This window comes from Aeromonas sp. PrichA-15 (genome assembly GCF_017939245.1).
GTDB classification, from domain to species: domain Bacteria; phylum Pseudomonadota; class Gammaproteobacteria; order Enterobacterales; family Aeromonadaceae; genus Aeromonas; species Aeromonas caviae.
In genome coordinates this window covers 8,043-56,459 of the sequence record NZ_JAGKRH010000292.1, presented here as the reverse complement: position 1 = coordinate 56,459, position 48,417 = coordinate 8,043, and the positions used below count along the sequence as shown (strand labels likewise).

The window sequence follows — 48,417 nt, the reverse complement described above, 5'->3', positions numbered from 1 at the left end:
GGACACGCCGTTTTAGCCTGTGGAGGCGTGGTGCAATCAGGCCGCCCGATGAAGCAGGAACCCGGTACTGCGCGAGCAGCTATCACCCAGTAATGGGAATCCCCCTCCTGTGACGCGAAGCGCTAAGGTGGGGGAGGATGTCAACATCCTACTCCCGTTGGACAGAGGGGCCAAGGGTGAGGGGAACTTCATCAAGTAGGGCTGCAAGGCCTTTGGTATCAATGGCTTTCTGAACGGAAGATAACAGGAAAAACGGCTACGCATGCCGGTTCAAACCGCTATAATGTGCCACCTTGGATCAGTCGTCAGTGAATGTTGGACAGTCAATTGAGTAATAGAATGCGGATCGGTGGAACCCTCGAACAGTCCCTCAGCCAGGGATATCGTCTGGACCTGCAAGGGGTGTTGAAAGAGGGGTGGCAACAGACTCGTCGCACCGGTTTCGGATTGGCGCTGGCCATCGCCGGGGTCATGGCAATCTGGATCCTGCTGAGCAATACCTTGCTGACGCCCTATGTCGCCCGTGAAGGAGGGGATATGGATATGGCCCTGATCCTGAGCCTGCTGGTCACGGTGATCATGTCACCCATGACCTCCTCCCTCGACATGCTGGGGTTGCAGCAGTCGGTGGGGGTACGCGCCCGGCCGAGCCAGGTGTTCGACTTCTTCCGCCACTTCCTGCGCCTGGGCAGCCTGAGTCTGCTCGGCAGCCTCATCACCAGCCTGTTTGGACCCCTGTTCGAGCTGCTGGGTGTGCCTGTGATGCTGGCCTTCATCCCTTCCGCCCTGGTGGGCATGGGGCTGGTGTTTACCGTACCTCTGGTGCTGGAGCGCGGTCTTTCCCCGGCTCAGGCCATTCTGGTCTCCCTCAAGCTCTTTGCCCGGGGCTGGCCCAGCATAGTGCTGCTGCACGGGGTCATGCTGGCACTCTTCTTCCTGGCGCTCATCCCCATGGGGCTGGGACTTATCTGGGTGGCGCCGCTCTACTTCAACTGCAAGGGCATTCTCTACCGGGATCTGTGTGGGGTGGCAGTCGAAGTGACCGAGGTTGCCAGTGGCAACGACGGGCAGGGCCCGGATCATTTCAACGCATAATGGAATACCAGGGGTCAGCCGGTGTCGACCCGCCCGGAGCATGATGCAAAAGGATGGCATATGAACAAGCGATACGGGATGGCGGCGCTCCTGCTGATGCCCATGCTGGGACAGGCTGAGCCGTCCCTTGAACTCGACTACGGCACCTTCTACAGCCAGATGAAGACCTTCGCCAAGGGGGAATTTGGCCACGCCAGACTGGGCTTTTATCTGGCCAGTCAACAGAACGGTCGGCGCTGCGGGCTCACCTCGGCCCGGGTCTCGACCCCGGACAGGGATGTGCCCGCCGAGGTCACGGTGGATGGCGAACTGCGTCTGCCCTATGACGATGATCTCAACCTCGACAAGGCGATCGTGGTGGTGGGGCTCACCGAGGCCCACGCCGCCTGTGATCTGTCGGTACAGGTGATGGCTGACGCCCCCGCCACACCCGAGGTGCCGCTGGCCGAACTTGTCTCGCGTCAGCAGCAGATGCAGCGATTGCTCGACAAGATGGCCGGCATGGTCGGCCAGTATTTCCTGCCCAAGATGGAAGGGGTGCGGATCTCCATGGTGGCGCCCGCAGGCACAGCCTACCTTGTGGAGGGTGCCCGTCAGGAGGCCGTCTCCTGGCAGCAGGGGCAACTGCTGCTCAGCAATGCGCAGCTGAAGGGGTTTGCCCAGGGCAAGCTGCAACTGCAAGGGGAGATCCTGCGCCTGACCCCCTGGCTACACAAGGAGTAGCGACCCGAGTCCGCAGATTGCCAGAATGAAAAAAGGAGCGCCTGGCGCTCCTTTTTTGTGGGTGACGGGGCTTAGCGCACCTCAATCACGTCCAGCATGTCCATCTCGTCGATGTCCAGCAGCGGCGCCTTGGGCAGCTCGGGCGGATCAAATGCCTTGTCGCCACCGTCGATGATGCCGGAGTCGCGATTGATGCTCTTGAAGTCAAACAGCTGGTGATCGAGCAGGTGGCTCGGGATCACGTCCTGAATGGCGGTGAACATGGTCTCGAGACGGCCTGGGAAGCGGCGATCCCACTCCTGCATCATCTGCTTGATGGCCTGGCGCTGCAGGTTCTCCTGGGAGCCGCACAGGTTGCAGGGGATGATGGGGAAGGCCTTGACCTCGGCATAGCGCACCAGATCTTTCTCCTTGCAGTAGGCCAGGGGGCGGATCACCACGTTCTTGCCATCGTCGCTCACCAGCTTGGGGGGCATGGATTTGAGCTTGCCACCGTAAAACATGTTGAGGAACAGGGTCTCGAGGATGTCGTCACGGTGATGGCCAAGGGCGATCTTGGTACAGCCCAGCTCCTGGGCGGTGCGATACAGAATGCCGCGGCGCAGGCGGGAGCAGAGCGCGCAGGTAGTCTTGCCCTCCGGTACCTTCTCCTTGACGATGGAATAGGTATCTTCTTCCACGATCTTGAAGTCGATGCCGAGAGTGCTCAGGTATTCGGGCAGCACGTGCTCGGGGAAGCCGGGTTGCTTCTGATCCAGGTTGACGGCCACCAGATCGAAATGGATGGGGGCGCTGGCCTTCAGGCTCATCAGGATGTCGAGCATGGCAAAGCTGTCCTTGCCGCCAGACAGGCAGACCATGATCTTGTCACCCTCTTCAATCATGTTGAAGTCGGCGATGGCCTGGCCCACGTTGCGCCGCAGACGTTTCTGCAGCTTGTTGAAACTGTATTTCTCTTTGGCGTTAAGCTCTTCTAGCATGGCCTCAAACCCGGGACAAAAATAAGCGGCTTATTATAGCCATGTCCCGGGGGAGGGCAAGAAACGCTTATGCAGGATGACGCCTGTCATCCACAGGGCAGCTGTAATCGTCGGGTTTGAGGATGAGAATGTCGCAGTTGAGCCTGTCCACCACGTGCTCGGCGGTGTTGCCAAGCAGGGCGGCAGAGAGGCCGGTACGGCCGACGCATCCCATGATCATCAGGGTGGCATTCAGATCGTCCGCCATGTCCGGCAGCACCTCCTCCGGCAAGCCTTCCGCCACCTTGGTCCACATGTGGTTGATGCCGAATTGATCGGCATGTTCCCGCAGCAGATCTTCATGGTGTTTGCGAATGGCATCGTTGTAGGCGTTGGGATCGAACTCTGGCAGTTCGATGGCGACATTGACCGGGGTGCCCGGGTAGGTGTTGACCAGATAGAGACTGGCACCAAGCAGCTCGGCGATGGCGATCCCCTCGCGGGTGATCCGCTCGTTAAGCACCTTCTGCTCCTTGTCATCGCTCGAGCAGTTGATGGCGGCAATCAGGTTGCCCCCCCGTTGCCAGTGCCCTTCTTTTACCAGCAGAACCGGACAGGGGCATTTGCGCAGCAGGTGCCAGTCGGTGGGGGTGAAGATGAAGGTTTGCAGGAAGGAGTGTTTGTGAGTCGCCTTGACGACCAGATCGTGACGCTGTTCCAGCACTTCCTGAATGACGCACTCGAAGGGACGGTTGTGCCAAAGCACTTTCACTTCGCATTCCAGCCCTCTGGCCCGATAGGGAGTTAGGATCTCGTCGAGCCACTCCCGACGCTGGGCGATGACACCATGGCGCATCTCTTCCCGCTCGTCTGCCGAGAGCATGGCGGTCATCTCGTAAGAGAAGTCGTAAATCGTCAGGAGCAGGGTCAGCTGGGCGCCCTCATCCAGCTCGGCGACCTTGACCGCGCGCTCGAGCGCGATCTGGCGCTCCTCCTCGGGATTGATCACCACCAGAATGTTTCGGTACTTGACCATGTTCTCCTCCTTGGTAAAAAGGCCAATGATGGCAACTCTTTAGCTATTACAGCTTAGTCCAAGGGGGGAGACGGGAAGGTGTGCCGGATCAAATTTCAGGGTGATCCGATCCGGCAAAAAAGGGAATAAACGGGGATTAACCGCAGGGAGGACGAGTGGCTCCGGCCATGACGCCCAAGGCAACGTTGTCAAGTACAGTAATGTATTTGCCTTTGACGCTGATGAGACCGGATTTCTGGAAACGGCCCAGCAGGCGGCTGATGGTCTCGACGGTGAGACCGAGGTAGTTGCCGATGTCTCCACGGGTCATGGAGAGGCGGAACTCCTTGGCGGAGAAGCCGCGCTCGGAGAAACGAACCGAGAGATTGTGCAGGAAGGCAGCGAGGCGCTCTTCGGCGTTCTTTTTGGAGAGCAGCAGTATCATCTCCTGGTCGCCCATGATCTCGTTGCTCATCAGCCGCATGATCTGCTTGCGCAGTTTGGGCATCTTGCCAGAGAGGTCGTCGAGCACATCGAACGGTATTTCGCACACCATGGCGGTTTCCAGCGCCTGGGCGAAGGAGGGGTGGGCCTGCTTGTGGATGGCGTCGAAACCGACCAGATCACCGGCGAGGTGGAAGGCGGTGATCTGTTCGTCACCCTGTTCGGTGATGGTGTATGACTTGATGGTCCCGGAACGTATGGCATAGAGCGACTTGAGCTCATCGCCGGCCTTGAACAACTCTTCACCCTTCTGGAACGGCTTTTTGCGCTCGATGATGCTGTCGAGCTGATCGAGCTCGTTATCGTTCAGGGTGAAGGGGATGCAGAGCTGGCTGATGCTGCAATCCTGGCAATGAATTGCACAGCCACCGCTCTGAATACGTCTGCCAGGTTTCTTGTCCGGGATCATAGGCTCAAATGAATAATTGATTTATATCAAACAAGTTTACCACCATCTCATCCGTTTTGGATAGGGTTTCAAAAGGACGCCATCCCGATCCAGAGGGTGTGGATCCCGTAGGCAATAAGCAGCAAGGCGCCCCCAAGGCGCAGGCTGCGCAGGGTGAGCCAGTAGCGCAATCGGTCTGCCAGCCCCCCTAGCGCAAACAGGGTCGGCAGGGTGCCGAGGCCGAAAAAGAGCATGATGAGTGCCCCGCCACTCGCGGAGCCTGCGGCAGCGCTCCAGGTCAGCATGGAGTAGACGAGGCCGCAAGGGAGCCAGCCCCATATCATGCCAAAGGGGAGGGCCTGCCTGGCTGATGTAAACGGGAGAAACCTGCCTGCCAGCGGCTTGATGAGAGGCCAGAACTTCGCACCGATGCGCTCGAGCAGCAAGACGCCATGCCACCAGCCAGCCAAGTAGAGGCCGAGCGCTATCATCAGCAGGGCGGCGATGAGGCGAAGCCCTGCCAGGGCGTGTTTGCCAGCGCCTATCTCCGTGGTGGTGGCGAGCAAGCCGCCCACCAGCGCGCCCGCCAGCACATAGCTCAGGATGCGCCCCAGGTTGTAGTTGAGCAGATAACCGAGCCTGCCCCAAAAATGCTGCTTCTCGGCAGGTATGGCCATGGAGAGCGCTGCGGACACGCCGCCACACATGCCGATACAGTGGCCGGCACCGGCAAGCCCGACCAGCAGGGCGCCCATGAGGTCAAGGCTGCTGGTCATGGGGCCTGTTTTCCTGTTCTGCTTGTTGTTCAGAGGGGGGCAAGGGGCGCTGCTCCTCGTCAAACAGGATGTTGGAGCCCTGCCTGTCGAGATCCTCGAACTGCTCGGAGCGGATGGCCCAGAAGAAGACGGCGCCGGCAATGACAACGAACAGGATGGCGATGGGGATGAGGACGAAGATAATGTTCATGGCGCGGACCCTGTGGTGAAAGGGGGATGATAACCCGGCGAGGCAAGAGGTGCCGCCACCCGGGAGGATGCCAGATGGCTGCTCACCGGTTGAGCCGCATGGAGTTGGTGACCACGATGAGGGAGCTCAGGGACATGCCAGCAGCCGCCAGATAAGGGGGGAGCCAGCCACTTGCAGCCAGCGGCAGCACAAGCAGGTTGTAGCCGATGGACCAGGCAAAGTTCTCCTTGATGATCTTGCGAGTGCGCAGGGCCAGGGCCCGGGCGGCCAGCAGACGGGAGAGATCGTCGGCCAGCAGGATGGCGTCGGCACTGTTCTTGGCCAGATCCGTGCCCCCCGCCATGGCAAAGGACGCGTGGGCGCCGGCCAGCACAGGGGCGTCGTTGATGCCATCTCCCACCATGATGCTGATATCCCCGGCCGCTTCCCGGGCCTTGAGATAGGCCAGCTTGCCGTCCGGGGTGACCCCTTTTACCAGCTCATCGACCCCCAGCTCACGGGCCAGCATGTCCGCCTGGTCCGAACCGTCGCCGGTGAGAATGGTGGTTTGCAGGCCTGCCTCCTTGAAGGCCTGGATCAGTGCACCGGCATCGGGGCGCAGCGTGTCGGCCAGGATGAAACGGGCCAGTAGTCCGTGTTCATCGGCCAGATAGATGGTCAGCCCTTGAGCGGCATTCTCTTCTTGCGCCAGTTCGAGCCAGCGTGCACTGCCGATGCGGTAATGCTTGCCCTCAATTACTCCCTGCACGCCGTGGCCGATGACGGGGGTGACGTCGCTGGCGGCGAGCGGCACCCCGTCCGCCAGTGGTTTGCTTCGAAACGCACGGGCGATGGGGTGCTCGGAGTAGGTCTCCAGGGCATGGGCGAGTGCGAGGCAGCGGGCTGCGTCGAGCTCGCCGAGGGGCTGGGTGCTCACCAGGCTGATGTTGCCCGTGGTCAGGGTTCCCGTCTTGTCCATCACGATGCGGTTGGCCCGGGTCAGAATGTCCAGCACGTGGCCGCGGCGCAGCAGGATGCCGCTGCGGGTCAGGTTGGCAGTGGCCGAGGTCAGTGCGGTCGGGGTGGCCAGCGAGAGGGCGCAGGGACAGGTCGCCACCAGCACCGCCAGGGTGACCCAGAAGGCCCGCTCGGGCTGATGAAAATGCCAGAAGGTCCAGACCGCGGCCGCAATGATCAGGAGCACCAGGATAAAGTGGCGCGACAGCACGTCCGCCAGTTGGGCGATGGCGGGCTTGTCGTCCAGAGCATGATCCTGCAGGCGCATGATCTGGGCCAGACGCGACTCTTCAATGGGATGGCTGACCCGGATCTCCAGGGGGGCATCGGTATTGATGGTGCCTGCATAGACGGGATCCCCGGCCTGCTTGAGCAGAGGCAACTGTTCGCCAGTCAGCATGGATTCGTTGAGGCTGGCCTGGCCCAAGGTGACGATGCCGTCTGCCGGCAGGGTGGCCCCCGCGAGTACCCGCACCCTGTCTCCGACTCGCAGCGTCTTGGCGGCCACCTCGTGTTCGCCGACATCATCGATGCGGGTCGCCATGATGGGCACCAGACGCGCCAGGTTGGAGCTCGACTCCGACGCCTTGCGCCTCGCTCGTAGTTCCAGCAGACGGCCCAACAGCAGGAAAAAGACGAACATGGTGATGGAGTCGTAATAGACCTCACCCGTGTTGAAGACCGTGGCCCAGATGGAGGCGACGAAGGCGCCGATCAGTGCCAGCGACACCGAAACATCCATGGAGAGGTGCCCCTGCTTCAGGCTGCGCCATGCCCCCACGTAAAAAGGCTGGGCCGAGTAGATCATGATGGGGGTGGAGAGCAGAAGGCTTATCCACTTGAAGTAGATCATGAACTCCTCTTCCACGCTGATGAAGAGGTCCATGTAGAGTGCCACGGCGCACATCATCACCTGCATGGAGCCAAGGCCGGCCAGCGCCATGCGGAACATGTAGCTGCGCACCTCTTTGGCGTAGAGCGCTTCCTGCTGATGAGTCTGGAAGGGATAGGCGCGATAGCCGACCCTGGCAAAGCCCTTGAGAATGTCGCTCAAAGAGAGCTGGGCCGGATCCCACTTGATGCGGGCGCGATGGGTGGTGGTATTGACGTTGATGTAACGCAGACCGCGCAGGGTCATCAGGTGCCGCTCGATGAGCCAGGCACAGGCGGCGCAGGTCAAACCTTCCACCGTCAGTTGGATCTCGCGCGTAGTTTCGCGACCCGTACCGGTGTCGGTGACGAACTCCTGCTGCACCTCCGCCAGATCGTAGTGGGTGAGGGCGGCGAGCTCTTCGGGCACCAGTTCCCCCTTGATGCCGGGAGCGGTGCGGTGTTCGTAATAACTGGCGAGGCCGCATTCGAGAATGGTCTGTGCCACGGCCTGACAGCCAGGGCAACACATCGGCTGAGCGATGCCTTTGATCTCGAGAGTAAAGTTACTGCCAGTGGGAACCGGTTCACCACAGTGAAAACAGCCGGTCATGGTGATCATCCCTCTTTGATGCAGCCCTGCAGGCCGGGTCGGGGAGAAGGGCGGCTGACCGGCGTGCCGATCACCCTGCCTTCGTGATTCAACGTCCCTTGGGATCGAGCTCAATCGCTGCCTGAGTCGGCAGTTGTGCCGTCTCCTGGAGGCGCCATTCATGGTTGAAGGCATCGACCCGCACGTGCCACTTGCCGGTGAGGGGCTTGTCGAGCATCAGGCGATAGACTCCCTTGCCATCGGCCGTCAGCAGATGTTCGCTGTCCAGGCCCGCCAACGTGGGATGAAACAGGGAGAGGTGCAGTGCCTGCCCGAGGGGGAAATCCCCGGACAGTGGATTTAACGTCAGCTCCTTGTCGCTGACATTGAGGGCGATACGGATGCCGAGCGCCTCGGCGCGATCGAACTTGCTGAGATCCTGGTTAATCTCCTTGCCCTGCTTGTAGTAGTCCTCCGCCACCAGGTTGACCCCATCCTTGCTGGCAATGATGGCGGTGGCGATGCTGCCTACCACGGCGGCGCAGGGGAGGGCGATGATGAACCAGGGCCAGAATTGGCGATACCAGGGTTGAGTCATGATGCTACCGAAACAAATGGTTAACGAAATGGCGGTAATTCAGCCAACACAAGATAGCAAAAAGCCTCGAAGAGTCGAGGCTTTTTGCTGATTAATCACGTGCTTATCACATGTTACTGCTGATTTTGCCGATCGTTGTGGGACAAGCTGTAAACGTAGGAAGCGAGCAGGTGTACCTTGTCTTCCCCCAGAATGTCCTTCCAGGCCGGCATCACGCCGTGGCGCCCGTGGGTGATGGTCTGTTCGACCACCTGACGGGAGCCGCCATAGAGCCAGATGTTGTTGGTGAGATCCGGTGCGCCGAAGGCGATGCCGCCCTTGGCATCCGGACCGTGGCAGGCGGCGCACATGGCAAAGCGTGCTTCCCCTTTCTTGGCTTCCACCAGATCAACCTTACGACCGGAGAGGCTCAGCACATAGGAGGCAACCTCTTTCACCCCGTCCTGACCCAGGATCTCGCCCCAGGCGGCCATGATCCCCTGACGACCGCCCATGATGGTGGTCTTGATCTGGTCGGGTGCGCCGCCCCACTGCCATTCGCTGTCGGTCAGGTTTGGGAAACCGCGACCACCGCGGGCATCGGAGCCATGACACTGGGAACAGTTTTGCAGGAACAGGCGCTGACCCACCTTCAGGGCTTCCGGATCCTTGGCGATCTCGGTGATCTCCTTGTAGCTCTTGCCGTCAGCCTGATAGGTCAGCTCGCGGAACTTGGCGCCGTAGATCTCGTCGGCCTTGGCGAGTTCCCGGTCGTATTCCACCGCGCGTCCTTCGGCCTTGGCAGACTCGGCCGCCGCCTTGGACTCGGCCAGGGAACGCACATCCTGGTTGGAGCTCTGCCAGCCCAGCAGACCCTTGAAGTTGCCAAGGCCCGGGAAGGCGAGCAGGTAGATGAGCCCGGTGACGATGAAGAAGAGGAACATATAGGACCACCACTTCGGCAGGGGATTGTTGATCTCCTCGATGCCGTCGAAGGTGTGACCCATGGGTTTGCCCTCTTCGGCTCCCATCTTGTCCTTCATGCACCAGGCCAGCAGCAGGAAGCAGCCGAGAATGGTGCCAAGGCTTATGACGGTCACAAAAATGCTAAACAGAGTGCTCATTATTGCTTCGCTCCTGCGTTCTTGTTATCAGCACTGGGTTGCTCGTCATCGGCAAAAACCAGGTTGGCGGCCTCGTCGAAAGAAGCCTTGCGGCGCTTGCTGTAGGCCCAGACGATGATGCCAATCATGATGACCATCAGCAGCAGGGTGTACAGGCCGCGAAATGTGCCGTAATCCATATCCCGACTCCTTATTTCAGGGCATGGCCCAGTGATTGCAGATAGGCGATCAGCGCATCCAGCTCGGTCTTGCCCTTGACGGCCTCACCGGCGCCAGCGATGTCGGCATCGGTATAGGGCACGCCGAAGTGATCCCGGAACAGAGCCAGCTTCTTGCCAGTCAACTCGCCGCTCAGCACATTGGTCTCGAGCCAGGGGAAGGCCGGCATGTTGGACTCGGGCACCACGTCACGCGGGTTGATGAGGTGGGCGCGATGCCAGTCATCGGAGTAGCGGCCGCCGACCCGGGCCAGATCCGGGCCGGTACGCTTGGAGCCCCACAGGAAGGGGTGCTCCCAGACGCTCTCGCCGGCAACCGAGTAGTGGCCGTAGCGTTCGGTCTCGGCGCGGAACGGGCGGATCATCTGGCTGTGGCAGACGGTGCAGCCTTCGCGGATGTAGATGTCGCGTCCTTCCATCTGCAGGGCGGTGTAGGGCTTGAGGCCCTCCACCGGCTCGTTGGTCTGCTTCTGGAAGAACAGGGGGGTGATTTCCACCAGGCCCCCCAGGCTGATGGCGAAGATGATGCCAATCACCAGCATGGGGACGCTTTTTTCAAAAATCTCGTGACGGTTGTTGTTGCTCATGCTTTAAACCCCTTCAAATCAGGCTGGCTGTGCGACGGGTTCCAGAGAACCCTTGGGCGCAGTGACGGTGCGATAGGCGTTGTAGGCCATCAGCAGCATGCCGGTGACGAAGAAGCAGCCACCCAGGAAGCGCACGAAGTAGAAGGGATAGGAAGCTTGCAGCGCCTCCACGAAGCTGTAGGTCAGGGTGCCGTCGTCGTTGACCGCACGCCACATCAGGCCCTGCATCACACCGGAAATCCACATGGCGACGATATAGAGCACGGTGCCCACGGTGGCCAGCCAGAAGTGGACGTTGATGAGCTTGATGCTGTACATGCGCCCCTGCCCGAACAGGTTCGGGATCAGGTGGTAGACGGCACCGATGGACACCATGGCAACCCAGCCCAGGGCACCGGAGTGAACGTGACCGATAGTCCAGTCGGTGTAGTGGGAGAGGGCGTTGACGGTCTTGATCGCCATCATGGGGCCTTCGAAGGTCGACATGCCGTAGAACGACAGGGAGACGATCAGGAAGCGCAGGATGGGGTCATAACGCAGCTTGTGCCAGGCACCCGAGAGGGTCATGATGCCGTTGATCATGCCGCCCCAGGAGGGCACGAACAGGATGAGGGACATCACCATGCCCAGCGACTGGGCCCAGTCAGGCAGGGCGGTATAGTGCAGGTGGTGCGGACCGGCCCAGATATAGAGGGAGATCAGCGCCCAGAAGTGCACGATGGAGAGGCGGTAGGAGTAGACGGGGCGACCCGCCTGCTTGGGCACGAAATAGTACATCATGCCAAGGAAGCCCGCTGTCAGCAGGAAGCCCACTGCGTTGTGGCCATACCACCACTGCACCATGGCATCCATGGCACCGGAGTACATGGAGTAGGACTTCATGCCGGAGAGCGGCACTTCCATGTTGTTGACGATGTGCAGTACGGCCACCGTGATGATGAAGGCACCGAAGAACCAGTTCGCCACATAGATGTGGGAGGTGGTGCGCTTGACCAAGGTGCCGAAGAAGACGATGGCATAGCTCACCCAGACCACGGCGATGGCGATGTCGATGGGCCACTCCAGCTCGGCGTACTCTTTGGAGGTGGTGTACCCCAGCGGCAGCGAGATGGCTGCAGACAGAATGATCGCCTGCCAGCCCCAGAACACGAAGGAGGCGAGGGGACCACCAAACAGCCGGACCTGACAGGTGCGTTGCACCACGTAGAAGGAGGTGGCCATCAGGGCGCTGCAACCAAATGCGAAGATGACCGCATTGGTATGCAGGGGACGCAGACGGCTGTACGTCAGCCAGGGGGTGTCGAAGTTGAGGGCAGGCCAGATCAACTGGGCTGCAATCAATACACCCACCGACATGCCGACGATACCCCAGACAATCGTCATGACGGTGAACTGGCGCACAACGGTGTAGTTGTACTCAGGGTGGTTTGCTGTATGGCTCATCGTTGTATTCCGCTTCCGATGCTGTTGTTAGTGTTGCCCGGTGTCCTGGGCCATTTTCACCCCGGTTTTGCAAAATCCCCTCGTTAACATCTGTTAATAAAAGGAAAAGCAAAAGGTGGTTAAATGAAAATCCATTGAGAATGATACTGAAATGACCGGTAAGATAACAGTACAAACAGTGATATATTTGGCTCCAGCGGGTCTCATGTCCGCCAGTTTTTACCTTGAGCCAGATCACGAAAATTACATTTTCTACGTACCTTACAGAGCTGTTTTTTCATGAAAGAGAGACTCACTTCACGCAAAATCGTCCACCTGTCCATGGTGCTGGTCATTTTGCTCTCCCTGATGGCCTATCGAACCTGGTTTTCAGGCACAGGAAGCGACCATGCAGAGGGCTCCAATGTTCAGATTTGTGATCTGTCCCACAGCCCCTGCCGCCTCATCGTCGGGGATCGCCCGCTGACGGTCAGCATCGATGGCTTGCCGATCCGCCCTGAACATGACTTTGTCCTGCGCCTTCAAGGGGGTGTGCCGGCCATTACGCCGGTCAAGGCCTGGCTCGAGGGCAAGGAGATGTTCATGGGGCTCATCCCCGTGCTGTTTGAAGCCAGCGATGCGGGGTGGCGAGGGGTGACCCAGGTGGGAAGTTGTACGGCAGAGGCGATGGACTGGCTCTTGACCATCGAGTGGAGCAATGGCCAGCGCCATCAACTGACGTTGGGCGCGGCACGTTGAACGGACTCTCATCGGGCCCCAGGAGGGGGGATAAATGAAAATTGATTTGAAATTTTCAGGCAGGACGGTACCTTGCATTGATTATCAAAGAGTGAAGTTCATTTAATCATGATTGAAAAACAAGCATTTTATCGCACGCTCAACCAGCAGGCCCAGGCATTGCTAGAGGGCGAACCCGACATGATCGCCACCCTGGCAAACCTGTCTGCCCTGCTCAATCAGGAACTGGCTGACACCAACTGGGTTGGTTTCTACCTGCTGCAGGGCGAGACCCTGGTGCTCGGCCCGTTCCAGGGCAAGCCGGCCTGTGTGCGCATCCCGGTCGGGCGCGGCGTCTGTGGCACTGCGGTTGCCGAGGGCAAGACCCAGCTGGTGGACGACGTGCACCAGTTCGCGGGGCACATTGCGTGCGACGGTGCCAGCAACTCGGAAATCGTGATCCCGCTGCGCCGTGGCGGGGAGATCATCGGGGTGCTGGACATCGACAGTCCAATCTTTAACCGCTTTGACGAGCAGGACCGGATTGGCCTCGAAGAAACGGTGCAAATTTTGGAAAGCATGCTCTAAGTCATTGCTAGATGGTTCGCAAAAGCTCCCAAGCTCTCTATAATGGGGCCTTTGTTGTGTTCGGGCATGCCCGTGCGTCTATATGAAAGCCAAGGTTATACATGGAAAACACTGAAAAGCTGAAGAACAGTAAAGAGATCGTCGCCTACCTGGTCGAGAAATTCCCGGCCTGCTTCATCGCTGAAGGAGAGGCCAAGCCACTCAAGATTGGCATCTTCCAGGATCTGGCCGCGCGTCTTGCTGATGACGAGAGAGTCTCCAAGACCATGCTGCGCTCTGCTCTGCGTCAATACACCTCCAGCTGGCGTTACCTGCATGGCCTCAAGGCTGGCCAGGCCCGTGTCGATCTGGACGGCAACCCGGGCGAGCTGCTCACCGAAGAGCACATCGAGCATGCCAAACAGGCGCTCAAGGAGAGCAAGGAACGTGTCTTTGCCAGCCGCCGCACCAACACCAAGGAGAAGGAAGACAAGCCCAAGCAGCCGCGTCGCAACGCGCCGCGCAAGGCTGACGCTCCCCGCTCCGACAAGCCCAAGTCCGCCCCTGCTCCCAAGGCTGCACCGGTCGCCGATGCGCCGCTGGTGAAAGTGGATGCCGCTACCCTGAAAGTCGAGCAGGGCGTGCGCGTCGTGCTGGGCAAGTCCCCTGTGCCTGCGACCATCAAGGAAGTGACCAAGGATGACGTACAGGTTCAATTGCAGACCGGCATGATGTTGCGGGTCAAGTTCGAGCATCTGGTTCTCTAAGGAGACGAATGTTGAAGCATGGCGTGATTCGTTTTTCACTCGTTGCCTGTAGCCTGGCGCTTGCCGGGCTCGCACAGGCCATCGAGCCGGTGCTCAAGGAAAGTGATTTGCCTGTGTTGGCTCAAGAGAGCCAACATGCTACGGCCAGCAAGCGAATTGCCAATCTGTTTACCCGCTCCCACTACAAACAGTTCAAGCTGGACGACGCCTTTTCCTCCGTGATCTTTGACAAGTATCTGGAGAATCTGGACTACAGCCGCAACCTGTTTCTGGCCTCTGACATCAGCCGTTTTGAGAAATATCGTACCGGTTTTGACACCGACCTCGAGCGAGGGCGACTGGCTCCGGCCTACGAGATGTTCAACCTGAGTCAGCAGCGGCGGTACGAGCGGTTCGAATACGCCCTCAAACTGCTCGACACTCCCTTCGATTTTACCCAGAAAGACAATTACGTCTTCGATCGGGAAGGGGCTCCCTGGCCCAAGGATGAAGCCGAGCTCAACGAGCTGTGGCGTCAGCGGGTCAAGTTCGATGCCCTGAGCCTCAAGCTCAGCGGCAAGGAGTGGCCCGAGATCAAGGAGCTGCTTGGCAAGCGTTACAACAACGCCATCAAGCGGATGTCCCAGACCGAGAGCGAGGACGTGTTCCAGCTCTTCATGAACTCCTTCGCCCGCGCCATCGAACCGCACACCAGCTATCTGTCTCCGCGCAGCGCCGATCGGTTCAACACCGAGATGAACCTCTCGCTGGAAGGGATTGGGGCCGTGCTGCAGGCGGAAGATGACTTTACCGTCATCCGCTCCCTGGTGCCAGGCGGCCCGGCGGCCAAGTCCAATCACCTGAAACCCGATGACAAGATCACCGGTGTGGGGCAGGACGACGGTAAGATCGTGGATGTCATTGGCTGGCGTCTTGACGACGTGGTCGAGCTCATCAAGGGGCCCAAGGGCAGCAAGGTGAAGCTGGAGATCCAGCGCGGCAAGGGCGCGACCGCCAAGACCGAGCTGGTGGAGCTGGTGCGTGACAAGGTGCGTCTGGAAGACAGAGCCGCCAAGTCCAAGGTGATCACCGCCGAGGGCAAGAAGATCGGCGTGCTCGAGATCCCGAGCTTCTACGTCAACCTGCACGACGACGTGATCAAGGAGATCTCCAGCCTCAACAAGCAGAAGATCGACGGCCTCATCGTCGATCTGCGCGGCAACGGTGGCGGTGCCCTGACGGAAGCTTCCGCCCTGAGCGGTCTCTTCTTTGCCAGCGGCCCCGTGGTGCAGATCCGTGATCACATGGGTCGCATCACCGTCAATGGCGACGACGACGGCAATGTCTACTACGGTGGCCCCATGTCGGTGATGATCGACCGCTACAGCGCCTCGGCCTCCGAGATCTTCGCTGCCGCCATGCAGGACTATGGTCGTGCGCTGATCCTCGGCGAAAACTCGTTCGGCAAGGGGACGGTGCAGCAGCATCGTAGCCTCGCCAAGGTCTATGACTTCTACGAGCAGCCGCTGGGTCACGTGCAGTACACCATCGCCAAGTTCTACCGTATCGATGGCGGCAGCACCCAGAACAAGGGGGTTGCACCCGATATCGCCTTCCCGACTGCGGTAGCGCCGGGGGAGACGGGGGAGAGCCGCGAGTTCAACGCCTTGCCCTGGGACAAGATTGCCTCGGCCAGCTACGAGCGACTGGGGGACTTCTCCAGCCTGCTGCCCAAGCTGAAAGCGGCCCACGAGGCACGGATCACCAAGGATCCGGAATTTGCCTATGTGCTGCAGGACATCAAGGAGTATCAGGCGGACAAGGACAAGAAGTCGGTCTCCCTGAACGAAGCCGAGCGGCTGGCTGAACAGGCCAAACAGGACGAGAAGGCGCTGGCGCGAGCCAATGAGCGGCTGACCCGTCTTGGCAAGCCGACGGTGAAGAGCCTGGATGAACTGCCGACCGATTTCGAGGCACCTGACGAATACCAGGTGGAAGCGGCCAACATCACGGCGGATCTGGCCACCCTCAGCAAGAATAGCTGATGCTGGCAACGAAATGACAAGGGCGACTCTGGTCGCCCTTTCTTTTGCCTGAATGCAAACTATTTGACCCTGTCCGAGCCTTGTGACAGCCTCTGACACGTCAATAACAAAGCGTGGAAGCACACAATAATGACTGAACAACCTCAGGCCATGACGGCCAAATATCGCCAGGATTACCAGGCTCCCCTCTATTGGTGTGACAGTCTGGATCTCGATTTTCAGCTGCAAGAGCCCCTGACCCGGGTCACCGCCATCTCCCGTTTGCGTCGCAGCGGCGATCACAACGAACCCCTGGTGCTGGACGGCGAGGGGCTTGACCTTGTCAGCGTCAGTGTGGATGGCGTGCCCTATCAGCAATACGAGCAGGGAGAGAGCAACCTGACCCTGTTCAACCTGCCGGCCGAGTGCGTGCTGACCGTGGTCACCAACATTGATCCCGCCGCCAACACGGCGCTGGAGGGGCTCTACAAATCCGGCGATGCCTATTGCACCCAGTGCGAGGCCGAGGGCTTTCGTCGTATCACCTATTACATGGACAGGCCAGACATCCTGGCCCGTTACAGTACCCGTATCACCGCCGACAAGGCCAAGTACCCCTATCTGCTCTCCAACGGCAACAAGGTCGCGAGCGGCGATCTGGACGACGGTCGCCACTTCGTGCAGTGGCAGGATCCCTTCCCCAAGCCGAGCTACCTCTTCGCCTTGGTGGCGGGGGACTTCGATGTGGAGCGCAATCACTACACCACCCGGAGTGGTCGCGATGTGGCGCTGGAAATCTTCGTGGACAAGGGCAACCTGGACCGCACCGGTTTCGCCATGGAGAGCCTCATCCACTCCATGCGCTGGGATGAACAGCGCTTTGGCCTCGAATACGATCTCGACATCTACATGATCGTGGCGGTGGACTTCTTCAACATGGGGGCCATGGAGAACAAGGGGCTCAACATCTTCAACTCCAAGTTCGTGCTGGCCAACCCGGCCACTGCCACCGATGCGGACTACCACGGCATCGAGCGGGTGATCGGTCACGAATATTTCCACAACTGGACCGGCAACCGCGTCACCTGCCGCGACTGGTTCCAGTTAAGCCTCAAAGAGGGGCTGACGGTGTTCCGGGATCAGGAGTTCTCCTCCGATCTGGGGTCGCGCGGCGTCAACCGGATCAACAACGTGCGCACCGTGCGCGGTCCGCAGTTTGCCGAAGATGCCGGCCCCATGGCCCACCCCATCCGCCCGGATGTGGTGATCGAGATGAACAACTTCTACACCCTGACCGTCTACGAGAAGGGCTCTGAAGTGATCCGCATGATGCACACCCTGCTGGGGGAGGACGCCTTCCTGGCGGGCATGCGCCTCTACTTCGAGCGTCACGACGGCTCTGCCGCCACCTGCGACGACTTCGTGCAGGCGATGGAGGATGCCTCCGGGGTGGATCTCGTTCGCTTCCGCCGCTGGTACAGCCAGTCCGGCACCCCCGAGCTCACCGTGACCGACGAGTACGATGCCACGAGTGGTGTTTATCGTCTGCACGTGAGCCAGCACACCCCGCCGACCCAGGATCAGCCACAAAAGCTGCCGCTGCATATCCCCCTCGACATCGAGCTCTACGATGCACAGGGTGCCGTCATCCCGCTGCAATACCAGGGCAAGGCCATCGGCAATGTGCTGGACGTGCTGGAAGCACAGCAGACTTTCGAATTCGATCGGGTGCCGGTCAGACCGGTACCCTCCCTGCTGCGGGACTTCTCCGCCCCGGTCAAGCTGCACTATGACTATAGCGACGAGGCCCTGGCCTTCCTGATGCGCCATGCCCGCAACGAGTTTGCCCGCTGGGATGCGGCGCAGATGCTGATCAACAAGGCGGTGATCGACGGGGTGGCGCGGGTCCAGCACGGGCAGAGGGTTGAACTCTCCCACACCCTGCTGGCGGCCTTTGTTGCCATTCTGGACGAGGCTGCACTGGATCCCGCCCTCAAGGCAGAGATCCTGGCCCTGCCGGGAGAGGCGACCCTGGCCGAGCTGTTCGAGGTGGCCGATATCGACGCCATCCACCAGGTGCGCAACGGGATCCAGACCGCATTGGCCCACGCCTTCGGCGACCGCCTGCTGGCGTGCTACGAGAGCCTGCGTCTGCCGGCTTATCAGGTGGTCCATGCCGACATGGCCAAACGGGCCCTCAAGGGCGTGGTGCTGGGTTATCTGGCGGCGCTGGATGCCGCGAAGGCCGATACCCTGGTGCGCGAGCAGTACGGGGCCGCCGACAACATGACCGACACCCTGGCTGCACTCCAGGTGGCCAACAGCCATCTGCTGCCGTGCCGCGCCGCGCTTTTGGCCGACTTCGAAGGCAAGTGGGCCCATGATGGCCTGGTACTGGACAACTGGCTGCGGCTGGTGGGCGCCAAGCCGGCCAAGGATGTGCTCGATGACGTGAAGCAGGCGATGGCGCACCCGACCTTCAGCATCCGCAACCCGAACCGGCTGCGGGCGCTCATCGGCAGCTTCGCCATGAACAACCAGGTGCAGTTCCACGCCGCCGATGGCAGCGGCTATCGCTTCCTGACCGATCTCTTGATCGAGCTCAACGAGGTCAATCCCCAGGTGGCGTCCCGCCTCATCACCCCGCTTATCCAGTTCAAGCGGCTCGATGAGGGGCGCAAGGCGCTGGTTCGCGCCGAGCTGACCCGCCTGGCCAACCTGGACGGGCTGGCGCGGGATCTGTTCGAGAAGGTGAGCAAGGCGCTGGCACAATAAGCGTCACGACGGCGGGCAGGGGAGTCTGGCTCTCCTGCCCGTTTTTCATGGATGACCAGGAGGTGACATGAGGCAATACACTTTTCGGCTCTCCCTTGGCCGCGACGAGATCATGTTGATGTACCAGGGGCAGGTGAACCGCCTGGTGGTACGTACCGAGCAGGGTCTGACCCTGGAGCTGGGGTTGGAGAAAATCCGGCGTTTTGTGTCGGAGAGCGGCGTTCACGGCTACTTTCGACTGAAAACCCAGGACGATCATCGCTTCATTTCCCTGGAACGCATAAATTAACAAAACTTGAACATCAATCCGGGTAAATATCTGCTTTAAGTCACTATCTATCCGGTAAATGGCGCGGCATCCAGTGCGATTTTCTGAATTTTGCCAACTTGGCAAAATTTATCACAACCCAAGCCGTGATCTGTCCCTTGTTTTTAACATCCCGTTATCACCTTTGCTCGCCTTCCTTGATCCAAGCCATTACACTTCGCTGCAACTCTGTACCGGCGCGCATCCTGGGTGGATGTCGCCGTGTCTGTGATGTCGTCCGATAAGGAAACTAGCAATGGCATTGAAAGACGCCCCTACATCCGTTCTGCTCGAAAACGTTCTCAGTCTGATCCACCAGAAATTGCCGAAAAACAGTGCCTCCCTGGTCGAATGTTTCGTTGCCAAGTTCTACGGCAACATGGCCAGCACTGATCTGCATGACCGCAATGACAGCGATCTCTATGGCGCCGCCCTCAGTCTGTGGAATGCCCTCAACCACCGTACCGGCATCGAGCCCTATATCCGGGTCTACAACCCCGAGCTGACCCGCCACGGATGGCAGTCTCCTCATACCATCGTCGAGATCATCCTGCAGGATTCCCCCTTCCTGGTGGACTCCATCCGCATGGCGCTCAAGCGTCTCAATATCACCGCCCACATGATGCTTCACCAGCCGCTGCACCTGATCCGCGGCGAAGGCGGCAAGATTGGCGCCATCCTGGATCTGGACAACACCGCAGAGCAGACCTCGGTGGAAACCGCCTTTCTCATCGAAATCGATCACCTGACCGGTGAAGAGGAGATGGACGCCCTGACTGCCGAGCTCAACTCGGTCGCGCGGGAAGTGGCCCTGGCGGTGGGAGACTGGCAGCCCATGCTGGCGCGCCTGAACGAGATCATCGAGGAGCTGCCCAAACGCAAGAACCCGGTCAGCCAGGCCGAGGTGGACTCCTGCGTCGCCTTCCTCAAATGGGTGGCCGCCCACAACTTCACCCTGATGGGTTATCGTCGCTACGACGTCAAGGCGGTGGAGGGGGATCACGAGATCCTGCCGCAGCCCGAGTCCAGCCTGGGGCTGATGAAGAACTCCATCAAGGACGAAGGCCAGCGCCTCGGCATCATGCCCGCCAGCGCCCGTCACGCGGCCCTCAGTTCCAACTTGCTGATCCTCACCAAGTCCAACAGCAAGTCCCGGGTACATCGTCCGGCCTATGTGGACTACATCGGCATCAAGCGTTTCGACGAGCACGGCAAGGTGGTGGGAGAGGATCGCTTCATCGGCCTTTATGCCTCCTCCATCTACAACACCAGTGCGACCCAGATCCCCCTCATCAGCCACCGCCTCGAGCGCATCATGGCCGCCTCCGGCTTTGAGTCGGGCTCCCATGCCTACAAGGCGTTGCTGAACGTGCTGGAAACCTACCCGCGCGACGAGCTGATCCAGGCCCGTGAAGAGGAGCTGCTGGCCACCGGTCTCGGGGTGCTGGAGATGCAGGAGCGGGACATGCTGCGCCTGTTCGTGCGCCGCGACGTCTACGGCCGCTTCTTCTCCTGCATGGTCTATGTCACCAAGGAGCGCTACAACACGGCGCTGCGGGTCAAGACCCAGCAGATTTTGCAGAAATATTTTGGCAGCAGCATCGATGTGGAGTTCAACGTCTACTTCACCGAGGGCGTGCTGGCACGGACCCACTACATAGTGCGGGTCAACAACAACAATGTGGATGTGGATGTGAACGAAGTACAGAACAACCTGATTGAAGCGGCCCGCAGCTGGGATGACCGCCTGGATTCCGTGCTGCTTTCCCACTATGGCGAGGCCCGCGGTAACGAGCTGCGCCGCCGTTTCAGCACCGCCTTCCCCCGTGCCTACAAGGAAGATGTGCTGCCGGGCTCTGCCGTCGCGGACATCATGGCCCTGGATGGATTGAGCGAGGCCGAGCCGCTTGGCATGCTGTTCTACCGCGCCCAGGAGGAGGAGAACGATCGCCGGGTACGCCTCAAGCTGTTCCACCGAAGCGAACCCATCCACCTCTCCGACGTCCTGCCCATGCTGGAAAACATGGGGCTGCGCGTCATCGGCGAGACCCCGTATCAGGTACGGACCCCCACCGGCGAGGTGTTCTGGATCCTCGATTTCTCCATGCTGCTGCGCGGTGAGCAGCCGTTCGATCTGGAGCAGAGCCAGCAGCGCTTCCAGCAGGCCTTCGCCGCCATCTGGAACAAGACCCTGGAAGATGACGGCTTCAACCGTCTGGTGCTGGGGGCCGGCCTCACCGGTCGTCAGGTATCCGTGCTGCGGGCCTATGCCAAATACATGCGCCAGACCGGTGTCTCCTTCAGCCAGTCCTACATCGAGGAGACCCTGACCCGTTATCCGGACATCGCCCAACTGCTGTTCACTCTGTTCGAACAGCGCCTGGATCCGGCCATCAAGCAGGATGCCAAGGTACAGGCCAAGCTGCACGAGGAGCTTGCGGCCAAGCTGGATCAGGTCGCCAACCTGGATGACGATCGCATCATTCGCCGTTATGTGGAGATGATCGACGCCACCCTGCGCACCAACTACTACCAGCTGGACAAGGCGGGCAACATCAAGCCTTACATCTCCTTCAAGCTGGCCCCCTCCAGCATCACCGACATGCCGCTGCCGCTGCCGAAGTTCGAGATCTTCGTCTACTCCCCGCGAGTGGAAGGGGTACACCTGCGCTGGGGCAAGGTGGCCCGTGGCGGCCTGCGCTGGTCCGATCGCAAGGAGGACTTCCGCACCGAAGTGCTGGGCCTGGTGAAAGCCCAACAGGTGAAGAACACCGTTATCGTGCCGGTGGGCGCCAAGGGCGGCTTCTATTGCAAGCAGATGCCGGCAGGCGCCCCCCGTGCCGTCATTCAGGAGGAGGGCAAGGCCTGCTACCGTCTGTTCATCCGCGGCCTGCTCGACGTGACCGACAACATCATCGGCGGCGAGGTGATCCCGCCAAAATCCGTGGTGCGTCACGACGAGGATGACTACTACCTGGTAGTGGCCGCCGACAAGGGCACCGCCACCTTCTCCGACATCGCCAACGAAATCAGCCTCGAATACGGCCACTGGCTCGGCGATGCGTTCGCCTCCGGCGGCTCGGTCGGCTATGACCACAAGAAGATGGGCATCACCGCCCGCGGCGCCTGGGAATCGGTCAAGCGCCACTTCCGTGAGATTGGCATCAACTGCCAGACCACCGACTTCACCTGCGTGGGGATAGGTGACATGGCCGGCGACGTGTTCGGCAACGGCATGCTGCTCTCCGAGCACATCCAGCTGGTGGGCGCCTTCAACCACATGCACATCTTCGTCGACCCGACCCCGGATGCGGCCGGGAGCTTCGTCGAGCGCAAGCGCCTGTTCGAGCTGCCCGGCTCCAGCTGGGATGACTACAACCGTGAGCTCATCTCCAAGGGGGGCGGCATCTTCCTGCGCTCTGCCAAGTCCATCAAGCTGAGCCCGGAAATGCAGACCCTGCTCGGCACCGACAAGAGCGGCATGGCCCCGAACGAGCTGATCAAGGCGCTGCTCTGCCTGAACGTCGACCTGCTCTGGAACGGCGGCATCGGCACCTATGTGAAGAGCGCCCGCGAGAGCGACGCCGACGTCGGGGATCGCAGCAACGACGTGCTGCGGGTCAATGGTCGTGACCTGCGTGCCCGCATCGTGGGCGAGGGTGGCAATCTTGGCTTCACCCAGCTTGGCCGGGTGGAGTACGCGAGCCAGGGTGGTCGCATCAACACCGACTTCACCGACAACGTGGGCGGGGTGGATTGCTCCGACAACGAGGTCAACATCAAGATCCTGCTCAACCAACTGGTGGCCGCCGGGGATCTGACTCTCAAGCAGCGCAACCAGATGCTCTACGATATGACGGATGCGGTGGCCCAGGTGGTCATCACCAACGCCTATCGCCAGTCACAATCCATCTCGGTGACCGCCTTCCGTGGTGCTGAGCAGCTGAAAGAGCAGCAGCGCTTCATCCAGGGGCTGGAGCGGGAAGGCAAGCTGGACCGGGCGCTCGAGTTCCTCCCCTCCGACGAGGAGCTCTCCGAGCGGATGGCGGCAGGGCAGGGGCTGACCCGACCCGAGCTGGCGGTGCTGGTGGCTTACGGCAAGATGGTTCTCAAAGAGCAGCTCAACTGCCCGGAAGTAACCGAAGAGCCCTTCCTCGCCAACATGCTGGTCACCAGTTTCCCGACCCAGTTGCAGCAGCAATTTGGCGCTGCCCTGGCCCAGCACCCGCTGCGAGGCGAGATCATCGCGACCCGGGTGGCCAACATGCTGGTCAACGACATGGGGCTCAACTTCGCCAGCCGGATGAAGGACGAGACCGGTGCCTCGGTGGCGGAAGTGGTCTGCTGCTTCGCCATGGCCCGGGAAGTGTTCGGCCTCGGCGCCCTGTGGCGTGACATCGAAGGGTGTGACAACGGGGTGGATGCCCAGACCCAGCTCGAGCTGATGTTCTACAGCCGCCGCATCGTACGCCGCGCCACCCGCTGGTTCCTGCGCGCCCGCAACCGCAGCTGGAGCATCGGCGAGAACATCGCCTTCTTCCGCCCGGCCTTCGAGACCCTGAGTCAGCACCTTTATGAGGTAATGGACGAGAGCGAAGTGGCCGAACACAGCCAGGCGGTCGCCGCCCTGATGGAGAAACAGGTGCCGGAGGCCATCGCCCGTCGCGTGGCCCACATGAGCAGCCTCTTCTCCTGCCTGGATCTGGCGCAGATTGCCGCGGAGCACAAGACCGACATCCTGCGGGTTGCCAACGTCTACTACCGCCTGGGTGCCAAGCTGGATCTGCACTGGTTCCTCGAACAGATCAACCATCAGCCGGTGGGCAACCACTGGCAGGCGATGGCGCGGGCCTCCTTCCGCGAAGATCTGGACTGGCAGCAACGCAGCCTCACCTCCGTGGTACTGGAAGGGTGCAAAGAGCAGGGGGAATGCGCTACCATACTGGCCGACTGGATTTCGGAGCATGAGCAACTCTTGTCCCGTTGGACCCACATGTTGGCCGACTTCAAGACCACGAGCACGCACGAGTTCGCCAAGTTCTCGGTGGCCTTGCGAGAGTTGAACCTGCTCCAGTTGAATTGCCGAACCTCGGCATAACCCCAAAAGCCCCGGCCAGTTGCCGGGGCTTTTTTTAAGGAGCAAGCATGCTGTACCCACTCGCCAGGCATTTCCTGTTCAAACTCAATCCGGAGCAGGCTCACGATCTCTCCATCAAATATTTGCCCCGCCTTCTCGGTACCCCGCTTGATTGTTTCTTCCGCCATTCTCTGCCCAAACGCCCCGTCACCGTCATGGGGCTTAATTTTGCCAATCCGGTGGGGTTGGCCGCCGGTCTGGATAAAGACGGGGAGTGCATCGATGCCTTCGGCGCCATGGGGTTCGGTTTCATCGAGGTCGGTACCGTGACCCCCAGACCCCAGAGCGGCAATGACAAGCCTCGTCTCTTCCGGGTGATCCCGGCCGAGGGGATCATCAATCGCATGGGATTCAACAACAAGGGAGTCGATCACCTAGTGGCCAAGGTGAAAGAGGCCAAATATCAGGGAGTGATCGGCATCAATATCGGCAAGAACAAGGACACCCCCATCGAGCAGGGCAAGGATGATTACCTTCTCTGCATGGACAAGGTGTATGACCACGCCGGTTATATTGCGGTCAATATTTCCTCGCCAAACACCCCGGGTCTGCGTCAATTGCAATATGGCGATGCACTGGATGAACTGCTGGCCGCATTGAAACAGCGTCAACAGGAGCTGGCCGAGAAATATAAAAAGTATGTGCCGCTGGCCGTGAAAATTGCCCCGGATCTGTCACTCGATGAAATAGATCAGGTAGCCGCCTCTTTGATCAAGAACCGTATTGACGGTGTCATCGCCACCAATACCACTCTGGAGCGGGAGATGATATATGACATGCCCCATGCCGCAGAGGCTGGCGGGCTCAGCGGTCGTCCGCTCCAGCACAAGAGCACCGAGGTGATTCGCCACCTGGCCAAGGCCCTCGACGGCGCCCTGCCCATTATCGGTGTGGGTGGTATCGACAGCGCCATGGCGGCTCGGGAAAAACTGGCAGCGGGTGCCAGTCTTGTCCAGATTTACAGCGGCTTTATTTATAAAGGGCCGAGTCTGGTCAAAGAGATCGTTACCCATATTTAAAAAATAACCGGTTGCCCTTATTTAACGTTGCTCAAATTCTCGACATGGAATAAAGTCGAGGGACGGCTTAGATAAGGGCACCACCATGTGTATTCAACCCAATGACAATTGGCAGTGGCATTATGACGCTCAGGATGATCGCCTGATGCTGGATTTGTCCGATCGCATGATATTTGCCACCGAATATAAAGGTCGACAACTTGTTCCCTGTTCTTTCACCACCCAGCCTTTTTGTGTGGATGATGCCGCCCTCTATTACCAGTTGATGGACAAGGCTGCTGAACTCGACTGGAGTACGCCCCACCAGGTCCAGCTGGTCCTCAATGCCATCGCCGTCAGCCGTTTTTATAAACCCCTGATGCCGCAAAGCTGGTTCTTTCATGAACAGCAGGCTCATGTTATTCCAGAGATGGGATCCCTGGTGTGGATGGATACTCCCCACGGTCGGGGGGAATTCATGGTCATCGAAGCCGGCGATCAGGCGAGCGTTTGCCTGAACCTGACCGACGAACTGGTGCTGACCAACAGCAAGACGCTGCCGCGCTTTGCCGTGATCAAGGTGATGAATAACCGGATGCAATCCAGAGTCCGGGCACAGACACAATATCTGGAAGTGGGCTGACGATGGGGCCGTTATATGGCGACGAATAAGTCTGTTATAGGCCTGCTATATTGGTCTGATATTTAAGCGCACAGTCTCTCTCTTGTTCCATTATTTGTCTTTTTCCTTCGTCTGGTCGTCACGACCATTTTCTGCCTGGTCCGGGCAAGATTTTCGAATTCTTTACGAATGTGATGGTAGACAGCTGCCAGCCAAGAGCGGGATCCTGTCGCCCGCAAGGGGGGAGGGGAGAGTCTGCCGCGCCTCTTGCCGTTTATATGGCGCCTTTGTCCAAGGTTCGAGTGCCGAGCGCGGGCCGATAAGGTATAATGCGGCACTATTTTTATGGCATCCCCGTGAGCGTGATGAAAGAATTTTTTGCAACCTGCCCCAAGGGGCTGGAAAACCTGCTGGCCGTCGAGCTGACCAATCTGGGTGCGGAGCAGGTCCGTGAGACCGTGGCCGGCGTCCACTTCAAGGGCGAACTGGCCATCGGCTACAAGGCCTGTCTGTGGAGCCGCTTTGCCTCCCGTATCGTGCTGGTGCTCTCCGAGTTCCAGATGAACGACGATCTGGACCTCTACCTCGGGGCTCATACCATTCCCTGGGAGGAGCACTTCTCCGGTACCGCCACCATCGCGGTGGACTTTACCGGTACCAACGCCTCCATTCGCAATACCCAGTACGGCGCCCTGAAGATCAAGGACGCCATCGTCGATCGCTTCACCAAGCGCGGCCACGTGCGCCCGGATGTGGACAAGAAGTCTCCGGACATTCGCATCATGGCGCACCTTGGCAAAGGCAAGGCCAATATCACGCTGGACTTGTCAGGACCGGCGCTGCACCAGCGCTTCTATCGCCAGGGCACCGGCGAGGCGCCCCTCAAAGAGAACCTGGCTGCGGCCATGATTGCCCGCAGCGGCTGGGCTGGCGAGCCCATGATGGACCCCATGTGCGGCTCCGGTACCCTGCTGATTGAAGCGGCCTTCATCGCTGCCGACATGGCGCCTGCGCTGCGCCGTGAGCGCTTCGGTTTCGATCGCTGGCTGCAACACGATGGTGAACTGTGGCAGAGTCTGATGATGGAAGCCCAGGTGCGTGCCAAGCGCGGCATGCAGCGCTGCGAGGTGAAACTGTTCGGTTGCGATGCGGATACCCGGGTCCTGATGAAGGCCCGTGACAACGCCAAGGCCGCCGGCGTGGCCCATCTCATTACCTTCAAGCAGGCCGATGTCACCAAGCTGGAAAATCCGCTGCCGATGCCGGCTGTGGAAGGAGAGAGCCGTCAGGTCGGCATGCTCATCTCCAACCCGCCCTATGGCGAGCGTCTCGGTGAATTCCCGGCGTTGCTGGAAGTGCATCAGGCCCTTGGCGATGCCCTGCGCCGCGGCTTCCAGGGGTGGAAGGTCACCATTCTCTCTGCCTCTCCCGAACTCCTGAGCTGCCTGCGCTTGCGTGCCGACAAGCAGTATCGCCTGTTCAACGGCGCCCTCGAGTGCCAGCTGCGCAACTATCAGATCGCCCTCGATGCCGTCGCTTCCCAGAAAGAGGTGGCCCAGGACTTTGCCAACCGTCTGCGCAAGAATCTGAAGACCCTCGAGAAATGGGCGAGCAAGGAGAACCTCGATTGCTACCGCCTCTATGACGCGGACTTGCCGGAGTACAACGCTGCCATCGACCGCTATCAGGATTATCTGGTGGTACAGGAGTACGCGGCGCCCAAGGACATTCCCGCCCAGAAGACCCGCCAGCGTCTGCTGGACATGGTGCAGGCCGCCATCAAGGTGACCGGCATGGACGGCGAGAAGGTGATCCTGAAGGTGCGCGAGCGCCAGGAAGGCAAACAGCAGTACCAGAAGCTCTCCGAAGAGCAGCACCGGATGGAGGTTCAGGAGTACGGTGCACGCCTCTGGGTCAACCTCTACGACTATCTGGACACCGGCCTCTTCCTCGACCATCGCCAGACCCGCCGCATGCTGGGCCAGATGGCTCGGGGCAAGCGCTTCCTGAACCTCTTCGCCTACACCGGCAGTGCCACCGTGCACGCGGGGCTCGGCGGCGCCCGCGAAACCACCACGGTGGACATGTCGCGCACCTACCTCAACTGGGCCCAGGACAACATGCGCCTCAACTCGCTGGTGGGCCGCGAGCACAAGTTCGTGCAGGCGGACTGCCTGAAGTGGCTCTCCGAGGCGGACGAACAGTACGACCTCATCTTCATCGATCCGCCCACCTTCTCCAACTCCAAGCGGATGGACGAGAGCTTCGACGTGCAGCGGGATCACCTGCTGTTGATGCAGCACCTCAAGCGCCTGCTCGCGGCGGACGGCACCCTGGTCTTCTCCAACAACAAGCGCCACTTCAAGATGGACTTGGCCGGCCTTGACGCCATCGGTCTCAAGGCGCAGAACATCACGAACAAGACCCGGCCCAAGGACTTCGAGCGCAACCAGCATATCCACAACTGCTGGATCATCACCCACGCCGAGGCACAAGGCTGATGCTGACCCTGTTTCACACCGACGGCTGCCACCTGTGCGAACAGGCGTGGACGCTGGTGGAACAGGCCGGGATGGCCGCGCAGACCCGCCGTTGCGACATCCTGGAGGAGGAGGCCTGGCTCGAGGCTTACCGGGTGCGCATCCCGGTGCTGCAAGACAGTGCCGGCCGGGAGCTGGGCTGGCCTTTTACCCTGGGGGAGCTGCAAGGCTGGCTGGTACAGGGGTGAGCAGGATTTGACGACAAAACGGGGGCAGACTCACGCTGCCGCCCGTTTTTTCATAAGCAACAAGGAACAAACATGGCTCTTTTGACATTGCACGGCGCGTCCCTGTCGTTCAGTGATTTTCCGCTGCTCGACCATGCCGAGCTCACCATAGAGCGGGGCGAGCGCCTCTGTCTGGTGGGTCGCAACGGGGCGGGCAAGTCTACCCTGATGAAGGTGATTGCCAGCGAACTGCCGCTGGACGACGGCCGTCTGGTGTTGCAACAAGATTTGAAAGTGACCCGCCTCGAGCAGGATCCGCCCGCCTCGAGCGAGATCACCGTGTTCGATTACGCCGCAGAAGGGCTGGCCGGGGTAGGGGAGCTGCTCAAGCAGTACCACCATGTCTCCCACGCCCTGGCGCACGACCCTTCCGATGCCAACATTCGCACCATGAGCCAGTTGCAGGAGCAGCTCGACTATCAGAACGGCTGGCAGTACGAGACCCGCATCAATCAGGTGCTGACCCTGCTTGATCTCGACCCTGATGTGACGCTCGACAGTCTGTCTGGCGGCTGGCTGCGCAAGGTGGCTCTGGCCCGCGCCCTGGCGTGTGACCCGGATCTGTTGCTGCTGGACGAGCCGACCAACCACCTGGACATCGATGCCATCAACTGGCTGGAAGAGTTCCTCAAGGACTTTCGCGGCGCCATCGTCTTCATCTCCCACGACCGGGAGTTCATCCACAAGCTGGCGACCCGGATCATCGATCTCGATCGCGGCGTGATCACCTCCTGGCCCGGTAACTATGACGAATATCTGCAAGGCAAGGAGGAGTGGCTGCGGGTCGAGGAGCTGAAAAACGCCGAGTTCGACCGCAAGCTGGCCCAGGAAGAGGTATGGGTGCGCCAGGGGATCAAGGCGCGTCGTACCCGCAACGAGGGACGGGTGCGGGCCCTCAAGGCGATGCGCATGGAGCGCACCCAGCGCCGGGAACTGCAGGGCAAGGCCAAGCTGCAACTGGACGAGGCGGGCCGCTCCGGCAAGCTGGTGTTCGAGACCGAGGGGCTGGGGCTGGACTTTGGTGATCGCACCCTGTTCCAGGGACTGGATCTGCAGGTGCTGCGCGGGGACAAGATTGCTCTGGTGGGCCCCAACGGCTGCGGCAAATCGACCCTGATCAAGCTGCTGATGGGTCAGCTCGAGGCGAGCCGTGGCTCGGTGCGCCAGGGGACCAACCTGGAAGTGGCCTACTTCGATCAATATCGTGAGCAGCTCGACCCCGAGAAGACGGTGGTGGACAACGTGGGGGAGGGCAAGCAGGAGGTGATGGTTCGCGGCCGCTCCCGCCACATCCTCGGCTACCTGCAGGACTTCCTGTTCGAGCCCAAGCGGGCGCGCACCCCGGTCAAGGCCTTGTCAGGGGGCGAGAAAAACCGTCTACTGTTGGCCAAACTCTTCCTCAAGCCCAGTAACTTGTTGATTCTGGATGAACCAACCAACGACCTGGATGTCGAAACGCTGGAATTGCTGGAAGAGCTGCTCACCGATTACCCGGGGACCCTGCTGCTGGTCAGCCACGATCGCCGTTTCATCGACAATACCGTGACCGGCTGCTGGCTGTTTGAAGGGGATGGTCGGATCAGCGATTATGTCGGGGGCTACGCCGACATGATGGCCACACGAGCCCTGCAGGCCGCCCAACAGACGGCCAAGCCGACCCCGGTCAAGGTGGCAGAGCCTGTCGCGTCGGCAGCGGAGCCTGCGAAAAAAACACGAAAACTCTCTTACAAGTTGCAACTGGAGCTGGATAATCTGCCAGCCCGGCTGGAACAGTTGGAAATGGAACTCGATGCCCTGCAGGCCGAGATTAACCACCCCGGTTTCTTCTCTCTGCCAGCAGAGCAGACCCAGCCCAAACTGGATGCATTGAATGCGGCAGAGGCCGCATTGGAACACGCCTTCTCCCGTTGGGAGGAGTTGGAAGCGTTGAAACATCAAGACTAAGGAAGTAGATGAAAAAGCAATTATCCATGCTGGCCATCCTGGTCGGCGCCAGCCTCAACGCGCAGGCGGCACAAAGCTCCTTTTTCACCATCGTCGATGACGAAGTCAAAGGCTATGCCAGCGGGATCAGCGGCGATGCCAACGGCCTCATCGGGCTCAACACCAAAAACAACATGGCGGAATACTTCTCCACCGTGCGGTTTGCCGACTTCCTGGTGGATCGTTTCCGTTTCGAGCAGGGTTGCATGCTCTCCAACTCGGTCTGCAACTCCTTCTGGAGCGACAACTCGGGCTTTGCCTACCAGTGGCGTCGCGACTTCCTGGACAAGGTGGATCAACGCAGCAACCTGGGCTATGTGACCAGCTCCGAGGTAGATGGCCTGGTGACGGCCCTCGGGGATGTCCCGGAGGATCGGGTCGGTTACAAGATGAATGGCAAGCTGCGCACCGCCTTTGCCGTGGTCAATGACGGCAACCCGGTCGAGCTCAAGGATGCGGCCAGCACCCACGGCCTGAGCGTACCCACTTCCATCAAGAAGCTGGACAACGGTCAGTATCTGGTGACCGGTACCGCAGCCAGCGACAAGTATCGCCACAAGGTGGGCGGTGACTTCTACAAGTGGTGTTTCGAGACGGGCAATGACAGCCAGTACGGTGACTTCCGCTACTGCCCCGGGGTCGATACCCAGGCGAGCTTCTGGCTGCTCAACAGCTCGGGCGGGTTCAACAAGCTGATGCAGGCCGGTACCTATGGCCATCAGCGTGACGAGGTGCTGCAAACCGCCTCTGCACTGGGCGTGGCCAAGTACAACGGCACCCTCTACGGCGTGGGCTACAGCTCTACCGGCGAGGTGGGCACCGGTGATCTGGATGGTCGCAACCTCGCCAGCTACTGGACCCTGGATACGGCTGCCGGCACCGTGGGCACCACCAAGATCATCCCGCTGCCGGATGGCGAGCCTGGCAAGGACGATGCCAAGCTGCAACACAGCTGGGCCGTGGCCGTCAACGACAACGGCTACGTGATCGGCAACCAGCGCTATCGCATCAACAAGGGACAGAACCGCCCGGTGGAGATGTTCCTGTTCAACCTGAGCAAGCCGGGTACGGCGGCCAGCCTTCCTCTCCAGGACAAGCCGGTCTCGGGGGCAGGCTCGGAAGCGGCCGCCATCAACGAGCACAACATGGTGGTCGGCTGGCGCGACTCCCGCCATCAGACCCAACCAGTGGTCAATGGCACCAACCGCATGCAGGAAGCCTTCCTGCTGAACGCGGCCGCCCCGGCCAACAGCTGGTATCTGAACGATCTCATCTGTGGCAAGGATGACGCCGGCAACAAGCAGTGTGCCCAGAACGGCAAGTACTATCACATCGCTTACGCCAGCGGCATCAGCAGCGACGGCACCATTGCCGCGACGGCGTATCGCTATGACAGCGAGAGCGACCTCAACAAACGCGCCAACGCCACCGTGGTCGCCGTCAAACTGACGCCGGCCGTGGCGGATTATCAGGGCAATGCCCCGGCCAGCTATGTGGTCAGCAATGCGCCGGTCAACAACCAGACCGGTCAGGATGGTGGCGAGGGCGGTGGCGGCAGCCTGTTCTGGTTGACTCTGCTGGCGCTGCCCTTTGCCTGGCTGCGTCGCTATCAGCGATAAATAAGTGTCATCAAAAATTAATGCAGTTCAGTATCTTGTGTCACAACCCCTGAATAGCATGGAATTTTTTGTTTGACCCTGCCTCCCCCCTGGGGTAAAGATGAAGGCGACCGGTGAAAAACTGGTCGCTTTTTTTGTTCCACGAAGAGGGTCGTAGATGATGAAGAGACAGAAACGGGACCGTCTGGAGAGAGCTCGCGCTCGTGGTTATCAGGCTGGCGTAGTCGGCAAACAGAAAGAAGCGTGTCCGTACCAGTGCCTGGATGCAAGGGGCCATTGGCTTGGTGGTTGGCGCGATGCCATGGAAGGGCGAGGCTCAGGCCTCTTCATGAAGTAACCGATACTTCATCACTCATTACAAAAGGAAAGGGGCCATCGTGGCCCCTTTACGTTGTCTCTGCTCACCCAGGAGCAGGATCAGAATGCGGTGGTGTCTTTGAACAGGCCCACTTTCAGATCGGTGGCGCTGTAGATGGGGCGACCATCCACTTCCACGACGCCATCGGCAATACCCATGACCAGTTTGCGGTTGATGACGCGCTTGAAGGTGATCTTGTAGGTGACCTTCTTGGCCGTCGGCAGGATCTGGCCGGTGAACTTGACTTCACCGACACCCAGCGCACGTCCTTTGCCAGGACCCCCTTTCCAGCCCAGGAAGAAGCCGACCAGTTGCCACATGGCATCCAGGCCCAGGCAGCCGGGCATGACGGGATCGCCGGGGAAGTGGCAGTCGAAGAACCAGAGATCCGGCGTGATATCGAGTTCAGCCAGGATTTCACCCTTGCCGTGCTCGCCGCCATGGTCGTTGATCTTGACGATGCGATCCATCATCAGCATGTTGGGGGCGGGCAGCTGGCTGTTACCTTCACCAAATAATTCGCCACGGCTGCAGGCAAGCAGCTCTTCACGGGTAAAGGACTCTTTGCCTTGTTCGCACAGGGAGAGGCGGGGATCAATGGTGTCGTTATCTAGGGTCACGCTGTTTATCCTTCATATGGGTCAAAGCCGGGCCAATTTAGCTTACAGATGTTCGCTAAACAACTCCGATCACTTCATTTAACGGCCAAGCAGTCGATCCAGCAGGCTGCGCAGCAGGCCGCCACTCTTGGTTGCCGTGCCATTGAGTTCGTCCAGTCTCTCCTGGATGCGACCAAACAGGGTATCCGGCATGTCCGGTTCGCCAGCAACGCAGCCGGTGAGCAGCTCGATGGCCTCTTCCACGTGATCCACCGGGTGGATGTGGAACTGGCCGGCCTCTACTGCCGCGATCACTTCATCAGAGAGGTTGAGCTGCTGGGCGTTGGTGCCGGGCAGCAGAATGCCTTGCTTGCCGGTGAGGCCGTGGATCTTGCACACCCGGAAGAAGCCCTCAATCTTCTCGTTCACGCCGCCAACGGCCTGCACATTGCCGAACTGGTCGACCGCACCGGTCACGGCGAAGTGCTGGTAGATGGGCTGGCGGGCGAGGGCAGAGAGCAGGGCACACAGGCCGGTCAGGGAAGCGCTGTCACCATCGATCTCGTGGTATGACTGCTCGAACACCAGGTTAGCCGAGAGCGGCGAGGGGTTCTCTGCGCCGAACTTGTTGGAGAGGTAACCGTGGATGATCATCATGGCTTTGGCGTGAATGTGCCCGGCGAGCTCCGCCTTGCGCTCGATGTCAGCCACATCGCCATCCCCGAGGTGGACGGTCGCGGTGAGGCGTACCGGCTCCCCGAAGTCATAGGGATGGCCGGCCACCTGGATGACGGAAAGGCCGTTGATCTGGCCAACCTCTTCACCGTCGGTCTGCAGCAGGATCTGGCCGTCGATGACACCCTGATCCGATTGCTCCACCAGATAGTTGAGGCGGTAATCCTGCTCTTCCAGGGCGAGCAGGATATGTTCGTCAGTGACGCAGGTCGCTTCCAGCTCGCGGGCCAGGCTGTCGGCCATGCGCATGATGGCGCCGAGCTGTACCTCGGAGAGGGATAGCCACTCCTGATGGTCACACAGGCGGCTGGCATGGCGACAGAGGGCGAGGAGGGCACTTGGGGTGAAATCCAGCAGCGCCCAGCGCGCTCGCAGCCAGGCGAGATATTGCAGGAAGGCGGGGAGATCTTCCTCGATGTTCACTTCGGAGACCAGATCGGCACGCAGGAAGATGCGTTCCGCCATGTCCCTGTCCAGCATCTGGAATTCCGCCACGTCCAGCCTGTCACCGACCAGGATCAACTTGAACCGGATGGGGGTCGCTTCCGGGGTGAAGAACGGCGTCAGCGTCTTGCCTTCCTGATAGGCATTCCAGTCCAGCTCGCCTTTTTGCATGGCGTTTTTGAGCTTGAACCAGAGATGAGGCTGATCCAGCAGCTCATCGAGCTGAAGTATCAGGTAACCACCGTTTGCTTCCCGCAGCAGACCAGGTTCCAAAAGGTGCTGGTTGGCGTAAACGGAGCCTTGTTCCGTCTGATAGTTGATGGAGCCGAACAAGGTATCCCAGTTCAGGTCACGGCCGTAGACGACAGGGGCTTGCTGATCCTCATGATGGATCAGCAGGTTGATGAGCACCGGGTGCTGGAACTCGAGGCCCTGGGCGACATGGGCGGCCAGATCGGAGAGGAAATCCACGATCTTGGGGTCGTTGTTCTGTTTGCGGATGATCCGGGTGACCAGCCGCTCGGCGTCGAGATGGTGGCTCATCAGCTTGAGCAGCTCGCCGACCATTTCGCAGAACTCGAAACCCGAGCCCGGTTGCAGGCGCAGCCAGATGGGCTTGAAAGGGTTGTTGAGATTCTCGGTATAACAGAGATCGAACAGGTCGCCATCCTTGCCATTCGAAGAGGCGATCAGGGTCTGGCAGACATTCTCGTAATCTGCACCGGGGAAACCGTTGAGGATCATGACCGGGCAGTCACCATCAAAACTGGCCAGCCGTTTGATACCCGAAATCGCTCTGGGTTGCAGGGCGGCAAACGGAATGGGGTCGAGTTCGCCAAGTGTGGGGAACTGCTCAATCGAGAAAGCGGGTTTTAATTGTTCTGATGTTAATTCAGCCACTTAAGACATCCGGTCGGGGATAGGATCAATTGCCACCATTATACACAGTTCGGTTGAGGGTGACAGAATACCAAGATACTTAATTTAACATAATATACATTATGCGCGGTGTCGAATTTATGAGTCCCAGGGCATGGTCAATCAAGGATTGCCTTTAGGTCCCGTGTCTTGGTTATGAGTGCAGTTTTATTGTTCACCATTGGTTATCAGTCATATGTACGGTTCTGGTCGAGCAAGTGGTCCAGCGGCTTGCGGCTGGCACTCTCGTGACGTTCCCGGTTGCCGGTGTGCAGGTACTTGGAGGTGGTGTCGATGCTGTCATGTCCCGCATCGGCTTGTACGTGGGATAAAGGCCGGCCGTGCAGATTGATGTCATGGGTGATACCGGTATGGCGAATGGAGTGCGGCGTCAGGGTTCGCATTTCAGCGGCATCCTGATCAAAACCATCTTGTTCGGCGAGGCTTGCGGCCTGTTCAAATACCGCCATTACCAGGTCTCGTAGCTGGCGGATACCCAGATTGGCATTGAGTTCGCCTTGTTCGCGGCCATGGGCCGCCGCCTTGTGGCGTACGAACAGCGGGGTCTGCTCCCCGGGGGCCGGCAGTGGCGAAAGTCCAAGAAAGGTACGATAGCGAGCCAGGGCTTCGAGCAGAGCCTGTGAAACGGCCACGGTGCGACGTTTACCGCCTTTGCTGCGGGGAATGTCATAACCCCAGACGCCCGTTTTGGCGTCACGTCGAAACTGGCCCATGACGGGGCTGAAACCCGGCCTGGCCGCCACCTCGGAAATTCGCAGATAACAGGCATACATCAGACAGATGAGAAAGCGGCTGCGCTCATGTTGTGCCGGGCATTCGGCAGCGAGCTGTTCGGCGGCTTGCATCACATAGGACCATTGCAGCTCGGTGAAGGATTGCGCATCTTCACCAGCCTCCTGGGGGCCCGCACGTTTAACCCGCTGCAGCAGGAGAGCCGGATTGCGATCCATGTACTCCTCCTGGATGAGAAACTGGAAGAAGGCGGACAAAATGGCGAGTTTTGTCTTCATCGCCTGCTCACTCAGTCGATACGGCAGCTCCCGGCCCAGTTCCCGCTTGCCAAGAAACGGACGCCACAGGGGGTTTGGCAACCGTTCCCCCCACTCCTTGTCGAGCACGAACTGGGCGACGTTGCGGTAGGCAATCAGTCCGGACGGTGGCGCCTGGCAATAGTCGAGATAGCGCATCATGATGCGCCTGGTGAGATCCCTGGGGCTGATGGCCACCTCGCAAAAACACCAGTGCAAAAAAGTGGTCAGCTCACTGCGATAGGTCTTGTAGTTGTTTTCGCTGTGGCGCTGCTCCAGCAGCCAGTCGACGGCCAGCTCATACACGATCCCCGCGTCGGGGACCTTGCCAAGACTCAGGGTGGCGAGGTACTGGTTGACCTGGGGATTGCCCGCCTCAAGGTGGTCCACGCTATCGAACAGTGGCATGGCGGGTGGAAGTGCTGGATGAGTCATGATGGTGTGTGATGTCGGTTGAATGTTTTGAACGGGGCCGCAACCCCCTGATGCCGATAAATGGGGTTATCGGCATCAGGGCTTGCAGTGCGCCTTGGGGGCAACGACCTGAGGCATCTTGCTGTGATACCCCATGATGACGAGCAATCGGCATATTCAATGAATATGCAGTGTGGTTGGAAAATCCTCGGGGAAAATAGTCGTGAAAATGACTTAAGTTGCACTTTTCATGAATGAGATAGCGGGTTCTGCCTCACATCCCCTTCCCCGCCCTTTCGTCTCAAGCCACGCTCTTCAGGGGCTTCCCCTTTGGCAGTTCAGTATCCAGCTTGTCTTCTTTGGGGGGATTCCCCTGCCCTTTTCCACCGCGCAATACCTGCTGCAACTGATCCCGCTGCTCGGCCAGATAAAAGGCCAGACTCTCCTGCTGCTCCGGTGCAAGCGCGACCGGCGCACCCGCCAGCAGTGTCATCAGCTCATCGGCGGTGTCCAGCAGTTTGTCATAGGCATCCGCCTCTTTCTTGCTGGCAAAGGTCATCTTCTCCACTCCCCCACGTACCACAACATACTTGATCTCAACGGCCATCGCGGCGCCCTCCTGATGATAGTGATTGCAAGTATATGTACGTATATACAGTATTGCAAATACCCTCAGCATGTCGGCATGCATCGCCAGCCCCTGCTTGGCTGGCGGCGGCCAGTTCACACCGGAAAACACGTCTTTTCAAAGGCGCTGTCCCAATTACATGTTGAAAGGCTAACCTTGAAGTAGGTCATCACCCTGAGGGCCTCCATCATGGATACCCAAGCCTTTCAACATCTACTGTCTCTCTTTCCACAGCTCACCATGCGCCAGCGTCGCCTCGCGCAACATGAACTCACTACCCCTCACCCAATCACCTCGCTGGCCGCTCAACTCCCCGCTTGTCGATGTTGCCCTCACTGTCAGGCCGAGGCTACGCAGTTGGCTCCCTGGGGTTGGAGTCGAGGGCTGCGTCGTTATCGCTGCAAGCAGTGTCTGCGCACCAGTTCCGTTCTCACCAAGACGCCTCTGGCTCGACTTCGCAAGGCACAATGCTGGGAAGACTACGCCCAGGCCCTCATCGACGGTCTGACCGTCCGACAGGCTGCCGTCCGCTGCGGAGTCTGTAAAAATACCGCCTTCTTGTGGCGTCACCGCTTCCTGAAAGCCATGGCGAGTCACCAGGCGGCACGGGAAGGGGGTATCGTCGAGGTTGATGAGACCTTCTTCTTGGAGTCGTTTAAAGGGCAACGTGGTTTGCCCCGCCCGGCCCGCCACCGTGGGGGCAAAGGCCGTACCCGAGGCACAGGGCCGGATTACATCCCGGTGATGGTGGTTCAGGACCGGGCTGGTCACCATGCGGATTTTCAGTTGGAGAAAATGAATGCCGAGACGGTGATAGCTGTTTTGACACCCCTTGTCTCGTCAGATGCGGTGTTGTGTAGCGACGGCGCCGGGGTGTATGCCAGTTTCAGCAAAGCGCAGGGAGTGACCCATCAGGTCGTGCGCAATCGCCAAGGCGAGCGTGTGGTTGGCGCGTACCATATCGGGGTCGTCTCAGAAAACGGAAAATAAAGCACGCTAAGTGTGCACTGAGGCGGGAACGCTCATTGCAACGCCTTTGCTAAGGCTGATCCGATTCTGGACACCGCCTGGTTGCTTGCCGACATAGACGCTGCGGTTTGGGTGATGTAGATCGCCACAATGACGGCTGAACGCTTGGGCGGCCAGACAACGGCGATTATGGAACGTGATCCGTGACCACCTGCTCCCGACTTGTCCGCAATTTGCCAATCCCTCGGCAAGCCAGCGCGTAGCAAGGCATCGGCAACTTGATCCCCGAGCATCCATTGTGTCAGTTCGTTCCGAGCCGGAGCGGAGAGGACACCGTCGAGCAACAGTGTTTGCAGGCTCCGCGCTGCCGCAATTGGCGTTGTCGTGTCGCGTGCATCCCCCGGCGTGGCCTCGTTGAGTTCGGGTTCTCGCCGATCCAGGCGTGTCTTATCGTCACCGATAGACCGCATGAACGCGGTGAATGTCCGTGCCCCGCCGATTGCATCCAACGCCAAATTGGCCGCTGTGTTGTCACTGATACTGACGGCGGCCCTGCACAGCTCACGCAGGGTCAGCGTGCCGCCAGGTGGCACCCTTTCCGTCACGGGTGAGTATGTGACCAGCGCTGTGCGCTCGATCGGTATCGCCTGCTCCAGGTTCAGCTTGTGGCGGTCGGCCTGGGCCAGAACGGCCGCGCAGGAAAAGGCTTTATGCGTGCTGTTCAGCGGGAAGCGTTCGTCGCCACGATGCTGCCACGTCAGGCCGGAATCCGTATCGATCACCGCCACTCCGACCCTAGCCTGAAGCGTGGTCTCCTCTTGGGTTACAGCGAGGTCGAGGATTCCCGTATCCATGGCATATGCGGATGTGCAGATGAGGCCAACACATCCGAGTATCGCCACAGGGACAGAGAGAAAATGACATTGAAATTTCATAAGCATTAGATTTGTAGCGACGCCGGCACCCAGCGATACAGCGTCGGAATCGACACGCCGAGGTTCTTGGCCACGTCCCGCGGCGGCACGCCGCTAGCCAGCAGTTTCTTGGCCGACTCGATCTTACTGTCGGTCATCTTCGGCTTGCGGCCCCCTTTGCGGCCGAGTTGCTTGGCAACCGCCAGTCCGGCACGGGTGCGCTCGACGGTCAGCTCACGTTCCATCTCGGCAAGGCTGGCCATGACGTGGAAGAAGAAGCGCCCGGACGGCGTGCCGGTGTCGATGGAGTCGGTGAGGCTCCTGAACTGGACGCCTTGCTTGTGCAGCTCGCCGACCAGATCGACCAGTTGCTTGACCGAGCGGCCCAGCCGGTCGAGCTTCCAGACGACCAAGGTGTCGCCCTCACGCAGCATTTCGAGCGTTTTGCCCAAGCCCGGACGGTCTGCCCGTGTGCCGCTCACCTTATCCTCGAAGACCTTTTGGCATCCGGCCTTGGCCAAGGCTTCACGTTGCAGCTCAAGGTTCTGATCCTGCGTGGAAACGCGCGCATAACCGATTAGCATGGCTTGCCTTTTGCCCGGTCGATGCGTTCCTGCACCACCTGCATGGCTTCTTCGTGGGGGTAAGCCTTGACGGCGGGGTCGTTGGCATCCAGGCGCACGGCTGGCAGTTGCTTGAGCAATTCCGGTAGCCATTGCTGTACCGTCTCCCACACTACATCGAGGTTGATGTCGAAATAGCCGTGGGCCATGCGATTGCGCATATTGCGCATGCTGCGCCACGGCACGTCGGCATGCGCCTGGGTGAACTCGGCGTAGCCATCCATCACCTTCGTCGCAGCCTCGCCGATGACGATAAGGCTCATGATGACGGCCTGCTGGGTGCACTTGTCGGCCAAGAAGTCGTCCCTGGCCATCCCTTCCACGAAGCTGCGTGCATCGGTTGCGGCCTGCTGGATGTGGTCGAGGTAATCGGGCAGACGGTTCTCGCTCATACCGGCTGCGCCTCCGCGAGCACCTTGGCCCGGAACTTTGGCGGCAGGTCGCCAGGGGTCAGCAAATCGACGTCCACGCCGAGCAGCGATTTCAGTTCTTCTTCCAAATCGCCCAAGTCCAACAACGTGGCACCAGGCAAGGCATCGACCAGCAGGTCGAGGTCGCTGCCATCCCGGTCGGTGCCATGCAGAACCGAACCGAATACGCGCGGGTTCGCGGTGCGGAAGCGGCCTACTGCTTCACGCACCGCGCTTCGCTTCATGTCAAGCACAACGGACGGTCGCATGGGCATCCTTTCTTATCGAAACTCGTTGAGATGATATGCAATCAAGAATAGAATTTCAAGAACCATTTTCGAGAATCGCAATGCCTTGATTTCGCGTGCCGCGTGTCGTTTTCAGAAGACGGCTGCACTGAACGTCAGAAGCCGACTGCACTATAGCAGCGGAGGGGTTGGATCCATCAGGCAACGACGGGCTGCTGCCGGCCATCAGCGGACGCAGGGAGGACTTTCCGCAACCGGCCGTTCGATGCGGCACCGATGGCCTTCGCGCAGGGGTAGTGAATCCGCCAGGATTGACTTGCGCTGCCCTACCTCTCACTAGTGAGGGGCGGCAGCGCATCAAGCGGTGAGCGCACTCCGGCACCGCCAACTTTCAGCACATGCGTGTAAATCATCGTCGTAGAGACGTCGGAATGGCCGAGCAGATCCTGCACGGTTCGAATGTCGTAACCGCTGCGGAGCAAGGCCGTCGCGAACGAGTGGCGGAGGGTGTGCGGTGTGGCGGGCTTCGTGATGCCTGCTTGTTCTACGGCACGTTTGAAGGCGCGCTGAAAGGTCTGGTCATACATGTGATGGCGACGCACGACACCGCTCCGTGGATCGGTCGAATGCGTGTGCTGCGCAAAAACCCAGAACCACGGCCAGGAATGCCCGGCGCGCGGATACTTCCGCTCAAGGGCGTCGGGAAGCGCAACGCCGCTGCGGCCCTCGGCCTGGTCCTTCAGCCACCATGCCCGTGCACGCGACAGCTGCTCGCGCAGGCTGGGTGCCAAGCTCTCGGGTAACATCAAGGCCCGATCCTTGGAGCCCTTGCCCTCCCGCACGATGATCGTGCCGTGATCGAAATCCAGATCCTTGACCCGCAGTTGCAAACCCTCACTGATCCGCATGCCCGTTCCATACAGAAGCTGGGCGAACAAACGATGCTCGCCTTCCAGAAAACCGAGGATGCGAACCACTTCATCCGGGGTCAGCACCACCGGCAAGCGCCGCGACGGCCGAGGTCTTCCGATCTCCTGAAGCCAGGGCAGATCCGTGCACAGCACCTTGCCGTAGAAGAACAGCAAGGCCGCCAATGCCTGACGATGCGTGGAGACCGAAACCTTGCGCTCGTTCGCCAGCCAGGACAGAAATGCCTCGACTTCGCTGCTGCCCAAGGTTGCCGGGTGACGCACACCGTGGAAACGGATGAAGGCACGAACCCAGTGGACATAAGCCTGTTCGGTTCGTAAGCTGTAATGCAAGTAGCGTATGCGCTCACGCAACTGGTCCAGAACCTTGACCGAACGCAGCGGTGGTAACGGCGCAGTGGCGGTTTTCATGGCTTGTTATGACTGTTTTTTTGTACAGTCTATGCCTCGGGCATCCAAGCAGCAAGCGCGTTACGCCGTGGGTCGATGTTTGATGTTATGGAGCAGCAACGATGTTACGCAGCAGGGCAGTCGCCCTAAAACAAAGTTATGCAGCCAAATCCCAACAATTAAGGGTCTTAAAATGGTAAAAGATTGGATTCCCATCTCTCATGATAATTACAAGCAGGTGCAAGGACCGTTCTATCATGGAACCAAAGCCAATTTGGCGATTGGTGACTTGCTAACCACAGGGTTCATCTCTCATTTCGAGGACGGTCGTATTCTTAAGCACATCTACTTTTCAGCCTTGATGGAGCCAGCAGTTTGGGGAGCTGAACTTGCTATGTCACTGTCTGGCCTCGAGGGTCGCGGCTACATATACATAGTTGAGCCAACAGGACCGTTCGAAGACGATCCGAATCTTACGAACAAAAAATTTCCCGGTAATCCAACACAGTCCTATAGAACCTGCGAACCCTTGAGAATTGTTGGCGTTGTTGAAGACTGGGAGGGGCATCCTGTTGAATTAATAAGGGGAATGTTGGATTCGTTAGAGGACTTAAAGCGCCGTGGTTTACACGTCATTGAAGACTAGTCCTTTGCATAACAAAGCCATCAAACCGGACGCCAGAGATTCCGCGCCTGTTGCGCATGGCTTCGCCATTTTATGCGCAATAGGCGCGCCACCCTGTCGCCGTTTATGGCGGCGTTGGGCGCACAATAAGGCTCCTCGCAGAGTTGCTTGAAAGTTGTTACGATTCAAATTCAATCATGAGATAGTCAGCAGATGAGCACTTCCAAGAACGCAGACAAGTAAGCCGCAGCAACCTTCATTTTTCGGTTGTTGCGGCGTTCTCATGAATCCTTTTGCTCTACGGGAGCGCCGCCAAATCCTTTGTTCAAGGAGATGGTTTCGTGCGCTCAAAAAACTTTAGTTGGCGGTACTCCCTTGCCGCCACGGTGTTGTTGTTATCACCGTTCGATTTATTGGCATCACTCGGCATGGACATGTACTTGCCAGCAGTGCCGTTTATGCCAAACGCGCTTGGTACGACAGCGAGCACAATTCAGCTTACGCTGACAACGTACTTGGTCATGATTGGTGCCGGTCAGCTCTTGTTTGGACCGCTATCGGACCGACTGGGGCGCCGCCCCGTTCTACTGGGAGGTGGCCTCGCCTACGTTGTGGCGTCAATGGGCCTCGCTCTTACGTCATCGGCTGAAGTCTTTCTGGGGCTTCGGATTCTTCAGGCTTGTGGTGCCTCGGCGTGCCTTGTTTCCACATTTGCAACAGTACGTGACATTTACGCAGGTCGCGAGGAAAGTAATGTCATTTACGGCATACTCGGATCCATGCTGGCCATGGTCCCGGCGGTAGGCCCATTGCTCGGAGCGCTCGTCGACATGTGGCTTGGGTGGCGGGCTATCTTTGCGTTTCTAGGTTTGGGCATGATCGCTGCATCTGCAGCAGCGTGGCGATTCTGGCCTGAAACCCGGGTGCAACGAGTTGCGGGCTTGCAATGGTCGCAGCTGCTACTCCCCGTTAAGTGCCTGAACTTCTGGTTGTACACGTTGTGTTACGCCGCTGGAATGGGTAGCTTCTTCGTCTTTTTCTCCATTGCGCCCGGACTAATGATGGGCAGGCAAGGTGTGTCTCAGCTTGGCTTCAGCCTGCTGTTCGCCACAGTGGCAATTGCCATGGTGTTTACGGCTCGTTTTATGGGGCGTGTGATACCCAAGTGGGGCAGCCCAAGTGTCTTGCGAATGGGAATGGGATGCCTGATAGCTGGAGCAGTATTGCTTGCCATCACCGAAATATGGGCTTCGCAGTCCGTGTTAGGCTTTATTGCTCCAATGTGGCTAGTGGGTATTGGTGTCGCCACAGCGGTATCTGTGTCGCCCAATGGCGCTCTTCGAGGATTCGACCATGTTGCTGGAACGGTCACGGCAGTCTACTTCTGCTTGGGCGGTGTACTGCTAGGAAGCATCGGAACGTTGATCATTTCGCTGTTGCCGCGCAACACGGCTTGGCCGGTTGTCGTGTACTGTTTGACCCTTGCAACAGTCGTGCTCGGTCTGTCTTGTGTTTCCCGAGTGAAGGGCTCTCGCGGCCAGGGGGAGCATGATGTGGTCGCGCTACAAAGTGCGGAAAGTACATCAAATCCCAATCGTTGAGAGAATGTGGCAAGCTATCGCCCAACAAATCGCTGCAGCCGACCCAAAACCGCTACGCGGTTTCGGTCGGCTGAGCTCAGGCGTTAGGCCTCGCCGAAGCGAAAGATCGCTACTTGAAGTGTTGACGCCTTTGTTTTAAAGTTTCGCGTCTATCTTTCTGATTTTGTTAAAAAATCAGACTTTGATTAATCATGTTAGACGTCAGAGGTATTTTGACTTAAACGCCTCTGAGGTCGAATTAACGTTAGCCACCAAGAAGGTGCCATGAAAACATTTGCCGCATATGTAATTATCGCGTGTCTTTCGAGTACGGCATTAGCTGGTTCAATTACAGAAAATACGTCTTGGAACAAAGAGTTCTCTGCCGAAGCCGTCAATGGTGTCTTCGTGCTTTGTAAAAGTAGCAGTAAATCCTGCGCTACCAATGACTTAGCTCGTGCATCAAAGGAATATCTTCCAGCATCAACATTTAAGATCCCCAACGCAATTATCGGCCTAGAAACTGGTGTCATAAAGAATGAGCATCAGGTTTTCAAATGGGACGGAAAGCCAAGAGCCATGAAGCAATGGGAAAGAGACTTGACCTTAAGAGGGGCAATACAAGTTTCAGCTGTTCCCGTATTTCAACAAATCGCCAGAGAAGTTGGCGAAGTAAGAATGCAGAAATACCTTAAAAAATTTTCCTATGGCAACCAGAATATCAGTGGTGGCATTGACAAATTCTGGTTGGAAGGCCAGCTTAGAATTTCCGCAGTTAATCAAGTGGAGTTTCTAGAGTCTCTATATTTAAATAAATTGTCAGCATCTAAAGAAAACCAGCTAATAGTAAAAGAGGCTTTGGTAACGGAGGCGGCACCTGAATATCTAGTGCATTCAAAAACTGGTTTTTCTGGTGTGGGAACTGAGTCAAATCCTGGTGTCGCATGGTGGGTTGGGTGGGTTGAGAAGGAGACAGAGGTTTACTTTTTCGCCTTTAACATGGATATAGACAACGAAAGTAAGTTGCCGCTAAGAAAATCCATTCCCACCAAAATCATGGAAAGTGAGGGCATCATTGGTGGCTAAAACAAAGTTAAACATCATGAGGGAAGTGGTGATCGCCGAAGTATCGACTCAACTATCAGAGGTAGTTGGCGTCATCGAGCGCCATCTCGAACCGACGTTGCTGGCCGTACATTTGTACGGCTCCGCAGTGGATGGCGGCCTGAAGCCACACAGTGATATTGATTTGCTGGTTACGGTGACCGTAAGGCTTGATGAAACAACGCGGCGAGCTTTGATCAACGACCTTTTGGAAACTTCGGCTTCCCCTGGAGAGAGCGAGATTCTCCGCGCTGTAGAAGTCACCATTGTTGTGCACGACGACATCATTCCGTGGCGTTATCCAGCTAAGCGCGAACTGCAATTTGGAGAATGGCAGCGCAATGACATTCTTGCAGGTATCTTCGAGCCAGCCACGATCGACATTGATCTGGCTATCTTGCTGACAAAAGCAAGAGAACATAGCGTTGCCTTGGTAGGTCCAGCGGCGGAGGAACTCTTTGATCCGGTTCCTGAACAGGATCTATTTGAGGCGCTAAATGAAACCTTAACGCTATGGAACTCGCCGCCCGACTGGGCTGGCGATGAGCGAAATGTAGTGCTTACGTTGTCCCGCATTTGGTACAGCGCAGTAACCGGCAAAATCGCGCCGAAGGATGTCGCTGCCGACTGGGCAATGGAGCGCCTGCCGGCCCAGTATCAGCCCGTCATACTTGAAGCTAGACAGGCTTATCTTGGACAAGAAGAAGATCGCTTGGCCTCGCGCGCAGATCAGTTGGAAGAATTTGTTCACTACGTGAAAGGCGAGATCACCAAGGTAGTCGGCAAATAATGTCTAACAATTCGTTCAAGCCGACGCCGCTTCGCGGCGCGGCTTAACTCAAGCGTTAGATGCACTAAGCACATAATTGCTCACAGCCAAACTATCAGGTCAAGTCTGCTTTTATTATTTTTAAGCGTGCATAATAAGCCCTACACAAATTGGGAGATATATCATGAAAGGCTGGCTTTTTCTTGTTATCGCAATAGTTGGCGAAGTAATCGCAACATCCGCATTAAAATCTAGCGAGGGCTTTACTAAGCTTGCCCCTTCCGCCGTTGTCATAATCGGTTATGGCATCGCATTTTATTTTCTTTCTCTGGTTCTGAAATCCATCCCTGTCGGTGTTGCTTATGCAGTCTGGTCGGGACTCGGCGTCGTCATAATTACAGCCATTGCCTGGTTGCTTCATGGGCAAAAGCTTGATGCGTGGGGCTTTGTAGGTATGGGGCTCATAATTGCTGCCTTTTTGCTCGCCCGATCCCCATCGTGGAAGTCGCTGCGGAGGCCGACGCCATGGTGACGGTGTTCGGCATTCTGAATCTCACCGAGGACTCCTTCTTCGATGAGAGCCGGCGGCTAGACCCCGCCGGCGCTGTCACCGCGGCGATCGAAATGCTGCGAGTCGGATCAGACGTCGTGGATGTCGGACCGGCCGCCAGCCATCCGGACGCGAGGCCTGTATCGCCGGCCGATGAGATCAGACGTATTGCGCCGCTCTTAGACGCCCTGTCCGATCAGATGCACCGTGTTTCAATCGACAGCTTCCAACCGGAAACCCAGCGCTATGCGCTCAAGCGCGGCGTGGGCTACCTGAACGATATCCAAGGATTTCCTGACCCTGCGCTCTATCCCGATATTGCTGAGGCGGACTGCAGGCTGGTGGTTATGCACTCAGCGCAGCGGGATGGCATCGCCACCCGCACCGGTCACCTTCGACCCGAAGACGCGCTCGACGAGATTGTGCGGTTCTTCGAGGCGCGGGTTTCCGCCTTGCGACGGAGCGGGGTCGCTGCCGACCGGCTCATCCTCGATCCGGGGATGGGATTTTTCTTGAGCCCCGCACCGGAAACATCGCTGCACGTGCTGTCGAACCTTCAAAAGCTGAAGTCGGCGTTGGGGCTTCCGCTATTGGTCTCGGTGTCGCGGAAATCCTTCTTGGGCGCCACCGTTGGCCTTCCTGTAAAGGATCTGGGTCCAGCGAGCCTTGCGGCGGAACTTCACGCGATCGGCAATGGCGCTGACTACGTCCGCACCCACGCGCCTGGAGATCTGCGAAGCGCAATCACCTTCTCGGAAACCCTCGCGAAATTTCGCAGTCGCGACGCCAGAGACCGAGGGTTAGATCATGCCTAGCATTCACCTTCCGGCCGCCCGCTAGCGGACCCTGGTCAGGTTCCGCGAAGGTGGGCGCAGACATGCTGGGCTCGTCAGGATCAAACTGCACTATGAGGCGGCGGTTCATACCGCGCCAGGGGAGCGAATGGACAGCGAGGAGCCTCCGAACGTTCGGGTCGCCTGCTCGGGTGATATCGACGAGGTTGTGCGGCTGATGCACGACGCTGCGGCGTGGATGTCCGCCAAGGGAACGCCCGCCTGGGACGTCGCGCGGATCGACCGGACATTCGCGGAGACCTTCGTCCTGAGATCCGAGCTCCTAGTCGCGAGTTGCAGCGACGGCATCGTCGGCTGTTGCACCTTGTCGGCCGAGGATCCCGAGTTCTGGCCCGACGCCCTCAAGGGGGAGGCCGCATATCTGCACAAGCTCGCGGTGCGACGGACACATGCGGGCCGGGGTGTCAGCTCCGCGCTGATCGAGGCTTGCCGCCATGCCGCGCGAACGCAGGGGTGCGCCAAGCTGCGGCTCGACTGCCACCCGAACCTGCGTGGCCTATACGAGCGGCTCGGATTCACCCACGTCGACACTTTCAATCCCGGCTGGGATCCAACCTTCATCGCAGAACGCCTAGAACTCGAAATCTAACGTCCGTTCGGGCATCGAGGTCCATGTCGGGGTGGGACGGGCCCGTGGCTTCAAGATCACTTGCAGTCCGACCGCGATGTCTTGGTTGCGCGAGAGGTTGTCGATATCCTCCACTTCCATCATCAACCCTGGATAATGCCGCCGCCGTCATCGCCGCCGACGCCCGTGCCGGGCTTTTCGGGCCTGTCAGGCTTGCTCGGCCTTCAGCCTGCCTGGGCGAGATCTCCGGCGGACGGATTAACGGCGGAGCTTCGCCGCCTTTCGTGCGTGTGAAGGCCGAAGATAGTTCTCTCAAAAACATCCGTTTATGAGAGATACCAAATGTCATTTTCAGAAGACGACTGCACCAGTTGATTGGGCGTAATGGCTGTTGTGCAGCCAGCTCCTGACAGTTCAATA

The 48,417-nt window shown here is 59.0% G+C and carries 42 protein-coding genes and 2 pseudogenes; 24 read left to right on the top strand and 20 right to left on the bottom strand.

Annotated features, from left to right (window positions below):
* The first annotated feature begins 339 nt into the window (after nt 1-339).
* A complete protein-coding gene (locus tag J9889_RS21570; protein ID WP_042017089.1) occupies nt 340-1,095 on the top strand; it encodes a hypothetical protein in 756 nt (251 codons plus the stop codon).
* A gap of 60 nt (nt 1,096-1,155) precedes the next feature.
* Nucleotides 1,156-1,818, top strand: coding sequence for a DUF2987 domain-containing protein (locus tag J9889_RS21565; protein ID WP_041211435.1), 663 nt, complete (start codon nt 1,156-1,158; stop codon nt 1,816-1,818).
* 71 nt (nt 1,819-1,889) lie between these two features.
* Here the strand turns inward: J9889_RS21565 and ttcA are convergent, their stop codons facing one another.
* The 11 genes from ttcA to ccoN form a co-directional block, all read right to left on the bottom strand.
* Nucleotides 1,890-2,798: a tRNA 2-thiocytidine(32) synthetase TtcA gene (ttcA, locus tag J9889_RS21560; protein WP_010674783.1), complete on the bottom strand. Its 909-nt coding sequence runs from the start codon at nt 2,796-2,798 to the stop codon at nt 1,890-1,892.
* 67 nt (nt 2,799-2,865) lie between these two features.
* A complete protein-coding gene (gene uspE / locus J9889_RS21555; RefSeq protein WP_039040780.1) occupies nt 2,866-3,813 on the bottom strand; it encodes a universal stress protein UspE in 948 nt (315 codons plus the stop codon).
* Between the two features lie 136 nt (nt 3,814-3,949).
* Nucleotides 3,950-4,705, bottom strand: coding sequence for an FNR family transcription factor (locus J9889_RS21550; RefSeq protein ID WP_210558122.1), 756 nt, complete (start codon nt 4,703-4,705; stop codon nt 3,950-3,952).
* Between the two features lie 68 nt (nt 4,706-4,773).
* Nucleotides 4,774-5,460 carry a sulfite exporter TauE/SafE family protein gene (locus J9889_RS21545; RefSeq protein ID WP_010674780.1) on the bottom strand — a complete coding sequence of 229 codons (687 nt, stop codon included), beginning with the start codon at nt 5,458-5,460 and terminating at the stop codon, nt 4,774-4,776.
* The gene (ccoS, locus tag J9889_RS21540) at nt 5,444-5,650 is read right to left on the bottom strand and encodes a cbb3-type cytochrome oxidase assembly protein CcoS (protein WP_041211434.1); all 207 of its coding nucleotides are present in this window, start codon (nt 5,648-5,650) and stop codon (nt 5,444-5,446) included. The genes J9889_RS21545 and ccoS overlap by 17 nt, the downstream gene beginning before the upstream one ends.
* A gap of 82 nt (nt 5,651-5,732) precedes the next feature.
* Entirely contained in the window at nt 5,733-8,129 is a 2,397-nt protein-coding gene (locus J9889_RS21535) for a heavy metal translocating P-type ATPase (protein ID WP_210558119.1), read from the bottom strand.
* Between the two features lie 88 nt (nt 8,130-8,217).
* The gene (locus tag J9889_RS21530) at nt 8,218-8,706 is read right to left on the bottom strand and encodes a FixH family protein (RefSeq protein WP_010674777.1); all 489 of its coding nucleotides are present in this window, start codon (nt 8,704-8,706) and stop codon (nt 8,218-8,220) included.
* A gap of 113 nt (nt 8,707-8,819) precedes the next feature.
* Complete coding sequence (ccoP, locus tag J9889_RS21525) at nt 8,820-9,809, bottom strand: cytochrome-c oxidase, cbb3-type subunit III (RefSeq protein ID WP_039040785.1); 990 nt, start codon at nt 9,807-9,809, stop codon at nt 8,820-8,822.
* Nucleotides 9,809-9,988 carry a CcoQ/FixQ family Cbb3-type cytochrome c oxidase assembly chaperone gene (locus J9889_RS21520; protein WP_010674775.1) on the bottom strand — a complete coding sequence of 60 codons (180 nt, stop codon included), beginning with the start codon at nt 9,986-9,988 and terminating at the stop codon, nt 9,809-9,811. Before J9889_RS21520 ends, ccoP begins: the two co-directional genes overlap by 1 nt.
* Nucleotides 9,989-9,999: 11 nt before the next feature.
* Nucleotides 10,000-10,614: a cytochrome-c oxidase, cbb3-type subunit II gene (gene ccoO, locus J9889_RS21515; RefSeq protein ID WP_010674774.1), complete on the bottom strand. Its 615-nt coding sequence runs from the start codon at nt 10,612-10,614 to the stop codon at nt 10,000-10,002.
* An 18-nt stretch (nt 10,615-10,632) separates the two neighbouring features.
* Complete coding sequence (gene ccoN, locus J9889_RS21510; RefSeq protein WP_210558116.1) at nt 10,633-12,057, bottom strand: cytochrome-c oxidase, cbb3-type subunit I; 1,425 nt, start codon at nt 12,055-12,057, stop codon at nt 10,633-10,635.
* A gap of 279 nt (nt 12,058-12,336) precedes the next feature.
* On the opposite strand from ccoN, the gene J9889_RS21505 reads away from it, so the two are divergent.
* From J9889_RS21505 to rmf, 14 genes are all read left to right on the top strand, one after another.
* Entirely contained in the window at nt 12,337-12,795 is a 459-nt protein-coding gene (locus J9889_RS21505) for a hypothetical protein (protein ID WP_010674772.1), read from the top strand.
* A gap of 108 nt (nt 12,796-12,903) precedes the next feature.
* Entirely contained in the window at nt 12,904-13,362 is a 459-nt protein-coding gene (locus tag J9889_RS21500) for a GAF domain-containing protein (RefSeq protein ID WP_210558114.1), read from the top strand.
* A 101-nt stretch (nt 13,363-13,463) separates the two neighbouring features.
* Nucleotides 13,464-14,108 carry an RNA chaperone ProQ gene (proQ, locus tag J9889_RS21495; protein ID WP_010674770.1) on the top strand — a complete coding sequence of 215 codons (645 nt, stop codon included), beginning with the start codon at nt 13,464-13,466 and terminating at the stop codon, nt 14,106-14,108.
* An 8-nt stretch (nt 14,109-14,116) separates the two neighbouring features.
* The gene (prc, locus tag J9889_RS21490; protein WP_052814626.1) at nt 14,117-16,132 is read left to right on the top strand and encodes a carboxy terminal-processing peptidase; all 2,016 of its coding nucleotides are present in this window, start codon (nt 14,117-14,119) and stop codon (nt 16,130-16,132) included.
* 129 nt (nt 16,133-16,261) lie between these two features.
* Nucleotides 16,262-18,886 carry an aminopeptidase N gene (gene pepN, locus J9889_RS21485; protein ID WP_125117266.1) on the top strand — a complete coding sequence of 875 codons (2,625 nt, stop codon included), beginning with the start codon at nt 16,262-16,264 and terminating at the stop codon, nt 18,884-18,886.
* Nucleotides 18,887-18,953: 67 nt separating this feature from the next.
* Nucleotides 18,954-19,175 (top strand): DUF2835 family protein, encoded by a 222-nt coding sequence (locus J9889_RS21480; protein WP_010674767.1) that lies wholly within the window; start codon nt 18,954-18,956, stop codon nt 19,173-19,175.
* 274 nt (nt 19,176-19,449) lie between these two features.
* Nucleotides 19,450-24,291, top strand: coding sequence for an NAD-glutamate dehydrogenase (locus tag J9889_RS21475; protein WP_104452946.1), 4,842 nt, complete (start codon nt 19,450-19,452; stop codon nt 24,289-24,291).
* Nucleotides 24,292-24,338: 47 nt separating this feature from the next.
* Nucleotides 24,339-25,349, top strand: coding sequence for a quinone-dependent dihydroorotate dehydrogenase (gene pyrD, locus J9889_RS21470; RefSeq protein ID WP_039040791.1), 1,011 nt, complete (start codon nt 24,339-24,341; stop codon nt 25,347-25,349).
* Between the two features lie 85 nt (nt 25,350-25,434).
* Complete coding sequence (locus J9889_RS21465; protein WP_210558111.1) at nt 25,435-25,971, top strand: cell division protein ZapC; 537 nt, start codon at nt 25,435-25,437, stop codon at nt 25,969-25,971.
* A 308-nt stretch (nt 25,972-26,279) separates the two neighbouring features.
* The gene (rlmKL, locus tag J9889_RS21460; RefSeq protein ID WP_052814621.1) at nt 26,280-28,451 is read left to right on the top strand and encodes a bifunctional 23S rRNA (guanine(2069)-N(7))-methyltransferase RlmK/23S rRNA (guanine(2445)-N(2))-methyltransferase RlmL; all 2,172 of its coding nucleotides are present in this window, start codon (nt 26,280-26,282) and stop codon (nt 28,449-28,451) included.
* Nucleotides 28,451-28,678 (top strand): glutaredoxin family protein, encoded by a 228-nt coding sequence (locus tag J9889_RS21455; protein ID WP_102948506.1) that lies wholly within the window; start codon nt 28,451-28,453, stop codon nt 28,676-28,678. Before rlmKL ends, J9889_RS21455 begins: the two co-directional genes overlap by 1 nt.
* Nucleotides 28,679-28,750: 72 nt before the next feature.
* Nucleotides 28,751-30,661, top strand: a complete 1,911-nt coding sequence (locus tag J9889_RS21450) for an ABC transporter ATP-binding protein (RefSeq protein ID WP_210558108.1) — start codon at nt 28,751-28,753, stop codon at nt 30,659-30,661.
* 8 nt (nt 30,662-30,669) lie between these two features.
* Entirely contained in the window at nt 30,670-32,319 is a 1,650-nt protein-coding gene (locus tag J9889_RS21445; protein ID WP_010674760.1) for a DUF3466 family protein, read from the top strand.
* A 160-nt stretch (nt 32,320-32,479) separates the two neighbouring features.
* Nucleotides 32,480-32,656 (top strand): ribosome modulation factor, encoded by a 177-nt coding sequence (rmf, locus tag J9889_RS21440; RefSeq protein WP_010674759.1) that lies wholly within the window; start codon nt 32,480-32,482, stop codon nt 32,654-32,656.
* Between the two features lie 80 nt (nt 32,657-32,736).
* On the opposite strand, the gene fabA is transcribed toward rmf, so the two are convergent.
* The 4 genes from fabA to J9889_RS21420 all read right to left on the bottom strand — a co-directional run bounded on the left by fabA (nt 32,737) and on the right by J9889_RS21420 (nt 37,443).
* Complete coding sequence (gene fabA, locus J9889_RS21435) at nt 32,737-33,297, bottom strand: 3-hydroxyacyl-[acyl-carrier-protein] dehydratase FabA (protein WP_284488618.1); 561 nt, start codon at nt 33,295-33,297, stop codon at nt 32,737-32,739.
* A 78-nt stretch (nt 33,298-33,375) separates the two neighbouring features.
* Nucleotides 33,376-35,355, bottom strand: a complete 1,980-nt coding sequence (locus J9889_RS21430; RefSeq protein ID WP_045524875.1) for a Lon protease family protein — start codon at nt 35,353-35,355, stop codon at nt 33,376-33,378.
* A 206-nt stretch (nt 35,356-35,561) separates the two neighbouring features.
* The gene (locus tag J9889_RS21425; protein WP_045524874.1) at nt 35,562-36,857 is read right to left on the bottom strand and encodes a site-specific integrase; all 1,296 of its coding nucleotides are present in this window, start codon (nt 36,855-36,857) and stop codon (nt 35,562-35,564) included.
* Nucleotides 36,858-37,137: 280 nt separating this feature from the next.
* The gene (locus J9889_RS21420) at nt 37,138-37,443 is read right to left on the bottom strand and encodes a YebG family protein (protein ID WP_039041159.1); all 306 of its coding nucleotides are present in this window, start codon (nt 37,441-37,443) and stop codon (nt 37,138-37,140) included.
* Nucleotides 37,444-37,653: 210 nt separating this feature from the next.
* Between J9889_RS21420 and J9889_RS21415 the strand changes: the two are divergent.
* A pseudogene (locus tag J9889_RS21415) lies at nt 37,654-38,427 on the top strand (IS1595 family transposase); the annotation flags it as partial.
* Between the two features lie 59 nt (nt 38,428-38,486).
* On the opposite strand, the gene bla reads toward J9889_RS21415, so the two are convergent.
* The 5 genes from bla to intI1 all read right to left on the bottom strand — a co-directional run bounded on the left by bla (nt 38,487) and on the right by intI1 (nt 41,968).
* On the bottom strand, nt 38,487-39,368 hold the full coding sequence (bla, locus tag J9889_RS21410) for a class A beta-lactamase (RefSeq protein WP_011270171.1): 882 nt from the start codon (nt 39,366-39,368) through the stop codon (nt 38,487-38,489).
* Nucleotides 39,369-39,373: 5 nt separating this feature from the next.
* Complete coding sequence (locus J9889_RS21405; protein ID WP_011270169.1) at nt 39,374-39,931, bottom strand: recombinase family protein; 558 nt, start codon at nt 39,929-39,931, stop codon at nt 39,374-39,376.
* Nucleotides 39,925-40,362 (bottom strand): DUF86 domain-containing protein, encoded by a 438-nt coding sequence (locus J9889_RS21400; RefSeq protein WP_011270168.1) that lies wholly within the window; start codon nt 40,360-40,362, stop codon nt 39,925-39,927. Before J9889_RS21400 ends, J9889_RS21405 begins: the two co-directional genes overlap by 7 nt.
* On the bottom strand, nt 40,359-40,649 hold the full coding sequence (locus J9889_RS21395) for a nucleotidyltransferase (protein ID WP_008932166.1): 291 nt from the start codon (nt 40,647-40,649) through the stop codon (nt 40,359-40,361). The genes J9889_RS21400 and J9889_RS21395 overlap by 4 nt, the downstream gene beginning before the upstream one ends.
* A 305-nt stretch (nt 40,650-40,954) precedes the next feature.
* On the bottom strand, nt 40,955-41,968 hold the full coding sequence (gene intI1 / locus J9889_RS21390; protein WP_000845048.1) for a class 1 integron integrase IntI1: 1,014 nt from the start codon (nt 41,966-41,968) through the stop codon (nt 40,955-40,957).
* A 172-nt stretch (nt 41,969-42,140) separates the two neighbouring features.
* Between intI1 and J9889_RS21385 the strand changes: the two genes are divergently transcribed.
* The 7 genes and pseudogenes from J9889_RS21385 to J9889_RS21355 all read left to right on the top strand — a co-directional run bounded on the left by J9889_RS21385 (nt 42,141) and on the right by J9889_RS21355 (nt 48,018).
* Nucleotides 42,141-42,593 (top strand): NAD(+)--rifampin ADP-ribosyltransferase Arr-2, encoded by a 453-nt coding sequence (locus J9889_RS21385; protein ID WP_000237816.1) that lies wholly within the window; start codon nt 42,141-42,143, stop codon nt 42,591-42,593.
* Between the two features lie 320 nt (nt 42,594-42,913).
* On the top strand, nt 42,914-44,173 hold the full coding sequence (locus tag J9889_RS21380; RefSeq protein WP_012300772.1) for a chloramphenicol efflux MFS transporter CmlA5: 1,260 nt from the start codon (nt 42,914-42,916) through the stop codon (nt 44,171-44,173).
* 264 nt (nt 44,174-44,437) lie between these two features.
* Nucleotides 44,438-45,238, top strand: a complete 801-nt coding sequence (locus tag J9889_RS21375; protein WP_000846390.1) for an oxacillin-hydrolyzing class D beta-lactamase OXA-10 — start codon at nt 44,438-44,440, stop codon at nt 45,236-45,238.
* A 16-nt stretch (nt 45,239-45,254) separates the two neighbouring features.
* Nucleotides 45,255-46,093: pseudogene (aadA1, locus tag J9889_RS21370) on the top strand (ANT(3'')-Ia family aminoglycoside nucleotidyltransferase AadA1).
* 116 nt (nt 46,094-46,209) lie between these two features.
* Nucleotides 46,210-46,557: a quaternary ammonium compound efflux SMR transporter QacE delta 1 gene (locus tag J9889_RS21365; RefSeq protein ID WP_000679427.1), complete on the top strand. Its 348-nt coding sequence runs from the start codon at nt 46,210-46,212 to the stop codon at nt 46,555-46,557.
* Nucleotides 46,551-47,390, top strand: coding sequence for a sulfonamide-resistant dihydropteroate synthase Sul1 (gene sul1, locus J9889_RS21360; RefSeq protein WP_000259031.1), 840 nt, complete (start codon nt 46,551-46,553; stop codon nt 47,388-47,390). The genes J9889_RS21365 and sul1 overlap by 7 nt, the downstream gene beginning before the upstream one ends.
* 127 nt (nt 47,391-47,517) lie before the next feature.
* Nucleotides 47,518-48,018 (top strand): GNAT family N-acetyltransferase, encoded by a 501-nt coding sequence (locus tag J9889_RS21355; protein WP_000376623.1) that lies wholly within the window; start codon nt 47,518-47,520, stop codon nt 48,016-48,018.
* The last annotated feature ends 399 nt before the right edge of the window (nt 48,019-48,417 follow it).

Coding starts and splice junctions, on each gene's coding strand:
- J9889_RS21465 (WP_210558111.1), top strand. CDS start 25,435: ATGTGTATTCAACCCAATGACAATTGGCAGTGGCATTATGACGCTCAG.
- J9889_RS21475 (WP_104452946.1), top strand. CDS start 19,450: ATGGCATTGAAAGACGCCCCTACATCCGTTCTGCTCGAAAACGTTCTC.
- J9889_RS21375 (WP_000846390.1), top strand. CDS start 44,438: ATGAAAACATTTGCCGCATATGTAATTATCGCGTGTCTTTCGAGTACG.
- rlmKL (WP_052814621.1), top strand. CDS start 26,280: ATGCGGCACTATTTTTATGGCATCCCCGTGAGCGTGATGAAAGAATTT.
- J9889_RS21420 (WP_039041159.1), bottom strand. CDS start 37,443: ATGGCCGTTGAGATCAAGTATGTTGTGGTACGTGGGGGAGTGGAGAAG.
- bla (WP_011270171.1), bottom strand. CDS start 39,368: ATGAAATTTCAATGTCATTTTCTCTCTGTCCCTGTGGCGATACTCGGA.
- prc (WP_052814626.1), top strand. CDS start 14,117: ATGTTGAAGCATGGCGTGATTCGTTTTTCACTCGTTGCCTGTAGCCTG.
- ccoP (WP_039040785.1), bottom strand. CDS start 9,809: ATGAGCACTCTGTTTAGCATTTTTGTGACCGTCATAAGCCTTGGCACC.
- J9889_RS21545 (WP_010674780.1), bottom strand. CDS start 5,460: ATGACCAGCAGCCTTGACCTCATGGGCGCCCTGCTGGTCGGGCTTGCC.
- J9889_RS21570 (WP_042017089.1), top strand. CDS start 340: ATGCGGATCGGTGGAACCCTCGAACAGTCCCTCAGCCAGGGATATCGT.
- J9889_RS21355 (WP_000376623.1), top strand. CDS start 47,518: ATGGACAGCGAGGAGCCTCCGAACGTTCGGGTCGCCTGCTCGGGTGAT.
- J9889_RS21530 (WP_010674777.1), bottom strand. CDS start 8,706: ATGACTCAACCCTGGTATCGCCAATTCTGGCCCTGGTTCATCATCGCC.
- ttcA (WP_010674783.1), bottom strand. CDS start 2,798: ATGCTAGAAGAGCTTAACGCCAAAGAGAAATACAGTTTCAACAAGCTG.
- J9889_RS21550 (WP_210558122.1), bottom strand. CDS start 4,705: ATGATCCCGGACAAGAAACCTGGCAGACGTATTCAGAGCGGTGGCTGT.
- J9889_RS21500 (WP_210558114.1), top strand. CDS start 12,904: ATGATTGAAAAACAAGCATTTTATCGCACGCTCAACCAGCAGGCCCAG.
- ccoN (WP_210558116.1), bottom strand. CDS start 12,057: ATGAGCCATACAGCAAACCACCCTGAGTACAACTACACCGTTGTGCGC.
- J9889_RS21535 (WP_210558119.1), bottom strand. CDS start 8,129: ATGACCGGCTGTTTTCACTGTGGTGAACCGGTTCCCACTGGCAGTAAC.
- ccoS (WP_041211434.1), bottom strand. CDS start 5,650: ATGAACATTATCTTCGTCCTCATCCCCATCGCCATCCTGTTCGTTGTC.
- pepN (WP_125117266.1), top strand. CDS start 16,262: ATGACTGAACAACCTCAGGCCATGACGGCCAAATATCGCCAGGATTAC.
- J9889_RS21425 (WP_045524874.1), bottom strand. CDS start 36,857: ATGACTCATCCAGCACTTCCACCCGCCATGCCACTGTTCGATAGCGTG.
- ccoO (WP_010674774.1), bottom strand. CDS start 10,614: ATGAGCAACAACAACCGTCACGAGATTTTTGAAAAAAGCGTCCCCATG.
- uspE (WP_039040780.1), bottom strand. CDS start 3,813: ATGGTCAAGTACCGAAACATTCTGGTGGTGATCAATCCCGAGGAGGAG.
- J9889_RS21405 (WP_011270169.1), bottom strand. CDS start 39,931: ATGCTAATCGGTTATGCGCGCGTTTCCACGCAGGATCAGAACCTTGAG.
- J9889_RS21385 (WP_000237816.1), top strand. CDS start 42,141: ATGGTAAAAGATTGGATTCCCATCTCTCATGATAATTACAAGCAGGTG.
- proQ (WP_010674770.1), top strand. CDS start 13,464: ATGGAAAACACTGAAAAGCTGAAGAACAGTAAAGAGATCGTCGCCTAC.
- J9889_RS21455 (WP_102948506.1), top strand. CDS start 28,451: ATGCTGACCCTGTTTCACACCGACGGCTGCCACCTGTGCGAACAGGCG.
- sul1 (WP_000259031.1), top strand. CDS start 46,551: ATGGTGACGGTGTTCGGCATTCTGAATCTCACCGAGGACTCCTTCTTC.
- J9889_RS21365 (WP_000679427.1), top strand. CDS start 46,210: ATGAAAGGCTGGCTTTTTCTTGTTATCGCAATAGTTGGCGAAGTAATC.
- J9889_RS21480 (WP_010674767.1), top strand. CDS start 18,954: ATGAGGCAATACACTTTTCGGCTCTCCCTTGGCCGCGACGAGATCATG.
- J9889_RS21565 (WP_041211435.1), top strand. CDS start 1,156: ATGAACAAGCGATACGGGATGGCGGCGCTCCTGCTGATGCCCATGCTG.
- J9889_RS21395 (WP_008932166.1), bottom strand. CDS start 40,649: ATGCGACCGTCCGTTGTGCTTGACATGAAGCGAAGCGCGGTGCGTGAA.
- J9889_RS21445 (WP_010674760.1), top strand. CDS start 30,670: ATGAAAAAGCAATTATCCATGCTGGCCATCCTGGTCGGCGCCAGCCTC.
- pyrD (WP_039040791.1), top strand. CDS start 24,339: ATGCTGTACCCACTCGCCAGGCATTTCCTGTTCAAACTCAATCCGGAG.
- J9889_RS21400 (WP_011270168.1), bottom strand. CDS start 40,362: ATGAGCGAGAACCGTCTGCCCGATTACCTCGACCACATCCAGCAGGCC.
- J9889_RS21520 (WP_010674775.1), bottom strand. CDS start 9,988: ATGGATTACGGCACATTTCGCGGCCTGTACACCCTGCTGCTGATGGTC.
- rmf (WP_010674759.1), top strand. CDS start 32,480: ATGAAGAGACAGAAACGGGACCGTCTGGAGAGAGCTCGCGCTCGTGGT.
- J9889_RS21450 (WP_210558108.1), top strand. CDS start 28,751: ATGGCTCTTTTGACATTGCACGGCGCGTCCCTGTCGTTCAGTGATTTT.
- intI1 (WP_000845048.1), bottom strand. CDS start 41,968: ATGAAAACCGCCACTGCGCCGTTACCACCGCTGCGTTCGGTCAAGGTT.
- J9889_RS21505 (WP_010674772.1), top strand. CDS start 12,337: ATGAAAGAGAGACTCACTTCACGCAAAATCGTCCACCTGTCCATGGTG.